Raw genomic sequence first — 57,671 nt, forward strand, 5'->3', positions numbered from 1 at the left:
CAGCACCTGCGCACAACAAACGCGATCGAGTCGACGTTCGCGACGGTGCGCCACCGTACTACGCGTACGCGCAACTGCGTGTCGCGACCGACCTTCCTCGGTCTGGCATTCAAGCTAATCGAGGAAGCGGAAAAAACCTGGCGCCGGATCAACGGCCCCGAACAGATCCAGCTGTTGCTGGAGGGCATTGCCTTCCAGGACGGCGAGCCGGTGCAAGACGATCAACCGGGTCAGCAGAAACTCGCCGCTTGACGTCGCCCGCTATCAACGGCCCGTACACCAGACTTGACCTTATCTCTGTTTGGTCTCCTTCCTCCGCAACGGGGCGCTTTTTTGCGCCGTTCACCGCAAGTCCTCTGACTCGTAGGACAGGGTTCCAGCAGATTTTGTTATTTCCTGGAGCGTTGACTGGACATTGCCTTGCAGCCGTTTTTCCCCGCAAACTTTGATGTTCACAAATATGTCCGTCGTCCGGTCGGTTGTCCCTTGCTCGTCGTTTGCGTTCGATGCGGTTTGCCGTCACGGCGCGCATCCGTGAACGACGTGGCGGCAGTCTGCTCGACTGCCGCCGGGGCCGGGCGCCCCAAAGTAAGAGAAAATCCGCGGCGCCCGCCCGGCTGCGCGACGTGAGGGTGCCTGTCAGAGCCCGCGGTCGCGCACCGCTGCCGGATCGACCGAGGTCGTGGTCCAGTACGGATCGCGGTTGTAGTACTTGTGCATCTGCGTGCCCCAGGTCTCATCGGCCATCGACGGCCAGTGGTCCTTGTCGAAGCCCGGTTCGTCCTTGATCCGCTGCGCGGTGATGTCGACGCGGAAGACTTTTTCGTCCGTATCGAGCGTCAGCGCGCTCCACGGGATTGCGTGCAGATTGCTGCCCATGCCGAGGAAACCGCCTTCCGACAGCACCGCGTACGCGACGCGTCCGCTGCGCACGTCGAGCATGATGTCCGAAATCTTGCCGACGTGTTCGCCATCCGACGAGACGACCTTGTTGCCATCCAGCGTGGCCGCGGCCATCACCTCAGGCCCCGGACCTTCGCCGACTCCACCGCCGACGATGCCTGCGCCGGCTTGCGCCGGGTTCGTTTTCGGGTTTGGCGTGGTCATGATTTCCTCCCTGGAAAAGTCCACGGGATGCAATGTGCATCCGCCGTGCCCGCGAGCTTTTCACGAGAAGGCGAATGCACGCGCGCGTGCATCGTCACGAACGCGGCAGGACCGGACTCGAACCCGCTCCCGGCGAGTACATCTGTGCGGGTCGAATGCGCGGCTGCAAAAACTTCAGGCGCCAGTGTCAAGCAGACAGAGACGCGCACGTTGCCTGGCCGACTGCGTATGCAACGCTTCAGGCAGTGGCCTGCGGCGAGCGACGGCACGCTCTGCACAGTCTGGTGACGCAACCTGTCGATGGCTCATGAAGCGCGATCTGTCACGTCGCGCTAGGTTGCGGCTCCCGGTAGCACTTTGCTTTTGAAGCGATATGGAAAGCGTAAGATGTCGTTTGCATCGGTCGATGCATCACAAGTCATCTTGTTGTCGCTCCCGATACGAGGCCACATGAAACACGACGATCGCGCTCACGACGTCGCGGCGCCGGGCGAAGAGCCGCATGCCGAGTCGACGTTCTCCGCGCTGGCGACGCCCCTCGTCGACGAAGCGCTCGCGCGCGTTGCCGCCATTCATGCCGACGCTTCTCCCGAATCCCTGCATCAGCTGCGTGTCGCGCTGCGGCGCCTGCGTTCGCTGTGGTGGGCGTACCGGCCGCTGCTCGACAAGGAAGAGAACGCACGACCGCGCGCGCTGTATCGCGATCTGGCCGACGCCGCGGGCAGAACGCGCGACTGGGACATCCTCCTCGAACTGCTCGCCGTCGACGAAGACAGCCCCCGCGATGTGCCGCCATGCCTGCGCGAAGCCCGCGAGCAGGCGCTGTCGGCGAGCCGTGAGACGCTCATCAACGCGGATATCCGAAACGTGCTGCATAGCGCGCTTGCGGGCACGTCGAAGGAACTGAACGCCGCGCCGGAACGACATGCGCTGCAGAAGTTCGCCGCGAAGCGCGTGCGCGCCGCCGAACGCTCGCTGCGCAAGACGCTGCGCGGCGCATCGCATGCGAAGCGCTTCGATTACGAAGCGCTGCATGATGTGCGCAAGGCGGGGAAGAAGGTCCGCTATCTGCTCGAGTTTTTCGGGCCGATGCTCGACGGCGACGCGCACGGGCACACGCTCGCGCACCTGAAGAAACTGCAGCAGTGCTTTGGCGAACTCAACGACGTGAACGCAAGCGTCGCGCTGTTGCGCGACAACACGCGTCTTTTCGCCGACGAGCAGGACGCCAGTGCGGCGCTCGCGTATCTGAAGGAGCGGCGCAGGCATCGTCAGCGCGAAGCCGTGCGGTTGCTGCGTAAATCGTAGTGTCCGTTGCTTCTGCGCATCGGGTGCGCGAGGGCGGAAGCCGCGTCTTTGAAACCGTATATACTGTTTATACCGTTAACGAGGAATCGACATGAGCACGCCACGAATCAAGGAACCCACGAAGAAGGCCTTCCATTTCCCGAAGAGCGCGAAGGAACCGTCCGCTGAAGCGAAGAAGCCATCTTCAAACGCATCGCGGACGGCTGACGCGAAAAAAGCGTCGCCGGATGCGCAAGCGGCCGCGAGCGCGCCGGAAGCGGCATCGACGAAAGCGCAAGCACCGAAGGCCGCGCCGAAGAGCAAGGCCGCGAAGACCACGAAGGCGACGAAGCCGACGAAGCCGACGAAGCCGACGAGCGCGACGAGCGCGACGAAGCCAGCAAAGGCCGCCAAGCCCACGCAGACGGCAGAGCCCGCCAAGCCCGCGGCGAAAGCGCCGAAGGCAGCGAAGCCGTCGAAGGCGAAAGCGGCGCCCGCCGCCGCTGCGGAGAAGAAGCCGCGCGTGAAGAAGGAAAAGGAAAAAGTCGTCCGCGACAGCTTCACGATGCCGAAGTCGGACTACGCGAAGATCGCCGAACTCAAGCAGCGCTGCCTCGATGCGGGACTCTCCGTGAAGAAGAGCGAATTGCTGCGCGCGGGTCTTAACCTGCTCGCCGTCTCGCCTGCGAAGCGGCTGATCGCGGCCGTGCAGGAGCTCGAAGCGGTCAAGACGGGACGCCCCGCCAAGTCGTGATCATGCGGCGGCTGCAGGCGCCGCCGTCATCCCGCATCGCGCGGATAGTGCTCGGCGAAAGCCGAGTGCATGCGCTTGAGCAGCGCAATATACGGATGCCCTTGATCCGTCATCATCCATGACGCGGCCAGGGCGTTCGTCTCATCACACAGGCGCTCGAACTTGTCGCACGCAATGTCCGCGGGAATGCCGGACATCATCAGATCCAGAAAGTCTTTTTCGATCGCTTCGGCGGAGCGGGGCGCCCGCGCTGGCGGGTTCGTCTGCATGTCGCCGGACTGATCGTAGGACACGATCACCTCGCCTGCTAGTTCATCGATGGCAGGAACCGCCAGCGCTGATCCATCCTGTGCAGCAGCGCGATATACGAAAACGCGGCATCGCTGTCGACGCACGACTGCGCCGCATCGTTGACTTCGTTCCACAGCGTTTCGAAGCGCACTGCCGCTTCGGGCCGGCTGAGCGGCTGCGTGAGCAGCACCGAAAAGGCAAACGACAGTTCCTCCGCGCTGCGCCGCAGCGGGTAGCACGATCGACGCGATAGATATCTGTACTTCAAGAGGTCTCCGGCTGACGTGTAGGTATGTACGCGTTCGAAAGCGGCGCCGATGTCGCAGACGTCACCCGTGTCCGGCATCACATTGCCCGCCGCATATGACGCCGATGATACAGCCGCGCGAAACGTGCGCGGCAGCGATCGTCCGTGATCTTTTGGTGAAGGGCGGATGTCTGTCATCGCCAGCAGCGGCGACGTGTTCCGCTCAGCGCGCGACGACCGCCACCGTCGCGATGCCGAGCACCGTCGCGATCACGGAAGCCGTCACGTGAATCGCGATCTCGCCCGCGGCCCAGTTCAGCCGTCCTTGTTGCAAGTGCTGGACCACTTCCGCGGAGAAGGTCGAGAACGTCGACAGCCCGCCCATCAGGCCGGTGATGATGAAGAGGCGCCATTCGGGCGCGATCTGCGGATTGCGGCCGAAGTAGGCGACCGCGACGCCGATGATGTAGCCGGCGGCCACATTCGCCGCGAGCGTGCCGAGCGGCAGCGCGGGAAAGAGCGCATTGAGACGCAGACCGAGAAACCAGCGCAACAGCGAACCGAGTGCGCCGCCGATGCCGACGGCAAGAATGGACAGATACATGGGAAGCCTGGAAAGCCGAACGTCGACAAACCGGCTGCGGCGGGGCGTGAGGCTGCAACGTCCGCAGTGATCCGGGCGAAGCAGGCATCATCAGCCACGAGGGCGGTTCGGGAGAATGCCATCTCCGGCGCGCGCAAGTCTAACACCAGCGCGCGTGTTGTATGAAGGGTGAGCGGCTCGACAGGGCGGGCCGCGCGCCAGCATCGCGAGGTTACACCGGAAGCGCGGACACTGTCAGCGAACGCACACAGCCGCGCTGTGCTTCCGGCGATTGCGGCCACGCCGTCCCGCCTTCCGCGCGTCCTTCCATGCAGGCCGATATCGCGCCGTTCAGCCGACCGTCTCGCGTTCCGGCGTCGATGTGATCTTGTGGATCGACAGGTCGGCGCCGTTGAATTCGTTCTCCTGGTCGATCCGCAGTCCGACGCTCATCCGGATCGCGCCATAGACGATCGTGCCGCCCAGCGTCGCGAAGACGACGCCGCCGAGCGTGCCGATCACCTGCGCGACGAGCGACACACCGCCCAGGCCGCCCAGCGCGTGCTGGCCGAAGATGCCCGCCGCGATGCCGCCCCACGCGCCGCACAGACCATGCAGCGGCCAGACGCCGAGCACGTCGTCGATGCGCCAGCGGTTCTGGACGATCGTGAACATGTGGACGAACAGCACGCCCGCGACGGCGCCCGTCACCAGCGCGCCGAGCGGATGCATCACGTCCGAGCCGGCGCATACGGCGACCAGCCCCGCGAGCGGGCCGTTGTACGTGAAGCCCGGGTCGTTGCGGCCCGCGAGCCATGCGGTGAGCGTGCCGCCGACCATCGCCATCAACGAGTTGACGGCGACGAGGCCGCTGATCTTGTCGATGGTCTGCGCGCTCATCACGTTGAAGCCGAACCAGCCGACGGCCAGCACCCACGCGCCGAGCGCGAGGAACGGAATGTTCGACGGCGGATGCGCGGCGATGCGTCCGTCGCGCGTGTAGCGGCCATGGCGCGCGCCGAGCAGCATCACGGCAGGCAGCGCAACCCAGCCGCCGAACGCGTGCACCACCACCGAGCCCGCGAAGTCGTGGAACGGCGCGCCCAGCGCGTGCGTCAGCCACGACTGGATGCCGAAGCGGTCGTTCCACACGATCCCCTCGAAGAACGGATAGATGAATCCGACCAGCACGAAGGTCGCGAACAGCTGCGGGTTGAACTTCGAGCGCTCGGCGATGCCGCCCGAGACGATCGCGGGGATCGCCGCCGCGAACGTCAGCAGGAAGAAGAAGCGCACGAGCGCGTAGCCGTTGTGCGCGGCGAGCGTTTCGGCGCTGCCATAGAACTGGACGCCATAGGCGATCGTGTAGCCGATGAAGAAGTACGCGATGGTCGACACCGAGAAGTCGACGAGAATCTTCACGAGCGCATTGACCTGATTTTTCTTGCGGACCGTGCCCAGTTCCAGGAACGCGAAGCCCGCGTGCATGGCGAGCACCATGGCCGCGCCGAGCAGCAGGAAGAGGGTGTCGGTGCCGGTTTTCAGACTGTCCATCGATAGGGATCCTGCGATGCGCAAAAAGCGGGCATCGAACGCAAGAAGCGGGCCAAAGCGAGGCGCGCACGCGTTCTGCCGGTGCGGAGCCGCACCGGAATGGGACGCGTGGACTCTGCAAATGCTATTCGTCGCGATTCTTTATGTGGTGAGTCGGACGGTGCGAGCACCGTCTGTGTGCAATTGATCCGAAATGGGGCATCGGGCGAGCCCAAAAATGTGCGAATCCTTGTTGTTTGCTTGATAAATCCCTACGTTTTTATAACAGCCGCGACGGCCGACAAGCTACGCGAAAAGGAATGGCAATCTGGCGTGGCCGGCGTGCGCCCATGCCGGCCGCATTTGCACCAGACTGGCGAGCTATCCTGGCTGGACGGCCTTTTGTCATCGGAACCGATCGCCGACATAATGTGCCGTCCCCGGCGCGACCCGCCGGCTTCCGATTTTTCCGGCGCGCGCATGAGACTCACCACCAAAGGGCTGCTGCTGATCGCGATACCCGCCGTATTCGAACTGGCGCTGCTGTCGGGACTGTTGAAGGCGCAGTCGGACGCTGATCAGGCCGAACGGTGGAGCATGCACAGCCAGGACGTGCTGCGTCAGACGGCGAACATTCTGGCGCCCGTGCTGCTGGAATCGGTGCGGCTGCGCGGCGCCGTTGTCAGCGGCGCACGCGATATCGCCACGCCCGTCGCGCTGTGGATGGACGTCGACCGGCGCATCGACCAGCTCGCCGAACTCGTCTCCGATAACCCGGCGCAGGTCGAGCGCGCGGTGCAGATACGCCAGTCCGTGCAGGCGTACCGGCAATGGTCGGACCGTGTGCAAGACCTGATCCGCTCGGGGCGCCGGCGCGACGTGCTGCAACGCTTTCGCGACCTCGCCGCGACCGATGTGCTCGACCGCTTCCGTTCGCAGGTCGCGGAGTTCCAGGCGGAGGAGCGGCGCCTCGATTCGCTGCGCTCGGCGGCGGCCGCGGCGGCGCGCTCGCGGCAGCAGTCGCTGATCGTTGCGGCTGTCGTCAGCTCGCTCGTGTTCGTCGCAATCGCATTCTGGATGTTCGCGCGCGGCGTGCGTGGCCGGCTCGCGCTGCTGTCGGACAATGCGAGCCGCCTCGCGAGCAACGAGCCGCTTGCGCCGCTCACGCCGGGCAGCGACGAGATCGCGTGGCTCGACCTGATGCTGCACGAGACCAGCCGACGTTTGCTCGAATCGGAGCGCCAGCAGGCGCGTTTCCGGTCCGATCTGGGGCGCCATGCCGCCGAGCTCGCGCAGACCAACGAAACGCTGCGCCAGCAGACGCAGGAGAACGAGACCTTCATCTACAGCGTGTCGCACGATCTGCGCGCGCCGTTAGTGAATCTGCAGGGCTTCTCGAAGGAACTGATCCATGCGTGCGACGATCTGCGCGCGGCCGTACGGCAGTCGTCACTGACGCGGCAACAGCGCGAACACGTCGAGCAACTGATCGACGATGACATCGGCGAAGCGTTGCATTTCCTCCAGACGGCGGTGCTGCGCGCATCGCACATCATCGACGCGCTGCTGCGGCTGTCGCGCGTCGGCCGCGTCGAGTACCGGCGCCAGCAGGTCGACGTGCGCGACATCGTGCAACGCGTGATCGACGCAATGCAGGCGACGATCCGCGACCGCAGCGCGCGCATCGTCGTGCAGACGCTGCCGCCCGTGTGGGGCGATCCGACCGCGCTCGAACAGGTCTTCGCGAACCTGATCGGCAATGCGATCAACTATCTGAGTCCGGCGCGCGCGGGCGTCGTCGAGATCGGCACGACGGCCGCGCCGCCCGGCGTGCAGACGCTGCGGATCTTCTATGTGAAGGACAACGGACGCGGCATTCCCGACATCGCGATGCCGCGGCTCTTCAACGCGTTTCAGCGGCTGCACGGCAACGTCGCGGCGGGTGAGGGAATTGGTCTTGCGCTCGTGCGGCGGATGGTCGAGCGGCACGGCGGGCGGGTGTGGGCGGAGTCGAAGGAAGACGTTGGAACGACGTTCTATGTGGCGTTGCCGGACGCCGCCCCGGCGACCTCAGGCGACGAGCCGCAAGACGTCGTGCTCTCGGGCGCCGCGCAGGCGCTGCGGGCTGAAACGCGGTAGCGCGGGGTGCGCACGGAGCAAGCGTCAGGTCGCCGAAAACAGCCGGCGCGGCCTGAGCAGCTTGCTGCCGCGAATCGACCAGTAGCAACTGGCCGCGATCAGGATCAACGCGCCCGCCAGAATGAGTGAGGGTGCGACACGGATGGAGCCGGCGCCCAGCGCGAATAGCCCGCGTACGACGACGAGCAGCGCGGGCCAGAACGATAAAACGGCTTGTGCGAGCAGACGCGTGCCCGTGAAGCGCCGCGCGCGGTTTTCGATTGACCAGCCAGCCGGCGTTCGCGAGCAGAAGAACGTCAGCGAGATCAGTGCGACTGCGAGAATGATCACCCAGTTAGTGAGATCCATGGTAGAGCCCTTCTAAAGTCAACCTGCGACTTTAGGGGGCGCTACGCATAGCGGATATCGGAGAAGTCTCAATCTGGACAGTGAGCGGCAGCGCGCCGCACAACCAGGCCGGGCGCGAACCCGGCCATCGAGACGCATCAAAGTTCGATGCGTGTGCCGAGCAGGACGAGGAATTGCCGCAGCCATTCCGGATGCGCGGGCCATGCGGGCGCGGTGACGAAATTCGCATCGGTGACGGCCGCGTCGATGGGGATGTCCGCGTAGTCTCCGCCCGCCAGTTTCACTTCGGGCGCGCACGCCGGATAGGCCGAGATGCGCTTGCCGCGAATCACGTCGGCGGCGGCCAGCAACTGCGCGGCGTGGCAGATCGCGGCGATCGGCTTGTTGCCTTGCGCGAAGTGGCGCACGAGATCGATCACTTTCGCGTCGAGGCGCAGATATTCCGGCGCGCGTCCGCCCGCGATCGCGAGCGCATCGTATTGCGACGCGTCGATGTCGTCGAATGCGGCGTTCAGCGTGAACTGGTGGCCGGGCTTCTCGGAGTACGTCTGGTCGCCCTCGAAATCGTGGATCGCCGTCTTCACGCGCTCGCCTGCGCGCTTGCCGGGGCAGACGGCATCGACGGTATGGCCGACTGCCTGCAGCGCCTGAAACGGCACCATCGTTTCGTAATCCTCGGCGAAGTCGCCCGTGAGGAACAGAATCTTCTTTGCTGCCATCGCATGCCTCCAGTGGTTGAGGGAATACGTCGAACGTCGGCCAGTCTACTCCAGCACATTTGACAACACCGCGAACGATCGCCTGATGGCCCGTCGCGAACGGGGTCGGTGACACGCGACGGCGTATCATTGAGGCGTTTTCGCATCACGAGGCCGCTCGACGCGGCTCATACGCAACGATGACAACGATCAAACCCACCTCACGCCGTCCGCTCGTCCGTTCGACGCTGTTTGCGGCCACGCTGCTCGCGGGCCTCACTGCGTGCCAGAAGAACGATGCGTCCGCAGGCCAGACGTCGTCGGGCCTCAACAATATCGGGCAGCAGGCCGGCCAGAAACTCGATCAGGCGGCGAGTTACGTCGGCCAGCAGGTCGATGCCGCGAAGGCGACGGCGCAGCAGAATCTGGACGCGGCCGCATCCGGCCCGTCGATCAAGCTCGATCCGGGCGATCTCGCGTCGCAGGCCCAAGCCAATTTTCAAGGCGCAGCCAGCGCGACGAACGCAGCCGTCGCCAAGGCGATGAGCTCGACGGGCGCCGGACTCGAGACGGCGGGACGCAAGCTCCAGCAATGGTCGAGCGAAACGTCGTCGAACTCGCAGCCGTCGTCCGCCGACGGCGGCAGCGACGCGCAAAAGCAGATGGACAAATGAGCCCGCGCTTGACCGGGACCGGTAAATGTAACTATCATGATTGCATATCGTCGATCGGGACGGTGTGTGAGTGCGTGCGTGTGACGCGCATCGGATGATCTACCACTGTGAACACGAGTAGCCGATTTGCCTTTGCGGTTCATGTGCTCGCGCTGCTGTCGATGCAGCAGGGCGTGCCGTTGTCGTCGGAGATGATCGCGGGGAGCGTGAACACGAACCCCGTGCTGATCCGGCGGCTGCTCGCGATGCTGGCCGAAGCGGGCCTCACCACGTCGCAGCTGGGCGCGGGCGGGGGCGCGCTGCTTGCGCGCGAGCCGCGCGACATTACGCTGCTCGACGTCTATCACGCCGTCGACGATGCGCAACTGTTCGCGCTGCATCGCGAGACGCCGAACCCCGCATGCATGGTCGGCCGCAACATCCAGACGGTGCTGACGGGCATCATCGACGATGCGCAGCAGGCGCTCGAGTCGTCGTTGGCGTCGCGCACGCTGGCGGACGCGACGGCCGACGTCGTGCGCGCGGAACGCTCGCGCGAACGCAAGCGAAAAGCCGCGGACGGCTGAACGAAGCCGAACGCTGCAAACAAGGGGCCAAGCCCCGATTTTTTTAACGAAATATGTAATCATAAAAGTTACATTTAACCGAAGGGAATATCGACATGAGCAAGACACTGAAGATCGCGCTGTTCGGCGCAACGGGCATGATCGGCTCGCGCATCGCGGCGGAGGCGGCGCGTCGCGGGCATCAGGTGACGGCGTTTTCGCGCAACCCGGCGCGCGTGCCGGCGGACGTCGCGAACCTGCGGGCGGCGCAGGCCGACGTGACGGATGCGGCGAGCGTGGCGGCAGCGGCGCGCGGGCATGATGTCGTCGCGAGCGCCTATGCGCCGCCGATGGACGACGTCGCGCTGATCGGCAAGGCGACGCGCGCGCTGGTCGACGGCACGCGCGACGCGGGCATCAGGCGTCTCGTCGTGGTGGGCGGCGCGGGTTCGCTGGAAGTCGCGCCTGGCAAGCAGCTCGTCGATAGCGAAGGCTTTCCGGATGCCTACAAGGCGATCGCGCTCGCGCACCGCGACGTGCTCCCGATCCTGCGCGGCTGCGATCTTGACTGGACCTTCTTCGCGCCCGCCGCGCTGATCGCGCCGGGCGAGCGCAAGGGCACGTTCCGCACGGGCGCGGGCTCGCTGATTGTCGACGCGCAGGGCAATAGCAGCATCTCGGCGGAAGACTACGCGATCGCGTTCGTCGATGAGCTGGAGCAGGGCCGTTTCGTTCATCAGCTCGCGACGGTCGGGTACTGAGGGCTTCGAAACATCGGCCGGCACGCGCGCGAACGGCACGCGGCGTGCCGGAGCGCGTCTGACGGCGTCGCGCAAGTGCACTAACATTCGGTTACGCATCGGGGAGGTTTCCCTCGACGACACCCGCTAAACTTGGCGTCTCTCCCGTTCTGTCACGGATTGCCATGAAGTCATGCCTTGCGCGGCGTGAATCGCGGGCTGCGCCGTTATGCGGCGGGCTTCTGGCGATTGACGCCGTCTTTTGCTTTGTTTTCCGCATTGTGTCGCGTGAGCGCCTGTCCGGCCTCACGCGCGATTGCCTTCGCTTGCGCTCGCTTCTGCATGCCGTTTGCGTATGGCTCGCGCTCGCGGGCGCGTGTGTCGCGATGCCGGGTGTCGCGCATGCCGCCGGCGCGGCCAGCGGCACGCCGATGATTCCCGCGCTGCAAAGCCTGATCAACAGTGCGACGGTGTCGTCGTCGGCGCCCGCGTCGGGCGCTTCGGCGGCGGATGCCGCGTCGGCGCCGTCGCCTGCGAGCCAGGCCGAGATGGCGAAATCGCTCGACAGCGTGATCACCACGCTCGACAACGACCGCCAGCGCACCGCACTCGTCGCACAACTGAAGAAACTGCGCGATGCAACGAAAAACGTCGCGCCCGCTGCGGCCGCACAGCCGAGCCCCGGGCTGCTCGGCGCCATCGCGGCGGGCATCGCGTCGTTCGAATCGGACGTGCATCAGGGCCGCTCGCCGCTCAACTACTGGTCCGGCCGCTTCAACGCGGCAGCCAACGAGATCTACACGATCGTCACGAGCCAGGGGCGCGAACACTTCGGCCGCGTGCTGCTGAACATGTTCGCGGTGCTGGCCGGCTGGGGCGCGTGCGCGGCCGGTCTCATCTACGTTCAGCGCAGGGTGCATGAGCGTTTCGGCATCGTGGTGCGGCTCGATGCCAATCCGACCACGCGCGATCTGCTGATCTTCGCGCTGCGTCGGGTCGGACCGTGGATCATCGCGTTCGTCGCCGCGCTGATGTTCGTGCGCGCGATGCCCGATTCATTGGGCCGCACGATCGCGATGGTGATCGCGTATGCAATCGTTGCGGGCGCGGTGTTCTCGGCGATCTGCCTGATCATGTTCTCGCTGTTCGGCTCGGGCCACCGGCGCGCGGCCGTGCGCCTGCTGATCGAACAGGCGCGCCGGCTGCTGTTCGTGATCGGTATCTGCAGCGCGCTCGGCGATGCCGCCGTCAACTACGACGTCGCGCATGAACTCGGCACGAATCTCGCGGCGCTGGTGTCGACGGTATCGAACATGACGGCGGCCGCGCTGACCGCGTATTTCGCGCTCGCGTTCCGCCGGCCCGTCGCACATCTGATCCGCAACCGTGCGTACGAACAGCGGCACGACCACAAGGCCGCCACCGACGCATTCGACGTGCTCGCGTCGCTGTGGCACGTGCCGATGCTCGTGCTCGCGACGGCATCGGTGATCGCGACGATCGGCGGCATAGGCAGCGGCGAGAACGTGCTGCAAATCTCCGTCGTGACGGCGCTCCTGCTCGTGCTGGCGTTTTTCCTGTCGGCGATCGTGCTGCGCGTGACGCGGCCGCGCAACGCGCGCCGCCGTCGGCGCTCGCCGTATCTGACGCGCCTGTTGCGCTTCGTCGGCACGTTGCTGACGCTCTTCATCTGGCTCGCGTATTTCGAGTTCGCGTCGCGTCTGTGGGACGTATCGCTCGCGCAGATCGTCGAGGAGAGCGTGACGGCGCGCGGCATCGCGCACGCGCTGACGGCGATCCTGATCACGGTGTTCGTGTCGTGGCTCGTGTGGATTCTGATCGACACGGCGATTCAGGAAGCCGTCAATCCGAGCAGTCCGCGCAACAAGTCGAAAAACCCGAGCATGCGCGCGCGCACGATGCTGCCGCTCGTGCGCAACGTGCTGTTCGTGACGATCCTGACGATCGCGGGCATCGTCACGGCGGCCAATCTCGGCATCAACGTGACGCCGCTGCTCGCGGGCGCCGGCGTGATCGGCCTTGCGATCGGCTTCGGCGCGCAGTCGCTGGTGAGCGATCTGATCACGGGCCTTTTCATCATCATCGAGGACACGATTTCGGTCGGCGACTGGATCGACATCGACGGCGGCCATGCGGGCACCGTCGAGTATCTGTCGATCCGCACCGTGCGGCTGCGCGACGGCCAGGGCGCGATTCACGCGATTCCGTTTTCGCAGATCAAGATCGTGAAGAACCTGTCGCGCGATTTCGCGTACGCGGTGTTCGAGGTGCGCGTGCCGTTCTCGGCGGACGTCGATCAGGTGACGCAACTGATACGCGCGGTCGGCGCGGACCTGATGGCCGATTTCCGCTACCGGCGCGAGATGCTCGGGCCCGTCGAAGTGTGGGGTCTGGACCGGTTCGATCCGAACTGGATGGTGGTCAAAGGGCAGATCAAGACGCGGCCGCTGCAGCAATGGAGCGTCGCGCGCGCGTTCAATCTGCGCGTCAAGCGCAAGATGGACGAGGCGGGGATCGAGATTCCCGTGCCGCAAATGCGCATTCATTCGTCGCGCGACGATGCCGAAGGCGAGGCGCTGATGAACGAAGAGGCCGTGCGGCATGCAGCTCGCGAGCGCGAAGCCTTGACGGGCACGACGACGCCGTTCAGAACCAGGCAGACGAGCGCGATGCCGCCTGCGCGCGACGTGTCGCATGAGCCACGGCCGGCGCCGCCGTCGACGGGGCAAACGGCGTCCGTGCCGCCGCAGATTCCGACGGCGGGCGACGGCGGGAAGACGTGAGCGGGGAGTTGGGGCTTACGATGGAAAGGATGGAAAGGCGTCACGCGTGACGCCTTTCTTTTCAACTGTGTATGGACCGGAGACGCGCATCGCGCGGGCTTCAGGCGAGAAAGGCCTGCGCGCTATCGGCGATACGCACGATGTCGTTCACGTGGCTCGCGATCCGTTCGCCGGGCACGCCGTAGATATGCAGCGACACCGCGGCTGTGCCGCTGCTGTTGCCGAGCCGATGGATGCCCGTGCGTCCCGCGCGCGTGAACGATACTGCGCCCGGCTCGCGCGACTGGTCGCGCAACGGCGTCGCGCACTCGCTGGCCGGGTTCCATTCGTAGGTGGTCTCCGTCAACGTGCCGTCGATCACCGCGTATCCGCACCACGTATGATGCGCGTGAATCGGACTCGCCTGACCGGGCATCCAGACGAGCGCGGCGATCGCATAGCGGCCGAGCGGATCGGCAGCGAGCAGGTGACGCCGATAACCATTGGCTGCGCCTTCGCGCTGCGCGTCGGTGAGCAGCGCTGGATCGGCGGCGGCTTCCGCGAGAGCCGCGCGCACGCCGCGTGCAAAACTCGCGTGCAGCGACGGATCTTGCGCGTCGTCGCACGTGTCGAAGGCTGCATCGAGGGCGTGGCACAGGCGCGCGATCGCGCAATCGGGCGATGCCGCATGCGAGAAAGATGCGGGCATGGCTTGTGTCAGCGAACGGTCGAGTGTGCTCAAGCCGGCTGTGTGGTTCATGAAAGGCTCCGCGGACGTTGTTTTTAGAGAACGCTACTGCCAACATTTATACCGATTTGCGCGGAGAAAGAGTTTTCATATAATTCCCTCGTTTTGGCGAGAAATAGAATAATTTTCTATCCAGGTGCAAAGATGGGAATGGACATCATTGATCGGCGGCTGCTCGAACTGCTCCAGGAAGATGCGACGATGCCGATTGCGGAACTCGCGGCCCGGGTGAATCTGTCCCAGACACCGTGCTGGAAGCGGGTGCAACGACTCAAGGAAGCGGGGGTGATCCGCGCGCAGGTTGCGCTGTGCGATCCGCGCAAGCTGGGGGTCGGTACGACGGTGTTCGTCGCGGTGCGCACGAACCAGCACACCGAGGCCTGGGCGCAAACCTTCACGCGCGCGGTGCAGGATATCCCCGAAGTGGTCGAGGTCTATCGGATGAGCGGCGAGACCGACTACCTGCTGCGCGTCGTCGTGTCGGATATCGACGATTACGACCGCGTCTACAAACAGCTGATCCGCGCGGTACCGCTCTACGACGTGAGTTCCAGCTTCGCGATGGAGCAGATCAAGTATTCGACGGCGCTGCCGGTGCGTGCTGCCGTGGTCGCTGACGGGCGTTGATTCATCGGGCATTGCACTTGCGCATCGATCGGTGGCACAGCGGGACTGCGCGGCGAACCGCAAGCCGCGCGCAAGGTGCTTCGTCGTAGAATGCCCGCTTCGTCGAATCAATCAGCAGGCAGAGCCAGACTCATGAATGATCCGCGCAAGAAAAACCCGACGCTTGGCATCGCCGTGTTCATCGTCGTCGTCGTGTTGCTCGTGATCGCGACGATCCTTTACAACGCGATCTCCGAAAAGCACGAGTACGAGCGCGAGAATCACTTCAGTTCGTCGACGTCGGCGCTGTCGGCGGCGGCGTCCGCAGTGGGTGCGGCCAAGGGCGCATCGCAGTAAAGGGTTGCGACCTGGGTTGCATCATGGTTGCAACCCGCCACGCAATAACCGACGCAAATATTGCGTCAGTTCTCCGGCAGCCGGATCACGCTCGCGTCCTTGCGGATCAGAAACGACGCCGCCAGCATCTGCTTGCACTGATGCGCAAGCAGTTTCAGTTCATGGACGGCATCGGCGGAATAGTCGGGCGCACGCTCCGCTTCGACGACCATCGTATCGAGCTCACGCGTCAACTGCTTTGAGATGTCGGCCTGGTCGGCGGGCGGCGCGTCGCCTTCTTCCGCTTGCGCGAGGTTATCGCGGATCACCGTCAGCGCGCGTTGCAGCGGCTGATGCGACGGGCCGCCCATCTGCTGCGACGACGTGCGCAGCAACGGCGCCGTCGCCGTGATCTGCGATGCGAGCACGTGTGAGCGCACAAGCAGATCGTTCAGTTCCGGCACGAACTTCTGAGCGGACTTCGGTTCGAGCATCATCCGCTGGAATGCCTGGCCGAGATTGGCGAAGGCGACGTGCACGTTCTTGCGCGCAAGCCGATAACGATAGTCGCGATCGAGCGCGCTCGCTGCCGCTGCGGCCGCGGGCGTCGGCGCCGATGATTTCGCTGCGGTCGTCGATGTCGCGATTGCCGGTGCGGCGCTGGCTCCCGCGTCAGGCGTCGGCATGGACGATTGAGTCGTCGCAGTCACCGATCTGGCATCGGCTTGCGCTGCATGCACGCGTGCCTCATTCATTTGCGGAGCGCTTGCCGCGACTTCCGCCATCGCTACGGCAGGCGCGAGCGCTGCCGCTTCCGTCAGCGCGGAGGGCACGGCGACGGAAGCGGCCGGCTTGCCGCTCCACCACCAGCTCGCTTCCAGATAGCAGCGCATCGCCGCGATCATGTTGTTGACGAGCTTGCCCATCAGCCGGTACTCCCAGTACGGGAACAGGTGGCTTGCCGCGATCGCGATCGCGCAGCCGACGACAGTATCGATCGCCCGCTCGCCGATGATGTGCAGGCTGCCCGGCGCGAGCAGATGGAACATCAGCAGCACATACGACGACGTGAACACGACGCTCGCCGTGTAGTTGAAGAGCAGCAGGCTGTAGCTCATCACCATCGACGCGAACATCACCACGAGCAGGATATGCGGCTCCTTTACGCTAAAGATGAGCGCGATGCTCGCCGCGCAGCCGATCAGCGTGCCGACGATACGCTGCCCGTTGCGCTGCTTGGTGAGCGAGTAGCCGGGTTTAAGGATGATGACTGTCGTCATCACGATCCAGTACGCGTTCGTGAGCGGCAGAAGCCGCCCGAGCCAGAAGCCGATGGCCACGGCGATCGTCACGCGCAGCGCATGCCGGAAGCTGGGCGAGGCCATCGTGAGATTCGAGAAGATCGAACCGAACGGCACGCGCCGGCTCGACACGAAACGCGTGAGTGCCTGGTCGATGCGCAGCTCGGTTTCCTTCGCGCTTTCCTCGTTCGCGAGGTTCTTGCGCATCTTGTCGATCAGACGCGTCGCGCTCCAGATGCGCCGGAACGTAGCGGAGACCGCCGAATACGCCTCCGGGTTTTTCGCGGGCAGATCCTGCTTGCGCATCAGCTCGATTTCATATTCGATCGCGCGCAGTTCCGCCTTCACGCTGATCCGCGCGCGCGGCGGCTCGTTCTGCAGCACGGCGAGGCCAATGTCCTCGAGATCGCACGCGGCCTTGCGGATCAGATCGCGATAGAAGATCAGCAGGTCCGAGCCGCCGAACGTATTGCGCACGAGCGGGTAGTCGGTATGCGCGCCGACGAACTGCTCGTGCAGATCGACGATATGGATGAACAGGTTGAAGAGCGTCGCGCGGCGCGGCTCGAGCCGGCCGCTCCTGAGCTTGGGCAGATTGCGCAGCACGATGTCGCGCGCGGCATCCTGCATCGCGACGGCATCGATCTGTTTCGCGACGAGGTTGCGATAGCACTCGTCGAGGTCGTTGTCGAGATCGTAGAAGTTCGCGCGCGCGAGCAGATAGTCGGCGAGCGCGAACACGCTTTCGGCGAGCGCCTGTTGTTCGATCCGGTACATCATCCAGTGGCTCACGAGCGTTGACCAGTACGTGAACCACAGGCCGCCCACGAGTATCCACGACGCGTTGACGAGTGCCTGCAACGGCGTGAAATGCTCTTCGAGCGTCATGATCATCATGAAGAGCGTCGCGAAGCTGATCTGCGGCCAGCGGTTGCCGTAGACGACGATCAGCGACAGCACGAACGTGAGCGGCACGACGGTGCACCACAGCGCGATCGAACTGACGGTGGCGAGCCCCGTGGCCAGCGCGGCCAGAAAGCCGATCACGCTGCACGCGAGCATCTCGTTGTGCTTGTACTTGAGCGGACCCGGCATATCGACGACACATGCACCGAGCGCGCCTGTCGCGATCGTGAAGCCGAGTTCCCGGTTATGAAAGACGATCAGGCAAAGGATGGCCGGCAGCGAAATGCCGACCGCAATGCGCAAGCCGCCGTAGAAGTACTGGCTATACAGAAACTTTTTGATTTCGACTGAATAGCGCATCGACTGCCTGATGTGTCCGAATGTTGATTGAAGCAGATGATGACGGGCCTCACGGGCTTCATTCGAGCCCGAACTGCCGTCGAGTCTAACTGATTTGCCGATGCCCGGACCATCGTCCGAATGGCCAGGTTTCGTGCCGGCGAGTGCCTTTGTTATGCTGTCGGCTCTCCCATACGCGGGCTGCACGCGAGCGCGCAGCCGCTTCTTCGCACAGGCTTTATGCTCCAGCTTTTCTATTCGAACCGGTACGATGTGCTCGTCGATGCGCTGCTCGACGGACTCGCTCAGGCGCCGTCGAGTCCATGGACCGCGCAGCCTGTGATCGTGCCGAGCGCGGCCGTGCGGCGGCGGCTCGAACTGGACATTGCCGCGCGTCGGGGCGTGTGCGCGAACATCGACTTCGGCTATCTCGCGCAATGGCTGTGGACGCAGATCGGCGGCGTGATCAAGAAGGTGCCGGAGCGTTCGCCTTTCGCGCCTGACCGGCTCGTGTGGCGCTGCTACCGTCTGCTTGGCGACGCGGATGAAGCGCGTCCCTGGAACGCGTCGCCGCGCCTGCGCAGCTATCTCGACGCCGCCGATGCGCCGATGCGTTACGAACTTGCGCGCCGCGTCGCGACGGTGCTCGATCATTATCTGACCTATCGTCCCGAGTGGCTGCTGCAATGGCAGAAGGGCGGCTCGATCTTCGCGGGCGGCGCGGCCGACGATACGGGCCCGCGCCTCATCGGCGCGAGTCCTGCTGCGCGTGAAGACGAGCGCTGGCAGGCCGCGCTGTGGCGCTCGCTGCTCGGCGAAGTGGCAGGCGACGCACATTCCGCGGATGCCGCCACGCCGCCCGCGTATCGCTTCCTCGACGAAGTTCGCTCGCTCGATCTCGAGGCGATCGCGAACGCCGACTGGCCCGAGTCCGTCAGCGTGTTTGCGCTGCCGACCATGCCGCCGCTGCACATCGCGTTGCTGCGCGAGCTGTCGCGCTGGATCGACGTGCGGCTGTACGCGATGAATCCATGCCGCGAGTTCTGGTTCGATATCGTCAGCGAAGGTCGCGTGCAAGCGCTCGACGTTGCGGGCCAGCTCGATTATCAGGAGGTCGGTCATCCGCTGCTCGCGGAATGGGGACGGCAGACGCAGGCGCAACTGCACATGCTGCACGAACTGACCGAGAGCGCGGCATCGGGCGAGGCTTCGTACTTCGCCGAAAATGACGCGCCCACGTGGCTCGCCGCCGTGCAGAACGCGATGCTCGATCTGCGCAGCGAGCGCGATCTCGACCCGGAGCCGCAAGAGCGCGGCATCGAAGTGCATGTGTGTCATAGCCTCGCGCGGCAGCTCGAGGTGCTGCACGACCGGCTGCTTGGCTGGTTCGACGAGTTCGACGATCTGCAGCCTTCGGACGTGCTCGTCACGTTCCCTGATCTCGGCGCAGCCGGGCCGCTGATCGATTCCGTATTCGGCACGGCGCCGATGGGAGATACACGGCGCATTCCGTATCGCGTCACGGGTTTGCCGCCTTCGCAGGCGAACCCTGTTGCGCGCGTGCTGCTCGACTGGCTCGCGCTGCCCGAGCGCAATGTCGGCGCACCGGAGCTGATCGAATGGCTGCGCGTCGATGCGATCGCCGCGCGCTACGGCATCGACGCAGCGGCGCTCGAAGACATTCAGGAATGGCTCGCGGCGGCTGGTGCGCGGCGCGGCCTCGCGCCCGTCACGCCTGCCGACAGCGCCGTTCCCGTCGCGCGCCACACGTTCGCCGACGCGCTCACGCGGCTCTTTCTCGGCTACGCGATGCCCGAAGGCGGCGAGCCGGTGGATGCGTGGCTGCCCGTCGAAGGCGCCGATGGCTCCGATGCGGAACTGCTCGGACGTCTCGCGAGCTTCGTCGACGACGTCGACGCGTTCGCGCGCCGTTGCGCCGACGACATGACGCCCGCCGAGTGGACGCAGCTCCTGCTCGAAGTGCTCGGCCGCTGCTTCGATGGTGGCGTCGACTTTGCGGACACCCTGGCCACCGTGCGCGACGCAATTGACAAGATGAGCGAAGCGATGCGCGCGGGCGCCGGCGACATCGCGCTGCCCGCGGCCGTGGTGCGCACGGCGCTGTCCGAAGCGCTCGACGACCCGGCACGCGGCGGCGTGCCGTGGGGCAGCGTGACGTTTTCATCGCTGACGAGTCTGCGTGGCTTGCCGTTCAGGATCGTCTGCATGCTGGGCATGGACGACGGTGTGTTGCCGAGTCTCGCGCGCGCCGACGAGTTCGACCTGATGGCCGAGTTCGGCAAGGCGGGCGACCGGCAACGCCGCGACGACGAGCGCAATCTGTTTCTCGATCTACTGCTCGCCGCGCAAGACCGTCTGCTGATCGCGTACACAGGGCGTAGCATTCGCGACAACGCGCCGTTGCCGCCCGCCGCGCTCGTCGATGAACTGCTCGATCACCTCGCGCGCGTGTCGTGCGACGAGGATGCCTCGCCCGCCGATCTCGACGCGGCGCGCCGTGCGTTCATCGTCGATCATCCGTTGCAGCCGTTCGCGTCCGAGTACTTCGATGCGAAGAACAATGGAAAGAGCAGCCTGTTCACGTACGATCCCGACCGCGCGGAACTGGCCGCTCTGCTGGCTGCGCCGGCGCGTGACGTGACGCCGCCGTTCTTCGCTGCGCCGCTGCCCGCCGCGCCGGACGAACGCAACCGGCCTGTCGCGTTCGACGACTTCCAGCGCTTCTGGCGGCATCCGGCGCGCGCGTTGTTGCACGACCGTCTCGGCATCGTGCTCTCCGATGCGCAAGGCGAACTGCTCGACATGGAACCGTTCGAACTCGACTTCGCGGGCCGCGATGCGCTCGCCGAACGGCTGCTGCCCGCGCTGCTCGACGCGAGTGCCGGCGACGATGCATTGGCGCGCGTGCGCCGGGTCGCCGAAGCGAGTCCCGAACTGCCTGGCGGCGCGACGGGCGCAGTCTGGCGCGCGCGCGAGCTGTCGGCGTTGCGGGGGCTCGCCGAGCGTGTGCTGCGCGAGGTGGCGTCGGGTGTCACGCGCTTGCCGTTTGCGCTCAACATCGACGCGCGCTGGCCCGATACGGGCGACGTCGCGCTCTTCGGCGCATTCGACGAGCCACTGCGCGAACGCTCAGAAGGCTCGCTGCATCTGCAAGGCACGCTCAATCTGTTGACTGAAACGGGGCAAGTCATTTTCCGTTACGCAAGACCCAGCGCACGCGACTATCTGTCCGCCTGGCTGTCCCATCTCGTCTATTGCGCGGCGTTGCCCGAAGGCCCAAGGCGCACCGTGTGGCACGCGAGTGGCGAGTCGTTCGAACTCGCGCCCGTCGAACAGCCGCTCGATCAGCTTGCGCCGCTTGCCGCGCTATACCGGGCAGGGCGCGCGTTTCCGCTGCGCTTCTTTCCGAAGAGCGCGTGGGCGAAGATCAGCGACAGCGACTCCGTCGCGCAGAACGCGTGGGCAAGCGACCGCGTGCGCGCCGAATCCGACGATGCCGCGTTGCGCATCGCGTTCCGAGGCACGCCGCTGACGCTCGACGAGCCGTTCGGCACGTTGGCGTCGATCGTATTCAAGCCGCTCGTCGCGCATCTGAGGAGCCGATCATGAGCGGCGCAGCCTGGATGCATGCGGCCGCGGCGCAGGAACTCGATGTGTTCGACTGCGATCTGGATGGCGTCAACCAGATCGAGGCGTCGGCGGGCACGGGTAAGACATGGAACATTTGCGCGCTGTACGTGCGGCTGTTGCTGGAGAAGAATCTGAGCGCCGATCAGATTCTTGTCGTGACCTTTACGAAGGCGGCGACGGCGGAACTGCATGAGCGCATTCGGGGCCGTCTCGCCGAAGTGCAGCGCGCGATCGAAACAGGCGACGATGGCGGCGATCCCTTCATCGCGCGGCTTTTCGAAACGACGCTTTCCGAAGCACGCGGCGTCGATCTCGAAGCGGCTGCAAAGGTGGTTCGCCGCGCGCTGCGCACGTTCGATCAGGCCGCGATTCACACGATTCACGCATTCTGCCAGCGCGCGTTGCAGGAAGCGCCGTTTGCCGCGGCGATGCCGTTTGCGTTCGAAATGGAAGCCGACGATGCCGCGTTGCGTTTCGAACTCGCCGCTGATTTCTGGCGCGAGCAGGTCGAACCTGTTGCAGGGGCGCATCCTTCGTTCGCGGCCTGGCTGGTCGAAAGGCGCGCGGGCCCCGCGTCGCTCGATGAACAGCTTGCGCGGCGTCTGAAGAAGCCGCTCGCACAGCTGCGCTGGGGCCAGACAGACGATATCGACGAGCCGGAAACGGACGCGTCGGATGATGCGCGCGGGCGCTTCGACGTAGCGTGGGCAATGTGGCGCGACGAGCGTGACAACGTCGCGCGACTGCTGGATGAGACGCAGGCGCGTCTGAAGCAGACGTCGCACAAGCCCGACGCCATCGCCGCCGCGATTGCCGCGTGGAACGACTACTTCGCGCAGGACGACTGTCATGCCGCGCCGCCGAAAGCCGCGCTGAAGCTGACGGCGAGCGCGCTGGCGAAGGGCACGAAGAAGGATTTCGAGCCGCCCGCGCATCCGTTCTTCGCTACCGCCGACGAACTCGCGGCCGCCGCCGTCGCAGCCGAAGCGGCTCAGCACGCGCGCTGGCTTCGCCTTGTGCAGAAGTGGCTCGACTATGCGCCGCAGGAACTGGCGGCGCGAAAGCGCACGCGGCGGGTCGTGTCCTTCGACGATCTGCTGTCGAACCTGCATCGCGCGCTCGCCACGCACGTGTGGCTCGCGGACGCGTTGCGCGCGCGCTATCCCGCTGCGTTGATCGACGAGTTCCAGGATACGGACCCGTTGCAGTTCGCGATCTTCAATCGCATCTTCGCGCCCGCCGGACCGCTCTTTCTCGTCGGCGATCCGAAGCAGGCGATCTACAGTTTTCGCGCGGCCGATCTGCACACGTATCTCGCGGCGCGCGCGCAGGCCTCGGCTCGCTATTCGCTCGCCGTCAACCAGCGTTCGACGGCGCCCATCGTCGACGCGTGCAATCGCTTCTTCGAAGCGAATCCTCAGGCATTCGTGCTCGAAGGGCTCGACTATCACCCGGTGCGCGCGGGCGAGCGTCAGCGGCCGCCGTTCGTCGATCGCGGCGGACCCGATGACGGCGATTTCCGCGTCTGGATGCTGCCGCGGGGCGATGCAGCGCGAACCAGGCGCGACGCGCAGCGCGCGGCGAGCGAGGCGTGCGCGGCGGAGATCGTGCGTCTGTTGCGCGGCGCGCGCGACGGCAGCGTGACGATCGGCGACAAGCCGCTCGCGCCCGGCAATATCGCGGTGCTCGTGCAGACCCACAAGCAGGGCAGTCTGATCAAGCGCGAGCTGTCCGCGTGGGGCGTGGGCAGCGTCGAACTGGCGCAGGCGTCCGTGTTCGAATCGCTCGACGCGGAGCAGATCGAACGCGTGCTGGCCGCCGTCGATACGCCCGGCGACCTGCGCCGGCTGCGCGCCGCGCTCGCGACGGACTGGTCCGGGCTCGACGCTGCTTCGCTATGGCGACTCGAGCATCTCGACGACGGCGCGTCGGGCGATGCCGCGCAATCCGTCGATGCGATGAGCTGGGTCGAGCGCTTTTCGCGCTACCGGATGTTGTGGCACGAGCGCGGCTTCGCCGTGATGTGGCGCACGCTGATGCGCGAACTGAACGTCGCGCAGCGCCTCGTCGCGGGCGTGGAAGGCGAGCGGCGGCTCACCAACGTCAACCATCTCGCCGAACTCGTGCAGGCGCGCGCCGCGATGCAGCCGGGCATCGCGCCGACATTGCGCTGGCTGGCCGCCCAGCGCGCGGGTGGTGCAGGAGGCGGCGAGGAGGCGCAATTGCGGCTCGAATCGGACCGCAATCTCGTGCAGATCGTCACCGTGCACAAGTCGAAGGGTCTCGAATACGCGGTCGTGTTCTGTCCGTTTCTCAACGACGGCGGCATGCGCGAGCCACCGTCGTCGGGCTTGCCCGATGCGCGCGAATATCACGCGGACGACGGCGCGGCCGTGCTTCACTACGGCTGCGATGACGAGCAGAAGGACTTTGCGAGCCGCCAGGCCACGCGCGAGCAGGCGGCCGAGCGCGCGCGCCTCGTCTATGTCGCGTTGACGCGCGCCGTGTATCGCTGCTACCTGGTGGCGGGCACGTATCTGTCGCACAACTCGTCGAAGGAATCGGCGCGCAGTGTGCTGAACTGGCTCGTCGCGGGCAGCGGACGCGATTTCGACGAATGGCTGACGAAGCCGCTCGACGAAGGCGCGATCTATCAGCATTGGCAGGCGCTCGGGGGCGGGCCGGTTGCCGTCGGCGCGCTGCCTGCCGTTGGGCGGCGCGTGCCGCTGGAAAGCATCGCCGACGGCACAGCGCTGATGCGCGCGCGCACGAACCGGCGCACGCTGCGCGACGCGTGGCGCATGGCGAGTTTCAGTTCGCTGATCGTCGCCGGTTCGCGCGCCGAAGAAACGTCGGCGGCGAACGACGAGGCGCGTCCCGATCACGACGAACTGGCCGATGTTCCAGCACCGTTGCATGCAAGCGCATTCGATGCCGCACCGGCTCCCGTCGAGCTCGCGCCCGACGATATCCTCGCGTTCCCGCGCGGCGCGGCGGCGGGCGAATGTCTGCACCGCATGTTCGAACTTGCGGATTTCACTGATCGCAGCACATGGGCGCATGCGATCGAACGCGCGCTACATGAGCGGCCCGCGCCCGCCGCGCCCGAACTCGCGCAACGGTTGCCCGCGATGATGCATCGCCTGCTCGGCGACGTCGTGAGCACGCAACTCGTGCCGGGCATGACGCTCGCGGCACTGGATCCGAAGCGCCGGCTCAACGAACTGGAGTTTCTGTTTTCGGCGGCATCGCTGGATTTTCCGGCGCTGCGCGCGCTGCTCGCCGGGCACGGCTTTCCCGATGTCGCGCTGGAGCCCGGCATGCTGCGCGGCTACGTGAAGGGGTTCATCGACATGATCGTCGAGCATCAGGGGCGCTACTGGGTGATCGACTGGAAGTCGAACCATCTCGGCGATACGTGCGAAGACTACGCCGCCGCGCCGCTCGACGAAGCGATGACGAGTCACGCCTATCACCTGCAGGCGCTGCTTTATGTCGTCGCGCTGCATCGGTATCTGCGTGTGCGGCTCGCCGGCTATGAGTACGACAAGCATATCGGCGGCTATCTGTATCTGTTCGTGCGCGGCGTGCGTCCGTCGTGGCGCGGCGCGGACCACGCGGCGGGCGTGCATGCGCGACGGCCAGAGTACGCGCTCGTCGCCGCGCTCGACGCATTGATGGACGGAGGCACGGCATGAGCACATTCGATCAGCCATTGCCCGACGTCGAAGTGAACGTGCCCGCGCCCGCGGATTTCAGCACGGCGCTCGCCGAAGGTTTCGCGCGGCGGGTGAGCGCGTTAGCGCAGCGCGGTCGCGCGCCAGCGGACGGCGTGCGCTGGGCCGCGCGCGCCGCATTCGCCGCGAGCCGCGCGACGTCGGAAGGGCACGTGTGCGTGTCGCTCGACGAGCTTGCGCAGCGCTACGATGCGCGCGCCGACGATGTGCGCGCCGCGCTGCTTGCAAGCGGTGTCGCAAGCGACGGCAAAGAGACGGCGCAGGCATTGCGGCCGCTCGTCGTCGATGGGCAAGGGCGGCTTTATCTCGCGCGTTACTACGATTACGAGCGGCGGCTCGCGCAGTCGCTCGTCGACCATGCGCACGCGCCGCGCGGCGAGACACAGCAAGCGGATCCCGTTTCGCGCAGCGCGTCGCCACACGCGTTGCGCGAAAGGCTGCTGCGTTATTTCGGAGAGCCTCGGGACAACGAGATCGACTGGCAGCGCGTGGCCGCCGTGATGGCGCTATCCGGGCGGCTCACGATCGTCAGCGGCGGGCCGGGAACGGGGAAGACCACGACCGTCGTCGGCGTGCTTGCGTGTCTGCTGGATGCGCGCGCCGATCTGCGCATCGCGCTCGCCGCGCCGACGGGCAAGGCCGCGCAGCGCATGCAGGAAGCGCTGCTCGCGCGCGCGGGCTCGCTGCCGCCGGAGCTTGCCGTGCGTCTGCCGCAAACGTCGTTCACGCTACATCGCCTGCTGGGCACCGGGCCGGACGGGCGCTTCAGGCATCATCGCGACAACCCGCTGCCTTATGACGTGATCGTGATCGACGAGGCGTCGATGATCGACGTCGCGATGGCCACGCATCTGTTCGATGCGCTCGCACAAGAGACGCATCTCGTGATGCTCGGCGACAAGGATCAATTGGCGGCTGTCGAGGCGGGCGCCGTGTTCGCCGAGCTGAGCGCGCAGCCGGCGTTCAGCGAAGAAGGCGTCGGTGTGATTGCGGCAGCCCTGGGCATCGACGAAAGCCGGCTGCGCGCGGCGTTGCCGGCCCCCAGCCGCGAAACTTCGCCAAACGATGCGCCGCCGTTCATTGACGATCTATTCGGCGCGCCGTCGGAGGCAATCGCGCAATCGCAGCCCGCGCCGCTAGCCGATTGCGTCGTCTGGCTGGAGCGCAACTATCGCTTCGGGCTGGAGTCGGCGATCGGCCGGTTGTCTGTCGCGATCCGCCGCGGCGACGCGCAGGCCGCGCTCGACGTGCTGGAGACCGATCCCGTCGGGCATTGCGCGGCGGCATTCCACGTGGACACGGACGCGGCGGCTTCGGAGCGCACGATCCAGCGGCTTGCCGCCGGTTTCGCGCCGTATGCCGACGCGCTCGCGGCGACGCTCGGCGAAGCGGCATCCGGCATGGCGCCGCAGCCGCTTGCGCTGTTCGACGCGCTCAACCGCTTTCGCATCCTGTGCGCGACGCGTCTCGGGGCGCGCGGCGTCGATCAGATGAATGCCGCGATGGCGGCGCAAGTGCGCCGTGCCGCGCGCGTGCCGCTGACCGCGGGCGCGCAGTGGTTCGCGGGCCGGCCCATTATGGTCACGCGCAACGACTACGCGCTGGGTCTCTTCAATGGCGATATCGGCATCGCGCTGCCGGGCGCGGACGGCTCGCTGCGCGTGTATTTTCGTGGCGCGGATGGCAGCTTGCGCGCGGTGTCGCCCGCCGCACTGCCGCCGCACGATACCGCGTTCGCGCTGACGGTTCACAAGTCGCAGGGGTCGGAGTTTGACCATGCGGTGCTGATGCTGCCTTCGACGTTCAGCCGCGTGCTGTCGCGGGAGCTCGTCTATACGGCGATCACGCGGGCGCGCGAGCGGGTCGAGGTGATCGGCTCGCGGGCGGTGCTGATGCGCGCAATCGCAACGCCGACGCAGCGCGACTCGGGACTCGCTGCGCGGATCGCCGAAGCGGCGCAAGAAGGCGGTTGCTGATTCGAAACTTGGAAGGCGTGAGGAATACGAACAGCGCAAAGAAGACGAGGAACGTGCGAAGCAAACGAGGAAAACGCGAGGAAAACGAGGAACGCGCGAGGCAGACGTGGAAGCGACAAAGCAAACAAGGATGCCGCGAAGCAAATAAGGCGTGCAGCAGACGGCCGCTCAGTTCGCGGCCGTCCCGCGCGAAGGTTGTGCTTCTGTTTCCGGCGCCTGTCCGGCGAGGTCGCGCATCGTGCGCCGATACCAGAACGTCCAGACCATCAGGCCGCCGAAGATCCCATAGCCGACGACGGGCGACACCATCAGCACCCGTTCGATCGGCCAGTGCCACGCCATCCAGATGCGCAGCGCGGTTTCGCTGATGAGGCCGACGCCCCATGTGACCGTCAGCACCCGCAGCGCGCGAGCGAAAGCGGGTTGCTCGCGCCACAGCATGTCGACGTGCGCGGCGCCGTTCGTCATCTCGCGGGCCACGAAGGCGCGCGTCAGGTAGAAGATGATCGGCCGGCGCAGCAGCAGCGACAGCAGGAACGCCGCGCCGATCGCGCCCGACACCAGCGATTCGCGCATCAGCAGCACGCGCGAGTCGCCGCCGAGCGCCATCGCGCCGATCGACAGCACGATGCCGAGCAGCACCATCAGGGCAAGCGCATCGACGCGCCGAAAGCGCACGAGTTCGATGACGCTCCAGATGACGGGCGGCACGGCGGATGCGATCAGGCCACCCGTCTCGCCCCAGTACGGCTGCGCGAGACGATACGTGATCCAGGGCAACAGCAGGTTGACCGCCAGTTCCAGCATCTGCGCGGGGCGCATCTTCATCACGATGATTGGCCTATGAGCTAGAGATGTCAGTATTGGCGAGATCGGCGAATTGAAGCAAATGAGCCGCGCGTACAGCGAGTGTGCATGCCGCGCGGCGCATGCGGTTTCGTCTGATACGGCGTAGCCGGTACACGATACAGCATAGCCGGTACTCTTATTTTGCATCGTCCGACCATTTGACATGACTTCACGCTATCCGATCCCGCCGAACGAAATCGAACTGACGGCCGTGCGCGCGCAGGGCGCGGGCGGGCAGAACGTCAATAAGGTGTCGAGCGCAATCCATCTGCGCTTCGACGTGCGCGCGTCGTCGCTGCCCGACGTGCTGAAGATGCGTCTGCTTGCGTTGCAGGACCATCGGCTAACGCGCGATGGCGTCGTCATCATCAAGGCGCAGGAATACCGGACTCAGGAAATGAACCGCGCGGCGGCGCTCGCGCGGCTCGATGCGCTGATCGACAGCGTCAGCGTCACCCGCAAGGCGCGCGTCGCGACGCGGCCGACGCGCGCATCGAAGGAGCGCCGGCTGGAGAGCAAGGCGAAGCGCGGCGATGTAAAGGCCGCAAGGCGACGCATCGAGCAGGAATAGCACAATTGCAGCGCATGGCCCGCAGCGCGCAACTTGCGCGCGACGAGTCTCGCCGTTGAAAACCGCGTGGTGGAACCTGCCGATCCTTCAGACAGGACTCGCGTTGCGCAGCTCGGGCAGAAAGTCGACGCAGAACACGCGCGTGACGCCGTCGCGCTCGACGGTCACGGCGGCTGTGTAGCAATCCCGGCCATCCATCAGCGAGCAGTGCGGCCCCATCATCGCGACGCGTCCCGGCGCGGCGAGTGCATGCTTGAAGTAGGCGCGCCGCGACCAGTTGTTGCGCGTGTCGGGCACGAGGGGCGCAAGCCGCGCCGGCGGAGGGGGCGTGCCGCAAGCAGCGAACGACGGCTCCAGCTGTTCGCCACGATCGCTCAGCACGAATACGCGGCGCGCGTCGGGCACGAGGAAAACGGGTTGCGCCGCCTGCGCGAGATCGCCCGTCTGCATGTACACGTTCGCGCCGGCGAGCACCGCTTCCGTGAAACCCTCGAAACCCGGGCGCTGATAGCGCGAGTGCGTGCGCTCGAAGCTCGCGAAGCGCTGCCACATCTCATCGATCAGTTCGGGCACGCGCGCGTTCGCCGCCTGTATCGACGCTTTCGGATGACCGAACCAGTAACCCTGGACGAAATCGACGTCGGCCTGCATCAGCGTCATCAGTTCGTCTTCCGTCTCGACGCCTTCGGCCAGTACCAGCGTGCCCGACTGATGCAGCATGTTGATCAGATGGCCGATCAGCGAATTGTCGTTGTCCTGGCGGCCCGCGCGCGCAACGAGCGAGCGGTCGAGCTTCACGATGTCCGGCCTGAAGCGCCACACGCGATCGAAGTTCGAAAAGCCCGTGCCGAAGTCGTCGATCGCGATCAGGAACTCACGCGGCTGCGATGCCGCGAGCATGCTGGCGACCGCGGACTCGTCGTCGGCGGGCTGTTCGAGCACTTCGATCACGATGCGTTCCTGCGGCAGTCCGAAATGCTCGGACAGTTCGTCGATGAACGGGCGCTGCGGCCAGCCCGTCTCGAACACCTGCGGACGCGTGTTGAGGAACAGCCAGCCCGTCTCGATGCCTTGCGCCATGAAGTTCGCGACATGCAGACAGCGCGCGAGCCGGTCGAGCGCGCGCGCATCGGCCGTCGAGCGTGTGCCCGAAAACAGCACGGCGGGCGAGATCGGGTGGCCGACGGGATCGAAGGCGCGCAGCAGTGCTTCATAGCCGACGACGCGCTGATGTGTCACCGAGATGACCGGCTGAAAGACGCTGCGCAACGTAATGGTTCGCCACGGCGCGGCCCATCCGGCATCGTCCTGCACCATATGCTGCAGGAGGCCAGGGAGCGTCGTATCGTCGACGTTTGGCATGACGGCAGATTTGTCCTATGCAGCGTGCGGCGCGCGCCCGGACGAGGCGACATGTCCGCGGCAGGCATGCGTAACGTCGGCGCAATGGAGGTCGGGCCCGAAGGCAGTCGGATCAATGCCCGTCACGCGCGACTCCGCTCAGTTGTGCAGCTCAGATGCAGTCCAGTTCGTCGAATCAGTCTAGCAGTTCGCATGCGTAATGAATGTTCGGGTAATCACAGACGGAGTGAGAGTCTGTGCGGTTTCGTCTTGATGTTGGCGCGGACAAACGGTGCATTTATGGCAGCGGCGTTATGCTGCTGATTTCTCAAAAGTGGAGTCCAGCATGTCGGAAATCGCGGTGGTGGCGATCTCGGTGGCGAAGCCGGGGCACGAGGAGCAGTTGCGCAAGGCGCTCGAAGGTATCGTCGGGCCGACGCGCAAAGAGCGCGGCGCATTGCAGTACGACTTGCACCGCGATCTGCGCGAGCCGCGCCGCTTCATCTTCTTCGAGCGATGGGAAAGCGAAGAGGCGCTTGCTGCGCACGCGAAGTCCGCGCATATCGAGGCGTATAGGAAGGCGTCGGCGGAATGGATCGAGTACGCGGAGTTGCGCATCGTGTCGAAGATCGCGTGAAGCGCAAGGGCAGCGGGCGAAGCCGAAAAAGAAAAGCCCGGCAATGCCTTTTCCGGGCTCGAGCATGCAGGCGTTAGCAGCACCGTGGGCGCTTGCGGCTTCTCCATGCGCATTTCGTTTTCGTGCGCTTCGCGTCGGCTCACACGGCCTTCATGCTGACGATGCCATCTCCGCCGGCGCGCGCATGAGGCTTCTTGCGATCAATGCGTCGAATGCGGCACGTCGAGGATCAGGATGATAGTCCAGTCGGCGTCGCCGTCGTGATGATACTGACGTTCCGCGACGATGAACGGCTGCTGCTTGCCGGCCGGTCCGAGAAACAGCACATCGCCTTCCATCGGCAGACATTCGACGGGCGGCAGCGCAAGGAATGCCTCCTGACTGCCGCGCGGCATGAGTTTTTCGATCTTGCGGGATGCTGCTTCAGTCCATTCGATGTCCAGCTGGATGTTGCTCATTCTGTCCTCCGCACCAGGGTGCGCACGGGTTGGGTGGGTTCTTCGGTGCGCGACTTTAGCATACCGTCAGCGCAGATCCCGCGACACGCGCTGCGCGGTCAGCCGCTCGCGGAAAACGCGCTGGAGCAATGAAAAAGCCGAGGCCGTGCGGGACGGCTTCGGCTTCTGTTCGAGCTTTTGCATCGAGCGACTACAGCAGGCGCACGACACGTCCGCCGTCACGCAATTGCCGTGCGCAGCGGCGCATAGGGCCTAACTGCGAGGGCCCGCTGCGCCGGCTTGCTGCGACGGCTTACTGTGCCGGCGCAGCCTGCTTCTTGTGATGCATCGAGCCCTTGTGATGCTTCATCATCGGCGCAGGCGGCGCGCTTTCCATTGCCTGCTGCTTCGACTGCAATTCTTGCGCGCGCTGTTCGACGTCGGCGGCCTTCGCCGGGTCGGTGCTCATCGTCACCCCCTGGTCCTGCTGCGCGTACGCCGCGCCCGTCAGTGCCGAAAGGGAAACCAGGATTGCCAGGGACACTTTCTTCATCGCTGCCTCCGTAGAGAGTGGTTGTGGACCCGAGTATGGCTGTCCGTTGGAACGACAGTGCATTCTAGCCAGCAATGTTTGATCCAGAGTATTGTCTGTAACAGAATTCACAGATGGTTACGTTTCGTTACATTGGTGCGCCGTCGTCACGGAGCCGCTTCCCAGAAGCCATTGCGCATGAAACGTATTGTGCTTCTGTTCGCCGCAGTCGTCTCGAGAAGTCAGATTTTCCCGCTCGGGCGTTGCGCCGACGATTTTTCAATGTGCTTGAAAAATTCCATCGCATAGCTAAGCAAATCGCTGCGCCCTTGCCGGTTGCCCGCGATCAGAACCAGCCGATCTCCTGGTAGACATGAAACTGCGCAAGGCCGATCAGCTCGTGCAGCGCGATTTCCGCGTCGAAGAGGTTTTCGCCGCGTGGCAAGAAGCCGAGTTTCGCGTGACGGGTGTTCGACACGACAGGCAGCGGCTGCATCCCGAAGCGGTGAAAGTTGAGCAGCGCCCTTGGCATGTGATAGGCGGATGTGACGAGAATCAACGAACCGTAATATCCGTCGTGCAGAATCGCTAGGACGTTGCGTGCATTTTCGTAGGTCGTCAGGCTGTGGTTCTCGAGGATGATGTCGCCGCGTTGCACCCGGTCGCGCAGCAGGTAGGGCAGATAGGTGTCGGCTTCCGTCGCCTCGTGCTCCTGCGGATTGCCGCCGCTTACGATCACGTGACAAACGGGACTGACCTGCTTGCAGCGGGCGTAGAGGTCGGCGCTCTTGTCGATGCGGGCGTAGGCGTCCTTGGGCGGAACGAGCTTGCCGTCATGGTCATTGATGGTGCCCGTGCCGAGCAGCACGATCGCCGTATGGGGCGCGTATGTTGCGGGGGCAACCGTCTGCCCGCCGGGTGGCGCGCCACGCTGGGTGAGGTCGAGCAGTGGCTGGGCCAGCCAGCCCGAGCCGAGCGCCCAGTAGAACGCAATCGCTGCCGCGCCGATTATCGTGCGCGCGCTGCGCAGCAGCACGAAAGCTGCAAAAAAAAGCAGCAATAAAGTTAAGAGAATCAATTTTATTGGGGTAACGTATGGTATTCGGACATTTCCACCCGCGGGCCATCGCGCCGATACGGTCGCATCGCCGCCAGTCGGAAGCAGAACGCTAGCACGGCGTTCACACGGGGACCGAAAAAAACGGCGGCCAATGCCGGAATCGCGGACCTACGGGGGAAATCTCCGGCCATCCGCGATGCGCGTGTCGACAGATGCGCCATTGTGTCGCGAACAAATAAGTCATGGCTGCACTTAAAGAAAGAAGTGAGATGACCACTTATTCCAACGAAGCCGTACTTGAGGCGCTGCGACGGGCGCAATACCGTCAGGTGCCATGGGCCAAGCGCCCAGGCGTTTTCGAATATCTGCGTTCGCTTGGCATGATGGACACCGTTCGTCAAAGGACGGTCGCTCCCGCGCCGGGTTTCCATGCTCCCGTGGACATCGCGGTGCTGACCGAACGTGGCCGCTCCGAATTTGCGCGGCTCGCCCGCGACGAGCGTTCGCTCGACTGGGATTCGCGCCGCATGCGCAACTACGTTTTTGCCGGCGCGGTCGCCGGAGAGAGGGCAGCTGCCGTCTAGACGACGGGCTCTTGCAGGACGCGCGCTCACCATGACAGTGCGGCGCGCGGAAAACGCGTCGTGCGAGGCGCGTCGAGGGCATGTCGCCGCCATTTCCGCGTTTTAACCCTTTCTTTACGCATGCCGGGCGGCGTCGCGCGGCATCCGCGCCGATTGGCTCTGCAGAAACATTGGACGAAAAAAAGCCCGTATCGCGAGGATACGGGCGTACCGGAATTACTTCTGCCACGCTGTGCTTATGGCATTTGTGAGACTGGCGACCCTGCAGGTGGTTCCCGATTTCGCAGATCTTTCCGCTGCGCCACTTTTGCTGCGCCGGCGACGGCAAGGCAATCCGCTGCTCGCGGCGCGGTTTTCAGTGCGCGTCCGGTGCCCGCCGTTGCACGGCCTCGTCTCGCTGCCCGTCGGGCCGCGCGCGAACGTTACTGGCGATATCGCCGCGCAAATCCCCACGCGGCGAAGGCGGCGTGAACCCCTGATTGCGCGCTTCCGTCTGTTGCCACGCCTGAAGCGTGGCCGGCTGTTCCGGCCGCCAGTTCCAGCCCTGCTGCGGGCGTTGCTGCGCGAACGCAGTCGCGGCAATCACCGAAGCGACCATGCCGCAGACACGCAGTGACATTGGCCTCATGATCAACTCCCGACAAGCCAGTCGGGGCTTGTTTGCATACTTGTACGGTATGCCGCACTGCGAAAGCGTGCTGTAAATAAAAGTAAATGGATGTTTCGTCCCGTCACGGAAGGTATGCAGGCCGCAAAACGGGAATCGGCGGGCGACAAGGGTGGGCGCGTGCAGAACGCTGCGAACTGCGAAGCTGGCGAAGGCGCGCCGTAACGGGTGGAAAAATCCGCGGCACGGTTGATGTGCGTTCAGCGGAGGGCTGGAGGCGTCACGATCGGATGGACATGCGGCGCCGTCGGTCCCTCACCGGGCCATTGGCAGTTTGGAAATGGAAAACGAGGGACGAAATTGGGCGAAAGCCCGGTCCCAGAAACGCACCGGGCGCCCCAAGGGGCGCCCGGCGGCGTGGTTTGCTGCGTCAGGCCATCTTGACGGGTGCGCGCCAGGATTCCGGATTGGTCCAGAACGCGCCGCGCAGACGGTCGCGGCTCGGCGGTGCCGGTGGTTTGGCCGCCGTTGCGCCAATGCGTCCGCGCAACGAAATCTCACGGCCACTCGTGCCCAGCCGCTTGACTATTTCGGCGAGCGTGCCGTCGGCTTGCCATTCGTCGAAACGGCGACGGCACGTCGGCGGCGACGGATAGCGGCCCGGCAACTTGGACCAGCCTTCCCCCGTCGACAAAACCCACAACACGGCGTTGACTACCGCGCGAGCTTCGACGCGTGGTCGACCACGGCGTTCGCTCCGTGCCGGCTCCGCACAGAACAACGCCTCGACCAGCGCCCACTCGTTGTCTCTCAAATCGTCGAACACCATCATGTTTCACCTCAGCGAAGCTAACTCCGGTGCGCTGCCCCGCGCTGCGCACTCTTCATGCACCCGAATCCATATCGGGCGCCGGCGGAGAGCCGGCCTGTACCGTTGCGAACCGCTTTTCTCGCCAGTCCGAATCGGCGCCGACTCTTGTGCAGGAGGAAACGCACGAAGCGTGCCATCTTTCACCCAACCGCCTCGAAGCCTCGCCGCATCAAGCCGTTACGGGCGTTAGCCTGGCCCGTATGAGAATCCAAAAAAACCATTCAGCAAATCGGGACAATCACCAATCTTGTGCAATCAGGCCCGCCCCGCGTGCGTTTGCGCCTTCTTGCTGCATTGCAGCGACGCGAAAGAAGCGATGCGTAAACCCATCGCAGGTCATAAAATTGGCATCAAACAACATTATTTATGAGGGGAGCAGATGAATGTGACGCTGCGTCAACTGCGCGTGTTCATCGAAGTGGCGCGCCTGCAGAGCTTCAGCCGGGCGGGGAGCGAAATCGGGCTGACGCAGTCGGCCGTGAGCCGGTGCGTGCGCGAGCTGGAAGCAGAAATCGGCCTGAAGCTGATCGACCGGACCACCCGCGAGGTCCAGCTCACCGACGTCGGCGGCAATCTGGTCGCGAGCGTGTCGCGGCTGCTCGGTGATCTCGACGATGCGCTGCGCGAAATCCGCGAAATCGGCGAGCAGCGGCGCGGCCGCGTGATGGTGGCCGCCAGCCCGACGATCGCTTGCCGGCTGATGCCGCAGATCGTCGCGGCTTGCGGCAAGCAGTATCCGTTCATCACGCTCGGCCTGCGCGACGACGTGCAGAGCGACGTGGTGCGCAAGGTCAAGTCGGGCGAGGTGGATTTCGGCGTGATCATCGGTCCCGTGTCCGCGGACGATCTGATCGCCGAGGCGCTGATGACCGACTCGTTCTGCCTCGTCTCGCGCGACGATCATCCGCTTGCGGGGCGCAGCGAAGTGGCGTGGCGCGAGCTGGAAGGCGAGCGTCTCGTGTTGCTCGATCATGCGTCGGGCAGCCGGCCGATCATCGACGCCGCGCTGGAGGAGTACGGCGTCAGCGCGAACGTCGTGCAGGAGCTCGGCCATCCGTCGACGGTGTACGGACTGGTGCAGGAGGGCATCGGCGTGAGCGTGCTGCCGTGGCTCGCGATGCCGTTGCCGGCGGGGTCGTCGCTGGTCACGCGGGCGCTCGTGCCGCGCGCCGAGCGGACCGTCGAGCTGGTGCGGCGGCGCGACCGCTCGCTGTCTCCGGCTGCCGATGCCGTGTGGAACCTGATCCACCAGGTGCCAGGACGCACGGAAGACTTGCGCTGAGGGGGCGTGGCGCGCTGCGGGTTCGCGGCCCCGTATTTTGCGACACGCTACACTCGCATTTTTCACCGACCCGCCGGGATCTTCGATGAGCGAAACCGATTTGCCCCCGTTCCCCAGTGCACGCGATGCCGTGCGCTCGCTGCGTGCGTCGCAGATCCGCGAAGTCGCGAACGCCGGCTTCGGTGTGCCTGATGTGCTGCCGTTCTGGTTCGGCGAGTCGGACCGCGTGACGCCGCCGTTCATCCGCGATGCCGCGAGCGCGGCGCTTGCGTCCGGCGCGACGTTTTACACGCACAACCTCGGCATTGCGCCGTTGCGCGAGACGCTCGCCCGCTACGTGAGCGCGCTGCATGGGCCGACATCGGTCGAGCATGTAGCCGTCACGAGCGCGGGCGTCAACGCGCTGATGCTGGCCGCGCAGCTGGTGGTCGGCGCAGGCGACCGCGTGGTGGCCGTGACGCCGCTGTGGCCGAATCTCGTCGAAATTCCGAAAATTCTCGGCGCGCACGTCGAAACCGTGTCGCTCGTCTATGGTGCAGGCGGCTGGCAACTCGACCTGGAGCGGCTGCTCGCGGCGCTCACGCCGGACACGAAGCTGCTGATGCTGAACTCGCCGAACAATCCGACGGGCTGGGTGATGAGCCGCGACGAGCAGCGCGCCGTACTCGATCATTGCCGACACCTGGGCATCTGGGTCGTCGCCGACGAAGTCTACGAACGTCTTTATTACGCGGGCGAGCCGGGGCAATGCGCGCCTTCGTTCCTCGATCTCGCGGGACGGGACGAACGCGTGATCTGCGTGAACTCGTTTTCGAAAGCCTGGCTGATGACGGGCTGGCGGCTCGGCTGGATTGTCGCGCCGACGTCGCTGATGGACGACCTCGGCAAGCTCGTCGAGTACAACACTTCGTGTGCGCCGGCGTTCGTGCAGCAGGCGGGCATTGCCGCCATCGAGCAGGGCGCGCAGTTCACGCGTGAGCTGGTCGGCGAGCTGCGGGCATCGCGCGATCATCTGGTGGGCGCGCTGTCGGCGCTGCCGGGCGTCGATGTGAAAGCGCCGCCGGGCGCGATGTACGTGTTCTTCTCGTTGCCGGGTGCTTCGCGCAGCCTCGATCTGTGCAAGGCGCTCGTGCGCGAGGCGGGGCTTGGCCTTGCGCCTGGCAGCGCGTTCGGCCCGGAGGGAGAGGGCTTCGTGCGCTGGTGCTATGCGTGCGACACGGCGCGTCTCGACGCGGGCGTCGAACGGCTCAAGGAGTATCTCGCGCGCCATTGAGCGCATCGGTAAAGTTGAGAACGCGGCGCGGCGCCTCGCACCGTTATGCACGGCGGCGTACCCCGATTAAGGTGCAGTTTGGATTTCGTCTTTACGCACCGATTGTTTTTGCGTAATATGGCAGCCAGTCACGCGGTTCCCTCGCGGAATTTCGCTGCTCCGTCGTCCGGCTGGGTATGGCTCGATGCCTGTTTCGCCTCCCCCCGGTGCGTGCTCCCATCAATATGACCGATCAAAATCGGGCGAGCGCGTCTTCAGTTCCACATCGTCTGTTTGATCCGGTTCTTTGACCACAGGGTCTGACCTAGCTGCATGAATACCCAAGAGGCGAAGATCGTCCTCGAGACTGCCTTGATCTGCGCGCAGGAGCCGTTGAAGATCGCTGATTTGCGTAAGCTCTTTGCCGACGGCGTGTCGGCAGACACGGTTCGCACGTTGCTTGAAGACCTGAAGCAGGACTGGTCCGGACGCGGTGTCGAACTCGTCGGACTGGCTTCCGGCTGGCGTTTTCAGAGCAAGCCGGCGATGCGCACGTATCTCGACCGCCTGAATCCCGAGAAGCCGCCGAAGTACTCGCGCGCGGTGCTCGAGACGCTGGCGATCATCGCGTACCGGCAGCCTGTCACGCGCGGCGATATCGAAGAGATTCGCGGCGTGACCGTGAACACGCAGGTCGTCAAGCAGCTCGAAGACCGCGGCTGGATCGAAGTGATCGGCCATCGTGACGTACCGGGGCGCCCCGCACTGTATGCGACGACGCGTTCGTTCCTCGACGACCTCGGCCTGAAGTCGCTCGAAGAACTGCCGCCGCTCGACGATCCGTCGGCGCAGTCAAACATGGATCTGCTCACGCAGCATGCGATCGAATTCGCGGACGGCGAAGCGTGTGCAGAGAGCGCTGCAACGGATGTGAGCGAGGTCGATGGCACGGCTCATGCTGCATCGGAAGCAGAGGAACCCGCTGGCGCCGCCGAAGCCGAGGCTCAGGCGGAGCCAGCTGGCGAGCAATCGGAGCCTGCGGAAGAAGCGCATGCAATGCACGGCGTAACGCAAGACACGCAAGGCACGCAAGACGCCGTGCCCGACGACGCTAAAAGCAGCATCGGGCAATCAGACGTGTTGGCGCCCACCGAACAGCACAGCACCGCACAGGCGGCGCATGAAACGGAGCCGGCTCACCAAGCCGGATCTGCCGCGCAGTCGGAAGACGGACACGAAGACACGCGCGAATCGCATAACGAGACCGGGCACGCGCAGCGCGCCAATCCGGCCGGAACAGACCAGACTCACGCGGTGCATGACGATCGGCACGATCGCCGCGATACCGCCCAGGACGCAGGCGAGCTGACCGACGACGAAGCCGAGTCGCGCAGCGCCTGACGTAACCGTACCTTTTGACGCGCCCGCAACGGGCGCGCGACCAGACATTTTGAGGTTGTTTTGACAGACATCCACGACACCGATTCGCCCGAATCCGAGCGCGCCGTTGCGGCCGCGCGCCCCGACGAGACGCGTACGGCGCAAACATCGGCGACTGATAGCGAGAGGCCCGCGCAGGCGCACGACGCCGAAGGCGAAGAGCGTCCGCGCCGCGGCCTGCGCCGTGGTCCGCGCAGCCTGATCGCGCGTCGCCGCGCCGGCACGAAGGCGAAGACGGCGGAAGCCGCCGACACGCAGCCGGTGCCCATCGCGACGGAAGCGCCGCCCGACAGCGAAGTCGTCGCGCAGGTGCGCACGCCGCGCAAGGACGCGGGCGCGAAGGGGCAAGGCGGCCAGGGCGGCCGCCGCGCGGGCGGCAAGCAGGGCGGACAGCAAGGCGGCCAGCGCAAGAATCGCGGCGGCGGTAGCGTTGCGGCGCCCGCAGCGGCCGCCGACGGTGACAAGCAGGATGACCTGTTCGCGTACGTGACGTCGCCGGCATTCGATGCCGACAACTCCACGACGGGCGGCGTGCGCGCGCCGATGCTGCGCCGTGGCCGCGCCGCGGCGCCCAAGCGCGTGCTGGCGCCGGACGACGACGCCCCCAAACTGCATAAGGTGCTCGCCGAAGCGGGCATGGGCTCGCGCCGCGAGATGGAAGAGCTGATCGTCGCTGGCCGCGTGTCGGTGAACGGCGAGCCGGCTCACATCGGCCAGCGGATCATGCCGACCGATCTCGTGCGCATCAACGGCAAGCCCGTCAAGCGCAAGCTGCAGAACAAGCCGCCGCGCGTGCTGCTGTATCACAAGCCGACGGGCGAAATCGTCAGCCACGCCGACCCGGAAGGCCGTCCTTCCGTGTTCGACAAGCTGCCGCCGATGAAGACGGCAAAGTGGCTCGCCGTTGGCCGTCTGGACTTCAATACGGAAGGCCTGTTGATGCTCACCACGTCGGGCGACCTGGCTAACCGCTTCATGCATCCGCGCTACAGCGTCGAGCGCGAATACGCGGTGCGCGTCGTCGGCGAGCTGACGGAAGGCAACCGGCAAAAGCTGTTGCACGGCGTCGAGCTGGACGACGGTCCGGCGAACTTCCTGCGCATCCGCGATGGCGGCGGTGAAGGCACGAATCACTGGTATCACGTCGCGCTCGCCGAAGGGCGTAACCGCGAAGTGCGTCGCATGTTCGAGGCCGTCGGCCTGATGGTCAGCCGGCTGATCCGCACGCGTCATGGCCCGATCCTGCTGCCGCGCGGTCTCAAGCGCGGCCGCTGGGAAGAGCTCGAGGACAATCAGGTGCGCAGCCTGATGGCATCGGTGGGCCTGAAGGCGCCGACCGAAGAGAAGAGCGGCGGCCGCCGCAACGAGCCGGAACGCCGTCAGCCGGATCCGATGCAGACGTCGATGGGCTTCATCAACCGCGAGCCAGTGCTGATGTCACATGGTCGCTTCGATCAGCAGCCGCGAGGCGGGCAGGGTCGCCGCGGCAAGGCACCGAGCGCGTTCGGCGGGGTGAATTCCGGCTTGGGCGGATTCGGCAACACGAACGGCAATCGCGAAGGTCGTGGCCGCGATGTCGATGGCAATCGCGCGCCGTCGGGCAACCGTGCAGCAGCGGGCGGCAATGCGAAGCGCGGCGGCGGCGGCAATCGCACGCCGAACGGTAATCGTGCGAACAGCGGTAATCGCGCCGGCGGCAACCCGAACGCCGGCGGCAACCGCAGCGGCGGCGCGCCGCGCAACCGTTCGCGCGGACGCTGATCGTCCCGGTGCTGCGGGCGGTCTCGGGCTCGAGCCGTCTGCCATGAGGTTGTGATTACACTGCGGGTGTTTTGTGTCGGGATTCGTTTCCGCCATTTGCAGATGCGTTCAAGCTGTTTCGAGCGCGGGCGCAAACCCGCGCGAACTGCCGAAAAAGCCCAGCTTTAACGCTTGATTGCGGCGAAATCAGCCGCAAGTGCGCTTGGCGAGCCCGCCGGCGGTTTGCGTTTGTCCTGAAAAATGGCTACAATCGCAAAGTCACTGGGCGTGCGGTTTCATGTGCGGCTCAGGTGCGACCACCGGCAATAAGATGATGGGCGTTTCGCCCATTTTTTTTTGCCGCTCAGTTTTTACGTGGATCGGCATCTCGGGTAGCACGAACGTGCGCCGGCTTGGCGCGCAGCCCGCGGGTGTATCGCAAAGGCTTGCAGCGCGAACATCTTAGAGGGCAGCACTGTGCAACTGACGGAACTGATTGAAACCACGGTCGTGGGCCTCGGCTACGAGCTCGTCGATCTCGAGCGCACCGGGCGCGGCATGCTGTGCGTGTATATCGACCAGCCCGCTGGCATCGCGATCGAAGACTGCGAAAAAGTTACCCGTCAGCTCCAGCACGTTCTGACGGTCGAAAATATCGATTACGAGCGGCTTGAAGTATCGTCGCCGGGTCTCGACCGCCCGCTGAAGAAACTGGCGGACTTCGAACGCTTCGCGGGCAGCGAGGCGGTCATCACATTGAAAAAACCATTGGACGGACGGAAATCGTACCGGGGCACCTTGCATGCACCCGAAGGCGAAACGATCGGTCTGGAATTTGAAGGGAAGGAAGGCGCCGCGATGCTGGATTTCACGCTCGCGGATATCGACAAGGCACGCCTCGTTCCGAAAGTTGACTTTAGGAGCCGCAAACAATGAGTCGCGAAGTGTTGATGCTGGTGGATGCGCTGGCACGCGAAAAAAATGTCGACAAGGACGTGGTTTTTGCCGCGCTCGAGGCAGCGCTCGCGTCTGCATCCAAGAAACTCTTCGACGAAGACGCGGACATCCGCGTCCATATCGACCGTGAAAGCGGCGAGCACGAGACGTACCGTCGCTGGAAAGTCGTGCCTGACGAAGCGGGCCTGCAGGAGCCGGATCAGGAAATCCTGTTGTTCGAAGCGCGCGAGCAGAAGCCCGACGCGGAGATCGACGACTTCCTGGAAGAACCCGTGCCGTCGATCGAGTTCGGCCGGATCGGCGCGCAGGCCGCCAAGCAGGTGATCCTGCAGAAGGTGCGCGACGCGGAGCGCGAGCAGATCCTGAACGACTTCCTCGAGCGCGGCGAAAACATCATGACGGGCACCGTCAAGCGTCTCGACAAAGGCAACTTCATCGTCGAATCGGGCCGCGTCGAAGCGCTGCTGCGCCGCGACCAGCTGATTCCGAAGGAAAACCTGCGTATCGGCGACCGCGTGCGCGCCTATATCGCGAAGGTCGACCGCACCGCGCGCGGCCCGCAGATCGAACTGTCGCGCACGGCGCCCGAGTTCCTGATGAAGCTCTTCGAAATGGAAGTGCCGGAAATCGAGCAGGGCCTGCTGGAAATCAAGGCGGCGGCACGCGATCCCGGCGTGCGCGCAAAGATCGGCGTCGTCGCTTACGACAAGCGCATCGATCCCATCGGCACCTGCGTCGGCATTCGCGGCTCGCGCGTGCAGGCCGTGCGTAACGAGCTCGGTGGCGAAAACGTCGACATCGTGCTATGGTCGGAAGATCCCGCCCAGTTTGTGATCGGCGCGCTCGCGCCGGCAGCCGTCCAGTCGATCGTCGTCGATGAAGAAAAGCATTCGATGGACGTCGTCGTCGACGAGAACGAACTGGCCGTCGCTATCGGCCGCAGCGGCCAGAACGTGCGTCTTGCCAGCGAGCTCACCGGCTGGCAGATCAACATCATGACGCCGGACGAGTCTGCGCAAAAGCAGAACCAGGAACGGGGCGTACTGCGCGACCTGTTCATGGCTCGTCTCGATGTCGACGAGGAAGTCGCCGACATTCTGATCGACGAAGGTTTCACGAGTCTCGAAGAGATTGCGTATGTGCCGCTCAACGAGATGCTCGAAATCGAAGCATTCGACGAAGATACGGTTCACGAACTGCGTAATCGTGCTCGTGACGCACTGCTGACGATGGCGATTGCGAACGAGGAGAAGGTCGAAGGTGTTGCGCTCGACCTTAAGAGCCTGGAAGGCATGGATGCCGATCTGCTCGCGAAGCTGGCTGAACATCAGATCCAGACGCGCGACGAACTGGCAGAACTGGCTGTCGACGAGCTGGTCGAGATGACGGGGATGAATGAGGACGCCGCGAAGGCGTTGATCATGAAGGCCCGTGAACACTGGTTTCAATGAGATCCACGACCATGAACCACTGATCTGATCGCGGCCGCAAGGCCGCATGACCCGATGCTAACCGCAAGGAATCGGTCCTTGCACTAAGAGGAATGAATGGCGAGTAACAACGTAGCCCAATTTGCCGCGGAACTGAAAATGCCTGCAGGCGTGCTGCTCGAGCAGCTGCAGGCGGCGGGCGTCCAGAAAGCGAGTGAAGACGATGCCTTGTCCGAGACGGACAAGGCGCGTCTGCTCGACCACTTGCGCAGGTCGCACGGCTCGAACGATGCTGACAAGCGCAAGATCACGCTGACGCGCCGGCATACGTCGGAAATCAAACAGTCCGACGCCACGGGTAAAGCTCGCACCATTCAGGTCGAAGTGCGCAAGAAGCGCACGTTCGTCCGCCGCGATGAAGCGGCCGAACAGGCGGAAGTAGCGGGCAACGGTCAGGAAGCGGAAGATCTCGAACTGCAGCGTCGCGAGGAAGAAGCGCGTCACGCGGCGGAGCTGCTCGAAAAGCAGGCTCTGGAGCTGAAGGAGCGCCAGGAGCGTCTCGCGCTCGAAGAAGCCGAGCGTCAGGAACGCGAACAGGCGGCCGAGGCGGAGCGTCGCCGTGCCGAAGACGAAGCGGCGAAGAAGCGCGCGGCGGCCATGGCCGAAGCGGCGGCTCGCGAGCAGGCCGAGCAGGAGCGCGCATCGCAGGACGAAGAGCGCGCGGCGGCGGAACGCGCTGCGCAGCGGGAAGCGGCGAAGAAGGCCGAAGACGCTGCACGCGAGCAGGCCGAGAAGGCGCGCCTCGAACAGGAAGAAATCGCGAAGCGCCGTGCGGCGGCTGAAGCCGAAGCGCGCGCGATCCGCGAAATGATGAGCACACCGCGCAAGGCGCAGGTGAAGGCGCCGGAACCGGCACCGAAGCCCGCCGAGCCGGCCAAGACCGCCGAAGCGAAGGGCACGCTGCACAAGCCGGCGCGTCCCGCTGGCGAAACGTCGGCGCGTCCGGCCGCGAAGAAGCCGGCGCCCGCAGCAGCGGCGCAACCGGCTGCGACTGCGCAGCCGGCGGGTCCCGCTGGCGACAAGAAGAAGGCGGGCGGCAAGGGCGGCACCTGGCAGGACGATGCAGCAAAGCGTCGCGGCATCAAGACGCGCGGTGACACCAGTGGCGGCGTCGATCGCGGCTGGCGCGGTGGTCCGAAGGGCCGTGGCAAGCATCAGGAAGCCACGACCTTCCAGGCGCCGACCGAGCCGATCGTGCGTGAAGTGCACGTGCCGGAAACCATCACGGTTGCCGACCTCGCTCACAAGATGTCGGTGAAGGCTTCGGAAGTCATCAAGGTGATGATGAAGCTCGGCCAGATGGTCACGATCAACCAGATGCTGGACCAGGAAACGGCGATGATCGTCGTCGAGGAACTGGGCCACCATGCCGTCGCGGCGAAGCTGGACGATCCGGAAGCGATGCTGATCGAAGGCGATGCCTCGGACGCGCCGCAACTGCCGCGTCCTCCCGTCGTCACGGTCATGGGTCACGTCGACCACGGCAAGACCTCGCTGCTCGACTACATCCGTCGCGCGAAGGTCGCGGCGGGCGAAGCGGGCGGCATTACGCAGCACATCGGCGCGTATCACGTCGAAACGCCGCGCGGCGTCATTACGTTCCTCGATACGCCGGGTCACGAAGCGTTCACGGCCATGCGTGCGCGCGGTGCGAAGGCAACCGACATCGTGATTCTCGTCGTCGCAGCCGATGACGGCGTGATGCCGCAGACGAAGGAAGCGATCTCGCACGCGAAGGCGGGCGGCGTGCCCCTCGTCGTCGCGATCAACAAGATCGACAAGCCGGAAGCGAATCCGGAACGCGTGAAGCAGGAACTCGTCGCGGAAGGCGTGGTGCCGGAAGAATACGGCGGCGATTCGCCGTTCGTGCCGGTGTCGGCGAAGACGGGCGCGGGCATCGACGATCTGCTCGAAAACGTGCTGCTGCAAGCCGAAGTGCTGGAACTGAAGGCGCCTGTCGAAGCACCGGCGAAGGGTCTCGTGATCGAAGCGAAGCTCGACAAGGGTAAGGGGCCTGTTGCAACGATCCTCGTCCAGTCGGGTACGCTCAATCGCGGCGATGTCGTGCTGGCAGGCAGCGCCTACGGCCGCGTGCGCGCGATGCTCGACGAAACCAGCAAGCCGACCAAGACGGCGGGTCCGTCGATCCCGGTGGAAATCCAGGGTCTGTCGGAAGTGCCGGCGGCGGGCGAAGAAGTCATCGTCATGCCGGACGACCGCAAGGCTCGCGAAATCGCGCTGTTCCGTCAGGGCAAGTTCCGCGACGTGAAGCTCGCGAAGCAGCAGGCCGCGAAGCTCGAAAACATGCTCGAGCAGATGGGCGAAGGCGAAGTGCAGCATCTGCCCCTCATCGTCAAGGCCGACGTGCAGGGTTCGCAGGAAGCACTGGTGCAGGCGCTGCTCAAGCTGTCGACGGACGAAGTGCGCGTGCAGATCGTGCACGGCGCGGTCGGCGGCATCAGCGAATCGGACGTCAACCTGGCGACGGCGTCGAAGGCGGTCATCATCGGCTTCAACACCCGCGCAGACGCGCAGGCTCGCAAGCTGGCGGAGACCAACGGCATCGACATCCGCTACTACAACATCATCTACGACGCAGTGGATGAGGTGAAGGCGGCGATGTCGGGCATGCTGGCACCGGAGAAGCGCGAAGTCGTCACCGGCATGGTCGAAGTCCGCCAGGTCTTCAAGGTGCCGAAGGTCGGCTCGGTGGCGGGCTGTATGGTCACGGACGGTGTGGTCAAGCGTACGTCGTCGGTGCGCGTGCTGCGCAACAACGTCGTGATCCACACGGGCGAGCTCGATTCGCTCAAGCGCTTCAAGGACGACGTCAAGGAAGTGCGCCAGGGCTTCGAATGCGGTATGTCGGTCAAGAACTTCAACGACATCCAGGAAGGCGACCAGTTCGAAGTCTTCGAAGTCACAGAAGTCGCGCGTACGCTGTAATTCAGGCGTCGAGCGCATGAGGGGCGGGGCGGGCGCTTGAGCCCAATCCCGCCCCTTTGTTTTTGTATCGACTGTTTTGTTGTCGTGTTTGCGTTGGAGTCCGTGGCTCGTTGCCGCCGAATGCGCGAACACACTGCCACCGGATCACGGATTCACCATGCCTAAGAAACGTACTTCTCCCAACCGCAACGTGCAGCTCGCCGATCAGATTCAGCGCGACCTGTCCGAACTGATTCGCGAGGTCAAAGACCCGCGCATCGGTATCGTCACTTTTCAGAGCGTCGAGCTGACGCCTGACTATGCGCACGCGAAGGTCTACTTCACGACGCTGACGGGCGATCCGCACCAGACGCAGGACGCGCTCAATCACGCGGCGGGTCATCTGCACAACCTGTTGTTCAAGCGGCTGCATATCCACACGGTGCCGACGCTGCATTTCCATTACGACAAGACGATCGAGCGCGCGGTTGAGATGTCGCGTCTGATCGACGAGGCGAACGCCACGCGCGCGAAAGACGACTGATCGAAGTCGAGGCAAGCGCGCATATGACTCAGAATCCACGTCCCAAGGTGCCGCGCCGCGCGCTCGATGGCGTGTTGCTGCTCGACAAGCCAGTCGGTCTGTCGAGCAACGACGCGCTGATTCGCGCGAAGCGTTTGTATCTCGCGAAGAAGGCAGGACACACAGGCACGCTTGACCCGCTCGCGTCGGGACTTTTGCCGCTTTGCTTCGGCGAAGCGACGAAGTTTTCGCAAGACCTGCTCGACGCGGACAAAACGTACGAAGCGACGATGCGCCTGGGCATACGCACGACGACGGGCGATGCGGAAGGCGAAGCGATCGAAACGCGCGACGTAGCGTGCGACCAGCCCGCCGTCGAGCGGGCGCTCGCGCAATTTCGCGGCGACATCGTGCAGGTGCCGCCGATGTATTCCGCGCTCAAGCGCGACGGCAAGCCGCTGTACGAGTATGCGCGCGCAGGGCAGACCGTCGAGCGCGAAGGGCGTCAGGTGACGATTCATGCGCTGGAACTCGTCGCGTGCGCGTTGCCCGATGTGACGTTTCGCGTGACGTGCAGCAAGGGCACCTATGTGCGCACGCTGGCCGAGGACCTCGGCGAAGCGCTCGGCTGTGGCGCGCATCTGGTGATGCTGCGGCGTACGGGCGTCGGCGTGCTGACGCTCGAGCATTCGGTCACGCTCGACGCGCTGTCAGACGCGACAGAAAGCGAGCGCGACGCGTGGCTGCAGCCTGTCGACGCGTTGCTTTCGACGTTTCCGTCGGTGCAGCTCGATGCGGAAGCGACGCGTCGTTTCATGCATGGCCAGCGCTTGCGGCTCGCGGACCTTTCCGTCGGCGACGATGTGCTGCAAGCCACCCGCACGCGCGTTTATGCGAGCGAAGGCAAATTGCTTGGCGTGGCGAGAGTGGGCGAGGGCGTGCTCGCGCCCGAGCGCCTGATCGTGACGGCCTAATAACGGCGTGACGGCAGCAAGACCCGCTAACAGACAAATCTGCACAAGAAGCAAAAAAGGCGGACCGCAATCGTGCGGTACCGCCTTTTTTCTTGCCGACTGATTGTTGCCCCGACGAATCAGGGCGTCAGTCGGCCAACTGCAGAAATCAATGCGCCGCGGAAGCCGCTGCGCTTGCGTCGCCGCCGGCCGCGCGCTCGGGGCGCGTGACCCAGATCAGCGCGATCAGCGCGACGAAAATTCCCGCCGACACATAGAACAGATCGTTCACGCCGAGTTGCGCGGCCTGCTGCGTCGTCATCGAGTTGAAGAGCCCGTACGCTTGCGCCTGGTTCAACCCGACGCCGCCCATCTGCGTGATCGACTGGTCGAACACCGGGTTGTACGCGTTCGCGCGCTCGGTCAGTTGCGCGTGATGCAGGATCGAGCGATGGTCCCACGCGGTTTCGAAGATCGACGTGCCGATGCCGCCGCACATGATCCGCACGAAATTCGACAGACCGGAGGCCGCCGGAATCCGTTGGCCGGGCAGGCCCGACAGCGTGATCGAGACGAGCGGGATGAAGAAGCCCGCCATGCCAATGCCCTGAATCAGCGTCGGCAGCATCAGCGAGTAGGTGTCGACGCCCGTCGTGTAGCGCGAGCGCATCCAGAAGCACAGCGCGAACACGAGAAACGAGGCCGTCGAGATATAGCGCGGATCGGTGCGCGGCAGGATCTTGCCCGTCAGCGGCGACAAGAGGATTGCAAACACGCCGACGGGCGCCATCACGAGGCCGGCGTCCGTCGCCGTGTAGCCGATGTCGGTTTGCAGCCAGAGCGGCAGCAGCACGAGATTGCCGAAGTACAGGCCGTAGCCGATCGCGAGCGCCACCGTGCCGCCTGTGAAATTGCGCAGCTTGAAGAGCGACAGGTCGACGACGGGATGCTTGTCCGTCAGCTCCCACACGATGAAGAACGCCAGCGCGATCACCGCGGTGAGCGCGAGCACGACGATCGTCGTCGACGAGAACCAGTCGAGGTCCTTGCCCTTGTCGAGCATGACCTGCAGCGAACCGACCCACGTGATCAGCAGCACGAGCCCGACGATGTCGATCGGCGCTTTCTTGATGACGGAATCGCGGTTGCGGAAGATCGCCCACGTCGCGGCCGCGGCGATGATGCCGACGGGGATGTTCACGTAGAAAATCCACGGCCACGAGATGTTGTCCGAGATCCAGCCGCCGAGAATCGGACCGGCGACGGGCGCGATCAGCGTCGTCATCGCCCACATCGAGAGCGCCATCGGCGCTTTCGCGCGCGGATAGCTTGCGAGCAGCAGCGTTTGCGACAGCGGAATCATCGGACCGGCGACGGCGCCCTGCAGCACGCGCGACGCGAGCAGGAACGGCAGATTCGGCGAGAGGCCGCACATCCACGACGAGATCACGAACAGCACGATCGACGCCATGAAGAGCCGCACCTGGCCGATGCGGTCCGTGAGCCAGCCCGTCAGCGGCACGGAGATCGCGTTCGCGACCGCGAACGACGTGATCACCCACGTGCCCTGATCGGCCGACACGCCGAGGTCGCCGGAAATGGACGGGATCGAGACGTTCGCGATCGACGTGTCCAGCACATTCATGAAAACGGCGAGCGACACCGCGATGGTGCCGATCACCAGTTGCGCGCCCTCGAGCGGCGGATGAGGGACGTGCGCTTGAGCCTGAGCCATCTATTGTTCGAACCTTGTTGAATGCGGACGGACGCCGCTCACATCAGCTTCGGCGTGGCCTTCGAGCCGGATGCCGCCTTCTGCGGCACGCCGGCGTTCGGACCTGCGTTTTCCGAAATGATGCGTGCGATTTCCACGTCGGCTTCGTCGCCGTACTTGTCGAAGACGTTGGTCTGATAGACGGTGTTCTGCGCGCTGCCGAGCTCGCCGCCCACGTCGTCCTTGATGCTCACGTCGACCTGCATCGACAGGCCGATGCGCAGCGGATGCTTTTCGAGCTCCTGCGGATCGATCGCGATACGCACGGGCAGACGCTGCACGACCTTGATCCAGTTACCCGTCGCGTTCTGCGCCGGAAGCAGCGAGAATGCCGAGCCCGTGCCCGCTGAGAAGCCGACCACCTTGCCGTGGTACTTCACCGACGAGCCGTAGACATCCGCCGTCAGTTCGACGGGCTGCCCGATGCGCATGTGCTTCAGCTGCACTTCCTTGAAGTTCGCGTCGACCCACACGGCGTTGAGCGGCACGATCGCCATCAGCGGATTGCCCGGCGACACGCGCTGGCCGACCTGCACCGAGCGCTTCGCGACATAGCCTGTGACGGGCGCGGGCAGCGTGTTGCGCGCGTTGTTCAGATACGCATCGCGGACCCTGGCGGCCGCGGCCTGCACGTTCGGATGGCTCGCGATCGTCGTGTTGGCCGTCAGCGCGCGGTTGGACGCGAGCTGCTGTTGAGAGGCGTCGAGCGCGGCTTGCGCGCTCTTCACGGCATCGCGTGCGTGCGAGATTTCTTCCTGCGACACCGCGCCCGTTTGCGCGACGGTCAGACGGCGCTTCAAGTCATCCTGGGCGCGCGACAGATCGGCCTGACGAACGGCAACCTGCGCCTGGTACTGACTGTCGTCGGCGTAGAGGCCGCGCACCTGGCGCACGACCTGGCCGAGATTCGCTTCCGCCGATTGCAGGGCGATGCGCGAATCGGCGCGATCGAGCACGACGAGAGGATCGCCGGACTTCACAGTTTGCGTGTCGTCCGCGTTCACGGCGATCACCGTGCCCGTGACCTGCGGCGTGATCTGCACGACGTTGCCGTTCACGTACGCGTCGTCGGTATCCTCGTGGAAGCGCGCGACGAGGAAGTAGTAGAGGCCGTACGCGATCGCGGCAATCAGGATCACGCTGACGAGCAGCGTCATCATGCGCTTGCGTTTGCCGTTGCTGGCCGGCTGCGCGTTAGCGGGTTGTTGGGGCGTGCTCATGAATAGGCTCCGGATTCTGTCAGTCTGTATCGTTTATTCGGATCGCAATGTGCTGTGCGTGTGCTTGTTCGCCTGGCGCGCTCAGTTCGACGCATGGGCCGCCGACGCGGACGCCGCCGTCGACGAAGCGGGCGCATCCGTCGGCACGACGAGACCCGTCTGCGTCGCATCGAAGCCGCCGCCGAGCGCCTTGATCAGCGCGATTTGCAGATCGCGGCGGCGCATCTTCAGGTTCGTGACCGTCTGCTCCGCTGCGAGGCGGTTCTCGTCGGCGTTCAGCACCTGCAGTTGCGGCGACAGCCCTGCCTTGTAGCGGATCACGGCGAGTTCGTACGCCTTTGTCGACGCGTCGAGCGCGCGTTGCGCATCCCCTTGCTGGCGGTCGATCGAGCGGATCGACGAAATCTGCGTGGCCACGTCGGACAGCGCGTTGATCAGCGTCTGGTTGTAGTTCGCGACGTCCAGGTCGAAGTCGGCGTAGCGGCCCTTCAGTTGCGAGCGCAGCGCGCCGGCGTCGAAGATGGGCAAATGGATCGCGGGGCCGAACTGGATCTGGCGGCTCGACGCCGTCAGGAAGCGGCTCCAGCCGAACGCGTCGAAGCCGAACGCGGCGGCGAGGTTTACGTCCGGGAAGAACTCGGCCTTCGCTTCCTTCACGTCGTGCATCGCGGCTTCGACCTGCCAGCGCGCGGCGACGATGTCGGGGCGGCGCGAAACGAGATCGGCGGGCACGTTGTCGGGGAGCGTGACGGCGCCGCCCGGATTGAACACGGGCTTGGCGATCTGCAGGCCGCGGTCCGGGCCCTTGCCGAGCAGCGCGCCGAGCTGGTAGCGCGTGGTCGTGATCTGGCCGTCGAGTTCGGTCAGGTTCGACTGGCTGGTCGCGATGTTGCCGTTCGCCGTCTGACGTTCGACGTTCGTATCGAGACCGGCGGCGACGCGGCCGTTCGTGATCGAGCCGACCGTCTGGCGGTTCTTGATCTCGCGCTCGGCGATGTCGCGCAGCGCGTAAAGCTGCGCAAGCGAGTTGTACGTGCGTGCGACGGACGCGGCGAGCGCCACGCGTGCCTGCTGCATGTCCGCTTCGGCTGCCTTTTCCTGCGATACGGCCTGGCCGAGCCGCTGACGGTTCTTACCCCAGAGGTCGAGATCCCAGGATGCGCTCGCGAGCACATTGTTTTCGCTGTACCACGTGCCGCCAAAGGGCGGCGGAAACAAGGCGTTTTCCGAATACAGCTCGCGGGTCCACGAGTAGCTGCCTTCGACCTTCGGATACAGCGCCGACTTCGACGATTCGATATAGGACGACGCCTTCGCGATGCGCGCCTGCGCCTGCGCGATCGACGGATTGCCCTCGAGTGCTTCCGCAATCAGCTGAGGCAGCTGCGGATCGTCGAACTGGTTGGCCCAGTCGAGTGTCGGCCACTGGCCACCTTCGGCGGGCAGGCTTTGCGAGGCCTCGAACTGCGAGCTGGGCGCGATCTGCTTGTCGTCCTTCAGACCGAAGTAGTTCGCGCAGCCCGCCAGGGTCAGCGCCGCGACGGCGGCAGCGACCGCCGCCCGGCGTGACGATGCGTGCGCGCGCCTCGACAGGAATTTCATCGCTGGACTCTTTGCGTGTAATGGCATTTTTTCTTTAATGGACGGTGCAACTATTTTCTTACGATTTGCTGTCGGCATTGCTTGCCGAGTCACGGTTTTCGCCGAGTAATTCACAGCTATTTGCCAAGACTCGCCTCAGAAGACTCTTGAGAAATCCCGTCTCCTCAGGCGTGAAACCAGACAGCAGCTTCTCCGTCACACCCGTGAAGACGGCCGGCATGCGCGCGGCGATTGCGTGGCCCTCGGCCGTCAGCGCAAGCCGGACGACGCGCCGGTCCTCGTCGCTGCGCACCCGCGTAAGCAGCCCGCGTTTTTCGAGGCGATCGACGAGGCGCGTGACCGCGCTCGCGTCGATGCCGTATTCGCGCGCCAGCTCGGCTGCGAGCAGGCATTTGCCGCTGGCGACCATGAACAGCACGCTGGCCTGCTGGCTGGTGATGCCGAGTTCGGCAATCGTGCGTTGCGTCACGAGGTTCGACAACGCCGATTTCACGCGTGAAATCAGATAGCCGACGCTTTCGCCGAATTGGTATTCGCTGACCTCGGGCGACGGCGTGTTGGACGGTTCGGTCATGATTCTCGTGCGACTGCAATGGTTGACTATGCACGATTGTAGAATCGATTAATTGACGCGGCAAGCGTTATTACAGCTTAGGCAAGGATCTATCTCGCGCCGGGTGAAAGTCGGGGGAAAGCTTGGCTGGGGTGACAGGCGGGCAGCGAGCATGCGTTGCGTTAGTGAGATATTGGGGCGCGCTATCGGGGAATACCAGAAACGCGTCATGTGCGCGTGCTATAATTTTGGGTTCCCAAAAGTGCGCTTTGGGCTTGGCGAAGTAGCTGGGCAGGTGGCGCACTCCACTCGTTTCCAGCGTCTCCAGGTTCCTATGTCCCGCGCTCTCCGCAACATCGCCATCATTGCTCACGTCGACCACGGCAAGACCACGCTCGTCGACCAGCTGCTCCGCCAGTCCGGCACCTTCCGCGAAAACCAGCAGATCGCGGAACGCGTGATGGACTCGAACGACATCGAAAAAGAGCGCGGCATCACGATTCTCGCCAAGAACTGCGCAGTCGAATACGAAGGCACGCACATCAATATCGTTGACACCCCGGGCCACGCCGACTTCGGCGGCGAAGTGGAACGCGTGCTATCGATGGTCGACTCGGTGCTGCTGCTCGTCGACGCCGTCGAAGGCCCGATGCCGCAAACCCGTTTCGTCACGAAGAAGGCGCTCGCGCTGGGCCTCAAGCCGATCGTCGTGGTCAACAAGATCGATCGCCCCGGCGCGCGCATCGACTGGGTGATCAACCAGACGTTCGAGCTTTTCGACAAACTCGGCGCGACGGAAGAGCAGCTTGACTTCCCGGTCATCTACGCTTCGGGCCTGAATGGCTACGCCGGCCTCGATCCGAGCGTGCGCGACGGCGACATGCGCCCGCTGTTCGAAGCGATCCTCGAGCACGTGCCCGTGCGTCCGGCCGATCCGGACGGTCCGCTGCAACTGCAGATCACGTCGCTCGACTACTCGACGTACGTCGGCCGTATCGGCGTGGGCCGCATCACGCGCGGCCGCATCAGGCCGGGTCAGCAGGTGGCGCTGCGCTTCGGTCCGGAAGCGGAGGTCCTGAACCGCAAGATCAACCAGGTGCTGTCGTTCAAGGGTCTGGAGCGCGTCCAGGTCGACGAAGCGCAAGCGGGAGACATCGTGCTGATCAACGGCATCGAGGACGTCGGCATCGGCGCGACGATCTGCGCGCCGGACAATCCCGAAGCGCTGCCGATGATCACCGTCGACGAACCCACGCTGACGATGAACTTCCTCGTCAACTCGTCGCCGCTCGCGGGCAAGGAAGGCAAGTTCGTCACGAGCCGCCAGATCCGCGATCGTCTGATGAAAGAGCTGAACCACAACGTCGCGCTGCGCGTGAAGGACACGGGCGACGAAACGGTGTTTGAAGTATCGGGCCGCGGCGAACTGCACCTCACGATTCTCGTCGAGAACATGCGCCGCGAAGGGTATGAGCTGGCCGTGTCGCGTCCGCGCGTGGTGCTGCAGGAAGTCGACGGCGTGAAGCACGAGCCGTACGAACTGCTGACGGTCGACGTCGAAGACGCGCACCAGGGCGGCGTGATGGAAGAACTGGGCCGCCGCAAGGGTGAAATGCTGGACATGGCGTCGGACGGCCGTGGCCGCACGCGTCTCGAATACCGCATCCCGGCGCGTGGCCTGATCGGCTTCCAGGGCGAGTTCATGACGCTCACGCGCGGCACGGGCCTGATGAGCCACGTGTTCGACGAGTACCTGCCGCTGAAGGAAGGGTCGCTCGGCGAGCGCCGCAACGGCGTGCTGATCTCGCAGGACGACGGCGCTGCTGTCGCCTATGCGCTGTGGAAGCTGCAGGATCGCGGCCGCATGTTCGTGAAGCCGGGCGACGCGCTGTACGAAGGCATGATCATCGGCATTCACAGCCGCGACAACGACCTCGTCGTGAACCCGATCAAGGGCAAGCAGCTGACCAACGTGCGCGCGTCGGGCACCGATGAAGCCGTGCGTCTCGTTCCGCCGATCCAGATGTCGCTGGAATACGCGGTCGAATTCATCGACGACGACGAGCTCGTCGAAGTGACGCCGCAAAGCATCCGTCTGCGCAAACGCCATCTGAAGGAGCATGAGCGTCGCCGTGCGAGTCGCGAAGCGGCAGCCAGCTAAGGTCGCGTGCCTTTGCGGGCAGCATTCAGCGTCAGCAAAGAGCCAAAAAGCCGCCTTCGGGCGGCTTTTTGCATGGCGCGCAGCACCTCACCGGACGGTGTTCGAATATGCGCCTAGAATATTCTTGCGCAGTGCGGCAAAGACTGTTGCGAAAACATAAAACTTGCCGCAGAGCCCCGTGGGACGGGGATTTCAATTGGGAGCTGTCCTATATCAACCATTGGTTATGTGATATGCTCCCGCGAATGCAAGTTTTAGGTCCTTCCAAGCAAGACTTGATTCGCGCAATCCGCTAAACGGTCAGGCCGTGTCGCGGAAGGTTCAGTAACCCGCTATTTCTCGAGAAGCTCGAAGAAAGGTGAGCGTAAAATGATGAAGCAATTCCAGTCGAACTCGTATCTGTTCGGCGGCAATGCTCCGTACGTAGAAGAGTTGTACGAAGCATATCTCGACAATCCCGCGTCAGTGCCCGAGACCTGGCGCAACTATTTCGACGCATTGCAGAACGTCCCTGCATCGGATGGCACCGCGGCCAACGATGTGGCCCACGGCCCGATCGTCGAATCGTTTGCTCAACGCGCGAAGGCGAATGCGTTCCTTCCGCGAGTCGCTGGCGAAGATCTCACCACCGCGCGAAAGCAGGTTTATGTGCAGTCCCTCATCGGCGCATATCGCTTCCTCGGCTCGCAATGGGCCAACCTCGATCCCCTGAAGCGCCGCGAACGTCCGAACATTCCCGAACTCGAACCCGCGTTCTACGACTTCACCGAAGCCGACATGGACCAGGTGTTCAACACGAACAACCTGTACTTCGGTTTCGAGCAGGCTTCGCTGCGTGACATCGTCAAGGCGTTGCGCGACACGTACTGCGGCACGATCGGTGCCGAGTACATGTACCTGAGCGATCCGGAGCAGAAGCGCTGGTGGAAGGAGAAGCTCGAGTCGATCCGCTCGACGCCGAACTTCTCGAACGAGAAGAAGAAGCACATCCTGAACCGTCTGACGGCGTCGGAAGGCCTCGAGCGCTTCCTGCACACCAAGTACGTCGGCCAGAAGCGCTTCTCGCTGGAAGGCGGCGAAAGCTTTATCGCGTCGATGGACGAAGTCGTGCATCACGCAGGCAAGAACGGCGTGCAGGAAATCGTCATCGGCATGGCCCACCGCGGCCGTCTGAACGTGTTGGTCAACACGCTGGGCAAGATGCCCGCTGACCTCTTCGCCGAGTTCGAAGGCAAGCACGTCGACGACCTGCCGGCAGGCGACGTGAAGTACCACAAGGGCTTCTCGTCGGATATCGCCACGGAAGGCGGCCCCGTTCACCTGTCGCTCGCGTTCAACCCGTCGCACCTCGAAATCGTGAACCCGGTGGTCGAGGGCTCGGCGAAGGCCCGTATGGATCGCCGCGGCGACGAGCAGGGCCTGCAGGTGCTGCCCGTGCAGATTCACGGCGATGCCGCCTTCGCAGGCCAGGGCGTCGTGATGGAAACGCTGAACCTCGCGCAGACGCGCGGCTACGGCACGCACGGCACGTTGCACATCGTCATTAACAACCAGATCGGCTTCACCACGTCCGATCCGCGCGATGCGCGTTCGACGCTGTACTGCTCGGACGTCGTCAAGATGATCGAGGCACCCGTTCTGCACGTGAACGGCGACGATCCGGAAGCCGTCGTGCTGGCGACGCAGCTGGCCATCGACTTCCGCATGCAGTTCCACAAGGATGTCGTGCTCGACATCATCTGCTTCCGCAAGCTGGGTCACAACGAGCAGGACACGCCGGCTGTCACGCAGCCGCTGATGTACAAGACGATCGCGAAGCACCCCGGCACGCGCGCGCTGTACGCGGAAAAGCTGATGCAGCAGGGCGTCATCACCGCCACGGAAGGCGATGAGTTCGTCAAGGCCTACCGCAAGGCGATGGACGAAGGCCACCACACGGTCGACCCCGTCCTGTCGAACTACAAGAGCAAGTACGCGGTCGACTGGGTGCCGTTCCTGAACCGCAAGTGGACGGATGCCGCCGACACGGCCGTGCCGCTCGCCGAGCTGAAGCGTCTGGCCGAGCGCATCACGACGATTCCGGAAGGCTTCAAGCTGCACCCGCTCGTCGAGCGCGTGATCAACGATCGCCGCGCGATGGGCCGTGGCGAGGCGTCCCTCGACTGGGGCATGGGCGAGCATCTGGCATTCGCGTCGCTGGTCGCATCGGGCTATGCCGTGCGTCTGACGGGCCAGGACTCGGGCCGCGGCACGTTCACGCACCGTCACGCGGTGCTGCACGACCAGAACCGCGAGCGCTGGGACGGCGGCACGTACGTTCCGCTGCAGAACATCGCCGAAGGCCAGGCGAAGTTCAACGTGATCGACTCGGTGCTGTCGGAAGAAGCGGTGCTCGGCTTCGAATACGGCTACTCGACGGCGGAACCGAACACGTTCGTCGCGTGGGAAGCGCAGTTCGGCGACTTCGTCAACGGCGCGCAGGTCGTGATCGACCAGTTCATCTCGTCGGGCGAAGTGAAGTGGGGCCGCGTGTCGGGCCTGACGATGCTGCTGCCGCACGGCTACGAAGGTCAGGGTCCGGAACACTCGTCGGCGCGTATCGAGCGCTTCCTGCAGCTGTGCGCAGACCACAACATGCAGGTCGCCCAGCCGACCACGCCGGCGCAGATCTTCCATCTGCTGCGCCGTCAGATGATCCGCCTGTTCCGCAAGCCGCTCATCGTCTTCACGCCGAAGTCGCTGCTGCGTCACAAGGAAGCCGTGTCCGATCTGTCGGAACTCGCGAAGGGTTCGTTCCAGCCGGTGCTCGGCGAAACGGACGCGTCGATCGACGCGAAGAAGGTCAAGCGCGTGCTGGTCTGCTCGGGCCGCGTGTACTACGACCTCGTCGCGCATCGCCGCGAAGCGAAGGCGCAGGACGTCGCGATCTTCCGTATCGAACAGCTTTATCCGTTCGCGCACAAGCAGTTCGAAGCGGAACT

The 57,671-nt window shown here is 64.8% G+C and carries 45 protein-coding genes, 2 pseudogenes and 1 riboswitch (1 of these 48 running past the window's edge); of the genes and pseudogenes, 27 read left to right on the forward strand and 20 right to left on the reverse strand.

The window, feature by feature from the left end; all coding sequences use genetic code 11:
• Positions 1 to 252, forward strand: a pseudogene (locus GCT13_RS23435) (IS256 family transposase); the annotation flags it as partial.
• A gap of 387 nt (positions 253 to 639) precedes the next feature.
• On the opposite strand, the gene GCT13_RS23440 reads toward GCT13_RS23435, so the two are convergent.
• Positions 640 to 1,107, reverse strand: a complete 468-nt coding sequence (locus GCT13_RS23440) for a PRC-barrel domain-containing protein (RefSeq protein ID WP_152762109.1) — start codon at positions 1,105 to 1,107, stop codon at positions 640 to 642.
• A 450-nt stretch (positions 1,108 to 1,557) separates the two neighbouring features.
• Here GCT13_RS23440 and GCT13_RS23445 point away from each other — a divergent pair, with 450 nt between their 5' ends.
• The gene (locus GCT13_RS23445) at positions 1,558 to 2,415 is read left to right on the forward strand and encodes a CHAD domain-containing protein (RefSeq protein ID WP_152762111.1); all 858 of its coding nucleotides are present in this window, start codon (positions 1,558 to 1,560) and stop codon (positions 2,413 to 2,415) included.
• Between the two features lie 91 nt (positions 2,416 to 2,506).
• Positions 2,507 to 3,148: a hypothetical protein gene (locus GCT13_RS23450; protein WP_152762113.1), complete on the forward strand. Its 642-nt coding sequence runs from the start codon at positions 2,507 to 2,509 to the stop codon at positions 3,146 to 3,148.
• Positions 3,149 to 3,174: 26 nt separating this feature from the next.
• Here GCT13_RS23450 and GCT13_RS23455 read toward each other — a convergent pair whose 3' ends face one another.
• The 4 genes from GCT13_RS23455 to GCT13_RS23470 all read right to left on the reverse strand — a co-directional run bounded on the left by GCT13_RS23455 (position 3,175) and on the right by GCT13_RS23470 (position 5,823).
• Positions 3,175 to 3,441: a hypothetical protein gene (locus tag GCT13_RS23455; RefSeq protein ID WP_321574568.1), complete on the reverse strand. Its 267-nt coding sequence runs from the start codon at positions 3,439 to 3,441 to the stop codon at positions 3,175 to 3,177.
• A gap of 14 nt (positions 3,442 to 3,455) precedes the next feature.
• Positions 3,456 to 3,707: a hypothetical protein gene (locus GCT13_RS23460; protein ID WP_152762115.1), complete on the reverse strand. Its 252-nt coding sequence runs from the start codon at positions 3,705 to 3,707 to the stop codon at positions 3,456 to 3,458.
• A gap of 202 nt (positions 3,708 to 3,909) precedes the next feature.
• Positions 3,910 to 4,290: a fluoride efflux transporter CrcB gene (crcB, locus tag GCT13_RS23465; protein ID WP_152762117.1), complete on the reverse strand. Its 381-nt coding sequence runs from the start codon at positions 4,288 to 4,290 to the stop codon at positions 3,910 to 3,912.
• 74 nt (positions 4,291 to 4,364) lie between these two features.
• A riboswitch (Fluoride riboswitch) is annotated at positions 4,365 to 4,425 on the reverse strand.
• A 195-nt stretch (positions 4,426 to 4,620) separates the two neighbouring features.
• On the reverse strand, positions 4,621 to 5,823 hold the full coding sequence (locus GCT13_RS23470) for an ammonium transporter (RefSeq protein ID WP_152762120.1): 1,203 nt from the start codon (positions 5,821 to 5,823) through the stop codon (positions 4,621 to 4,623).
• Between the two features lie 459 nt (positions 5,824 to 6,282).
• Here GCT13_RS23470 and GCT13_RS23475 point away from each other — a divergent pair, with 459 nt between their 5' ends.
• Positions 6,283 to 7,941 carry a sensor histidine kinase gene (locus tag GCT13_RS23475; RefSeq protein ID WP_152762122.1) on the forward strand — a complete coding sequence of 553 codons (1,659 nt, stop codon included), beginning with the start codon at positions 6,283 to 6,285 and terminating at the stop codon, positions 7,939 to 7,941.
• Positions 7,942 to 7,965: 24 nt separating this feature from the next.
• Here GCT13_RS23475 and GCT13_RS23480 read toward each other — a convergent pair whose 3' ends face one another.
• Together GCT13_RS23480 and GCT13_RS23485 are read right to left on the reverse strand one after the other, a co-directional pair.
• Entirely contained in the window at positions 7,966 to 8,289 is a 324-nt protein-coding gene (locus GCT13_RS23480; protein ID WP_152762124.1) for a hypothetical protein, read from the reverse strand.
• Between the two features lie 137 nt (positions 8,290 to 8,426).
• A complete protein-coding gene (locus tag GCT13_RS23485) occupies positions 8,427 to 9,008 on the reverse strand; it encodes a DJ-1/PfpI family protein (RefSeq protein ID WP_152762126.1) in 582 nt (193 codons plus the stop codon).
• A 179-nt stretch (positions 9,009 to 9,187) separates the two neighbouring features.
• Between GCT13_RS23485 and GCT13_RS23490 the strand changes: the two genes are divergently transcribed.
• From GCT13_RS23490 to GCT13_RS23505, 4 genes are all read left to right on the forward strand, one after another.
• Positions 9,188 to 9,661: a hypothetical protein gene (locus GCT13_RS23490; RefSeq protein WP_227746974.1), complete on the forward strand. Its 474-nt coding sequence runs from the start codon at positions 9,188 to 9,190 to the stop codon at positions 9,659 to 9,661.
• 107 nt (positions 9,662 to 9,768) lie between these two features.
• On the forward strand, positions 9,769 to 10,227 hold the full coding sequence (locus tag GCT13_RS23495) for an Rrf2 family transcriptional regulator (RefSeq protein WP_321574569.1): 459 nt from the start codon (positions 9,769 to 9,771) through the stop codon (positions 10,225 to 10,227).
• 95 nt (positions 10,228 to 10,322) lie between these two features.
• Positions 10,323 to 10,967, forward strand: coding sequence for an NAD(P)-dependent oxidoreductase (locus GCT13_RS23500; RefSeq protein WP_152762128.1), 645 nt, complete (start codon positions 10,323 to 10,325; stop codon positions 10,965 to 10,967).
• Positions 10,968 to 11,131: 164 nt separating this feature from the next.
• Complete coding sequence (locus tag GCT13_RS23505; RefSeq protein WP_152762130.1) at positions 11,132 to 13,750, forward strand: mechanosensitive ion channel family protein; 2,619 nt, start codon at positions 11,132 to 11,134, stop codon at positions 13,748 to 13,750.
• 100 nt (positions 13,751 to 13,850) lie between these two features.
• Here GCT13_RS23505 and GCT13_RS23510 read toward each other — a convergent pair whose 3' ends face one another.
• On the reverse strand, positions 13,851 to 14,438 hold the full coding sequence (locus tag GCT13_RS23510) for a cysteine dioxygenase family protein (RefSeq protein WP_227746978.1): 588 nt from the start codon (positions 14,436 to 14,438) through the stop codon (positions 13,851 to 13,853).
• A gap of 183 nt (positions 14,439 to 14,621) precedes the next feature.
• Between GCT13_RS23510 and GCT13_RS23515 the strand changes: the two genes are divergently transcribed.
• Positions 14,622 to 15,104: an Lrp/AsnC family transcriptional regulator gene (locus GCT13_RS23515; protein ID WP_087732714.1), complete on the forward strand. Its 483-nt coding sequence runs from the start codon at positions 14,622 to 14,624 to the stop codon at positions 15,102 to 15,104.
• A 132-nt stretch (positions 15,105 to 15,236) separates the two neighbouring features.
• On the forward strand, positions 15,237 to 15,440 hold the full coding sequence (locus GCT13_RS23520) for a hypothetical protein (protein WP_152762134.1): 204 nt from the start codon (positions 15,237 to 15,239) through the stop codon (positions 15,438 to 15,440).
• Between the two features lie 65 nt (positions 15,441 to 15,505).
• Here GCT13_RS23520 and GCT13_RS23525 read toward each other — a convergent pair whose 3' ends face one another.
• Positions 15,506 to 17,986, reverse strand: a complete 2,481-nt coding sequence (locus tag GCT13_RS23525; protein WP_152762136.1) for an FUSC family protein — start codon at positions 17,984 to 17,986, stop codon at positions 15,506 to 15,508.
• Positions 17,987 to 18,205: 219 nt separating this feature from the next.
• Between GCT13_RS23525 and recC the strand changes: the two genes are divergently transcribed.
• The 3 genes from recC to recD are packed head-to-tail and all read left to right on the forward strand — an operon-like array spanning position 18,206 to position 27,329.
• On the forward strand, positions 18,206 to 21,595 hold the full coding sequence (gene recC, locus GCT13_RS23530; protein WP_152762138.1) for an exodeoxyribonuclease V subunit gamma: 3,390 nt from the start codon (positions 18,206 to 18,208) through the stop codon (positions 21,593 to 21,595).
• Positions 21,592 to 25,314 (forward strand): exodeoxyribonuclease V subunit beta, encoded by a 3,723-nt coding sequence (recB, locus tag GCT13_RS23535; RefSeq protein ID WP_152762140.1) that lies wholly within the window; start codon positions 21,592 to 21,594, stop codon positions 25,312 to 25,314. The genes recC and recB overlap by 4 nt, the downstream gene beginning before the upstream one ends.
• On the forward strand, positions 25,311 to 27,329 hold the full coding sequence (recD, locus tag GCT13_RS23540; RefSeq protein WP_152762142.1) for an exodeoxyribonuclease V subunit alpha: 2,019 nt from the start codon (positions 25,311 to 25,313) through the stop codon (positions 27,327 to 27,329). Before recB ends, recD begins: the two co-directional genes overlap by 4 nt.
• Positions 27,330 to 27,497: 168 nt before the next feature.
• Here recD and GCT13_RS23545 read toward each other — a convergent pair whose 3' ends face one another.
• Positions 27,498 to 28,157 carry a VC0807 family protein gene (locus GCT13_RS23545; RefSeq protein ID WP_152762291.1) on the reverse strand — a complete coding sequence of 220 codons (660 nt, stop codon included), beginning with the start codon at positions 28,155 to 28,157 and terminating at the stop codon, positions 27,498 to 27,500.
• Positions 28,158 to 28,341: 184 nt separating this feature from the next.
• On the opposite strand from GCT13_RS23545, the gene arfB reads away from it, so the two are divergent.
• On the forward strand, positions 28,342 to 28,749 hold the full coding sequence (gene arfB, locus GCT13_RS23550; protein ID WP_152762144.1) for an alternative ribosome rescue aminoacyl-tRNA hydrolase ArfB: 408 nt from the start codon (positions 28,342 to 28,344) through the stop codon (positions 28,747 to 28,749).
• A gap of 87 nt (positions 28,750 to 28,836) precedes the next feature.
• Here arfB and GCT13_RS23555 read toward each other — a convergent pair whose 3' ends face one another.
• Complete coding sequence (locus GCT13_RS23555; RefSeq protein WP_152762146.1) at positions 28,837 to 30,111, reverse strand: EAL domain-containing protein; 1,275 nt, start codon at positions 30,109 to 30,111, stop codon at positions 28,837 to 28,839.
• A 325-nt stretch (positions 30,112 to 30,436) separates the two neighbouring features.
• Here GCT13_RS23555 and GCT13_RS23560 point away from each other — a divergent pair, with 325 nt between their 5' ends.
• The gene (locus GCT13_RS23560; protein WP_152762148.1) at positions 30,437 to 30,727 is read left to right on the forward strand and encodes a putative quinol monooxygenase; all 291 of its coding nucleotides are present in this window, start codon (positions 30,437 to 30,439) and stop codon (positions 30,725 to 30,727) included.
• A gap of 200 nt (positions 30,728 to 30,927) precedes the next feature.
• Here the strand turns inward: GCT13_RS23560 and GCT13_RS23565 are convergent, their stop codons facing one another.
• The 3 genes from GCT13_RS23565 to GCT13_RS23575 form a co-directional block, all read right to left on the reverse strand.
• Positions 30,928 to 31,185, reverse strand: coding sequence for a DNA-binding protein (locus GCT13_RS23565; protein WP_152762150.1), 258 nt, complete (start codon positions 31,183 to 31,185; stop codon positions 30,928 to 30,930).
• 292 nt (positions 31,186 to 31,477) lie between these two features.
• Complete coding sequence (locus GCT13_RS23570; protein ID WP_152762152.1) at positions 31,478 to 31,717, reverse strand: hypothetical protein; 240 nt, start codon at positions 31,715 to 31,717, stop codon at positions 31,478 to 31,480.
• 325 nt (positions 31,718 to 32,042) lie between these two features.
• On the reverse strand, positions 32,043 to 32,774 hold the full coding sequence (locus GCT13_RS23575) for a YdcF family protein (protein ID WP_193727740.1): 732 nt from the start codon (positions 32,772 to 32,774) through the stop codon (positions 32,043 to 32,045).
• A gap of 251 nt (positions 32,775 to 33,025) precedes the next feature.
• Between GCT13_RS23575 and GCT13_RS23580 the strand changes: the two genes are divergently transcribed.
• Complete coding sequence (locus GCT13_RS23580; RefSeq protein WP_152762295.1) at positions 33,026 to 33,340, forward strand: hypothetical protein; 315 nt, start codon at positions 33,026 to 33,028, stop codon at positions 33,338 to 33,340.
• Between the two features lie 355 nt (positions 33,341 to 33,695).
• Here GCT13_RS23580 and GCT13_RS23585 read toward each other — a convergent pair whose 3' ends face one another.
• Positions 33,696 to 33,968, reverse strand: a complete 273-nt coding sequence (locus GCT13_RS23585) for a hypothetical protein (RefSeq protein WP_152762154.1) — start codon at positions 33,966 to 33,968, stop codon at positions 33,696 to 33,698.
• Positions 33,969 to 34,380: 412 nt separating this feature from the next.
• A pseudogene (locus GCT13_RS23590) lies at positions 34,381 to 34,776 on the reverse strand (transposase); the annotation flags it as partial.
• Positions 34,777 to 35,197: 421 nt separating this feature from the next.
• Between GCT13_RS23590 and GCT13_RS23595 the strand changes: the two are divergent.
• The 9 genes from GCT13_RS23595 to truB all read left to right on the forward strand — a co-directional run bounded on the left by GCT13_RS23595 (position 35,198) and on the right by truB (position 47,401).
• Positions 35,198 to 36,100 carry a LysR family transcriptional regulator gene (locus tag GCT13_RS23595; protein WP_152762156.1) on the forward strand — a complete coding sequence of 301 codons (903 nt, stop codon included), beginning with the start codon at positions 35,198 to 35,200 and terminating at the stop codon, positions 36,098 to 36,100.
• Positions 36,101 to 36,185: 85 nt separating this feature from the next.
• Positions 36,186 to 37,373: a pyridoxal phosphate-dependent aminotransferase gene (locus GCT13_RS23600; RefSeq protein WP_152762158.1), complete on the forward strand. Its 1,188-nt coding sequence runs from the start codon at positions 36,186 to 36,188 to the stop codon at positions 37,371 to 37,373.
• 312 nt (positions 37,374 to 37,685) lie between these two features.
• Entirely contained in the window at positions 37,686 to 38,753 is a 1,068-nt protein-coding gene (gene scpB / locus GCT13_RS23605; protein WP_152762160.1) for an SMC-Scp complex subunit ScpB, read from the forward strand.
• Positions 38,754 to 38,813: 60 nt separating this feature from the next.
• Positions 38,814 to 40,553: a 23S rRNA pseudouridine(2605) synthase RluB gene (gene rluB / locus GCT13_RS23610; protein WP_152762162.1), complete on the forward strand. Its 1,740-nt coding sequence runs from the start codon at positions 38,814 to 38,816 to the stop codon at positions 40,551 to 40,553.
• Between the two features lie 456 nt (positions 40,554 to 41,009).
• The gene (rimP, locus tag GCT13_RS23615) at positions 41,010 to 41,468 is read left to right on the forward strand and encodes a ribosome maturation factor RimP (RefSeq protein WP_321574572.1); all 459 of its coding nucleotides are present in this window, start codon (positions 41,010 to 41,012) and stop codon (positions 41,466 to 41,468) included.
• The gene (gene nusA / locus GCT13_RS23620) at positions 41,465 to 42,940 is read left to right on the forward strand and encodes a transcription termination factor NusA (RefSeq protein WP_152762164.1); all 1,476 of its coding nucleotides are present in this window, start codon (positions 41,465 to 41,467) and stop codon (positions 42,938 to 42,940) included. Before rimP ends, nusA begins: the two co-directional genes overlap by 4 nt.
• A 96-nt stretch (positions 42,941 to 43,036) precedes the next feature.
• Positions 43,037 to 45,925, forward strand: a complete 2,889-nt coding sequence (gene infB, locus GCT13_RS23625; protein ID WP_152762166.1) for a translation initiation factor IF-2 — start codon at positions 43,037 to 43,039, stop codon at positions 45,923 to 45,925.
• Positions 45,926 to 46,082: 157 nt separating this feature from the next.
• The gene (gene rbfA / locus GCT13_RS23630) at positions 46,083 to 46,448 is read left to right on the forward strand and encodes a 30S ribosome-binding factor RbfA (protein ID WP_152762168.1); all 366 of its coding nucleotides are present in this window, start codon (positions 46,083 to 46,085) and stop codon (positions 46,446 to 46,448) included.
• A gap of 23 nt (positions 46,449 to 46,471) precedes the next feature.
• On the forward strand, positions 46,472 to 47,401 hold the full coding sequence (gene truB, locus GCT13_RS23635) for a tRNA pseudouridine(55) synthase TruB (protein ID WP_152762170.1): 930 nt from the start codon (positions 46,472 to 46,474) through the stop codon (positions 47,399 to 47,401).
• 148 nt (positions 47,402 to 47,549) lie between these two features.
• On the opposite strand, the gene GCT13_RS23640 is transcribed toward truB, so the two are convergent.
• The 4 genes from GCT13_RS23640 to GCT13_RS23655 form a co-directional block, all read right to left on the reverse strand.
• Positions 47,550 to 49,115, reverse strand: a complete 1,566-nt coding sequence (locus GCT13_RS23640) for a DHA2 family efflux MFS transporter permease subunit (protein ID WP_152762172.1) — start codon at positions 49,113 to 49,115, stop codon at positions 47,550 to 47,552.
• Positions 49,116 to 49,153: 38 nt separating this feature from the next.
• Positions 49,154 to 50,374, reverse strand: coding sequence for an EmrA/EmrK family multidrug efflux transporter periplasmic adaptor subunit (locus GCT13_RS23645; protein WP_152762174.1), 1,221 nt, complete (start codon positions 50,372 to 50,374; stop codon positions 49,154 to 49,156).
• A gap of 81 nt (positions 50,375 to 50,455) precedes the next feature.
• Positions 50,456 to 51,976 (reverse strand): efflux transporter outer membrane subunit, encoded by a 1,521-nt coding sequence (locus tag GCT13_RS23650; protein WP_152762176.1) that lies wholly within the window; start codon positions 51,974 to 51,976, stop codon positions 50,456 to 50,458.
• A 58-nt stretch (positions 51,977 to 52,034) separates the two neighbouring features.
• Entirely contained in the window at positions 52,035 to 52,550 is a 516-nt protein-coding gene (locus tag GCT13_RS23655) for a MarR family winged helix-turn-helix transcriptional regulator (RefSeq protein ID WP_152762179.1), read from the reverse strand.
• Positions 52,551 to 52,863: 313 nt separating this feature from the next.
• On the opposite strand from GCT13_RS23655, the gene typA reads away from it, so the two are divergent.
• On the forward strand, positions 52,864 to 54,690 hold the full coding sequence (gene typA, locus GCT13_RS23660) for a translational GTPase TypA (protein WP_152762181.1): 1,827 nt from the start codon (positions 52,864 to 52,866) through the stop codon (positions 54,688 to 54,690).
• A gap of 369 nt (positions 54,691 to 55,059) precedes the next feature.
• On the forward strand, positions 55,060 to 57,671 hold the 5' portion of the coding sequence (locus tag GCT13_RS23665; protein ID WP_152762183.1) for a 2-oxoglutarate dehydrogenase E1 component. 244 nt of this gene lie beyond the right edge of the window; only the first 2,612 of its 2,856 coding nucleotides appear in the window; the start codon lies at positions 55,060 to 55,062; its stop codon lies beyond the right edge, outside the window.

This window comes from Paraburkholderia franconis, assembly GCF_009362735.1.
GTDB classification, from domain to species: Bacteria; Pseudomonadota; Gammaproteobacteria; order Burkholderiales; family Burkholderiaceae; genus Paraburkholderia; species Paraburkholderia franconis.

Bases quoted from the DNA above. Each gene is read 5' to 3' on its own strand.
- GCT13_RS23440 (WP_152762109.1), bottom strand. From the start codon at position 1,107: ATGACCACGCCAAACCCGAAAACGAACCCGGCGCAAGCCGGCGCAGGC.
- GCT13_RS23445 (WP_152762111.1), top strand. From the start codon at position 1,558: ATGAAACACGACGATCGCGCTCACGACGTCGCGGCGCCGGGCGAAGAG.
- GCT13_RS23450 (WP_152762113.1), top strand. From the start codon at position 2,507: ATGAGCACGCCACGAATCAAGGAACCCACGAAGAAGGCCTTCCATTTC.
- crcB (WP_152762117.1), bottom strand. From the start codon at position 4,290: ATGTATCTGTCCATTCTTGCCGTCGGCATCGGCGGCGCACTCGGTTCG.
- GCT13_RS23470 (WP_152762120.1), bottom strand. From the start codon at position 5,823: ATGGACAGTCTGAAAACCGGCACCGACACCCTCTTCCTGCTGCTCGGC.
- GCT13_RS23475 (WP_152762122.1), top strand. From the start codon at position 6,283: ATGAGACTCACCACCAAAGGGCTGCTGCTGATCGCGATACCCGCCGTA.
- GCT13_RS23480 (WP_152762124.1), bottom strand. From the start codon at position 8,289: ATGGATCTCACTAACTGGGTGATCATTCTCGCAGTCGCACTGATCTCG.
- GCT13_RS23485 (WP_152762126.1), bottom strand. From the start codon at position 9,008: ATGGCAGCAAAGAAGATTCTGTTCCTCACGGGCGACTTCGCCGAGGAT.
- GCT13_RS23490 (WP_227746974.1), top strand. From the start codon at position 9,188: ATGACAACGATCAAACCCACCTCACGCCGTCCGCTCGTCCGTTCGACG.
- GCT13_RS23500 (WP_152762128.1), top strand. From the start codon at position 10,323: ATGAGCAAGACACTGAAGATCGCGCTGTTCGGCGCAACGGGCATGATC.
- GCT13_RS23505 (WP_152762130.1), top strand. From the start codon at position 11,132: ATGAAGTCATGCCTTGCGCGGCGTGAATCGCGGGCTGCGCCGTTATGC.
- GCT13_RS23510 (WP_227746978.1), bottom strand. From the start codon at position 14,438: ATGCCCGCATCTTTCTCGCATGCGGCATCGCCCGATTGCGCGATCGCG.
- GCT13_RS23515 (WP_087732714.1), top strand. From the start codon at position 14,622: ATGGGAATGGACATCATTGATCGGCGGCTGCTCGAACTGCTCCAGGAA.
- GCT13_RS23520 (WP_152762134.1), top strand. From the start codon at position 15,237: ATGAATGATCCGCGCAAGAAAAACCCGACGCTTGGCATCGCCGTGTTC.
- GCT13_RS23525 (WP_152762136.1), bottom strand. From the start codon at position 17,986: ATGCGCTATTCAGTCGAAATCAAAAAGTTTCTGTATAGCCAGTACTTC.
- recC (WP_152762138.1), top strand. From the start codon at position 18,206: ATGCTCCAGCTTTTCTATTCGAACCGGTACGATGTGCTCGTCGATGCG.
- recB (WP_152762140.1), top strand. From the start codon at position 21,592: ATGAGCGGCGCAGCCTGGATGCATGCGGCCGCGGCGCAGGAACTCGAT.
- recD (WP_152762142.1), top strand. From the start codon at position 25,311: ATGAGCACATTCGATCAGCCATTGCCCGACGTCGAAGTGAACGTGCCC.
- GCT13_RS23545 (WP_152762291.1), bottom strand. From the start codon at position 28,157: ATGAAGATGCGCCCCGCGCAGATGCTGGAACTGGCGGTCAACCTGCTG.
- arfB (WP_152762144.1), top strand. From the start codon at position 28,342: ATGACTTCACGCTATCCGATCCCGCCGAACGAAATCGAACTGACGGCC.
- GCT13_RS23555 (WP_152762146.1), bottom strand. From the start codon at position 30,111: ATGCCAAACGTCGACGATACGACGCTCCCTGGCCTCCTGCAGCATATG.
- GCT13_RS23560 (WP_152762148.1), top strand. From the start codon at position 30,437: ATGTCGGAAATCGCGGTGGTGGCGATCTCGGTGGCGAAGCCGGGGCAC.
- GCT13_RS23565 (WP_152762150.1), bottom strand. From the start codon at position 31,185: ATGAGCAACATCCAGCTGGACATCGAATGGACTGAAGCAGCATCCCGC.
- GCT13_RS23570 (WP_152762152.1), bottom strand. From the start codon at position 31,717: ATGAAGAAAGTGTCCCTGGCAATCCTGGTTTCCCTTTCGGCACTGACG.
- GCT13_RS23580 (WP_152762295.1), top strand. From the start codon at position 33,026: ATGACCACTTATTCCAACGAAGCCGTACTTGAGGCGCTGCGACGGGCG.
- GCT13_RS23585 (WP_152762154.1), bottom strand. From the start codon at position 33,968: ATGAGGCCAATGTCACTGCGTGTCTGCGGCATGGTCGCTTCGGTGATT.
- GCT13_RS23595 (WP_152762156.1), top strand. From the start codon at position 35,198: ATGAATGTGACGCTGCGTCAACTGCGCGTGTTCATCGAAGTGGCGCGC.
- GCT13_RS23600 (WP_152762158.1), top strand. From the start codon at position 36,186: ATGAGCGAAACCGATTTGCCCCCGTTCCCCAGTGCACGCGATGCCGTG.
- scpB (WP_152762160.1), top strand. From the start codon at position 37,686: ATGAATACCCAAGAGGCGAAGATCGTCCTCGAGACTGCCTTGATCTGC.
- nusA (WP_152762164.1), top strand. From the start codon at position 41,465: ATGAGTCGCGAAGTGTTGATGCTGGTGGATGCGCTGGCACGCGAAAAA.
- infB (WP_152762166.1), top strand. From the start codon at position 43,037: ATGGCGAGTAACAACGTAGCCCAATTTGCCGCGGAACTGAAAATGCCT.
- rbfA (WP_152762168.1), top strand. From the start codon at position 46,083: ATGCCTAAGAAACGTACTTCTCCCAACCGCAACGTGCAGCTCGCCGAT.
- truB (WP_152762170.1), top strand. From the start codon at position 46,472: ATGACTCAGAATCCACGTCCCAAGGTGCCGCGCCGCGCGCTCGATGGC.
- GCT13_RS23640 (WP_152762172.1), bottom strand. From the start codon at position 49,115: ATGGCTCAGGCTCAAGCGCACGTCCCTCATCCGCCGCTCGAGGGCGCG.
- GCT13_RS23645 (WP_152762174.1), bottom strand. From the start codon at position 50,374: ATGAGCACGCCCCAACAACCCGCTAACGCGCAGCCGGCCAGCAACGGC.
- GCT13_RS23650 (WP_152762176.1), bottom strand. From the start codon at position 51,976: ATGAAATTCCTGTCGAGGCGCGCGCACGCATCGTCACGCCGGGCGGCG.
- GCT13_RS23655 (WP_152762179.1), bottom strand. From the start codon at position 52,550: ATGACCGAACCGTCCAACACGCCGTCGCCCGAGGTCAGCGAATACCAA.
- typA (WP_152762181.1), top strand. From the start codon at position 52,864: ATGTCCCGCGCTCTCCGCAACATCGCCATCATTGCTCACGTCGACCAC.